This is a genomic window from Streptomyces spirodelae, from assembly GCF_017676385.1.
Lineage (GTDB): Bacteria > Actinomycetota > Actinomycetes > Streptomycetales > Streptomycetaceae > Streptomyces > Streptomyces spirodelae.
In genome coordinates, this window is the sequence record NZ_JAFFZN010000008.1 from 172,012 (window position 1) to 218,209 (window position 46,198).

Genomic DNA, 46,198 nt, shown 5'->3' on the forward strand with positions numbered 1-46,198 from the left:
GCTCGTCCCAGGTGAGGATCACCAGATAGGAGACGGTGATCTCGTCCACGGTGCCCAGCTCGCCATCCACCACGACCTCGTCGCCGATCCGCACCATGTCGCCGAAGGCGATCGACAGCCCGGCGAACAGGTTGCCCAGCGTCGACTGGGCGGCGATACCGGCGACGATCCCCAGCACACCGGCCGAGGCCAGCATCGAGGTGCCGAACGTCTTCATGCCGGGGAACTGGAGCAGCACCGCCGCCACCGCGATCACCGTCACCACCGCGGTGATCAGCCGCCGGATCAGGGTGAGCTGGGTGCGCACCCGGCGGCCGCGCGCCGGGTCGTGGGTGGCGCCCGCGTACCGGGTCGCGATCGTCTCGGTTATCGCGGCCACGATCCGCAGGATCAGCCAGGCCGAGGCCGCGATCAGCACGATGGTCAGCCAGAGGTCGACGGCGCCTCTGTGGTCCTTGGCCAGCTGGGTGCTGTCGAAGAAGGCGCTGACCAGCGCGACGAAGAGGACTGCCTGGAACGGGAAGCGCCCGCTGCGCAGCAGCCCCCACATCGGCGTCTCGGGGTGGCGGACGTCGAGGCGCACCATCAGCCGGTCGACGGCCCAGGCGAGGACGTACGAGAGCACGATCGCGCCACCGAAGACGATGACGGGCCGGAGCACGTTCTCCATGATCGCCTTATCTCCTAGCTCTGCCGGGCGGGACACTGGTCGCGGCACCGGTCGGCGGACCGGCGTGGGCGGCCGCGTCGGCGGCGCCCGAGGACCACGGACGACCGTACCTGGCACCATGTGGAGTACCCGGCTCCAGGGCTCCCAGCAGGGGCTCTTTGTGAAGGAAGTGACACCTGTGGCACCCGTATCGATCGTTCTCCTGCACTCCGTGTGCGGCCTCACCGCCGATGTGCGCGCCGCGGCGGACCGGCTCAGCGCCGCCGGGCACGAGGTGATCACCCCGGACCTCTTCGAGGGGAAGACAGCCCCCTCGCTGGAGGAGGGGATGCGGATGCGCGAGCAGGAGGGCAGCCCCGGCCGCGACGAGCTGCTCCGGCGGGCCGTCACCGCGACGGCACCCCACTCCGAGAAGGGCCTGGTCTACGCGGGCTTCTCGATCGGCGGCTCCATCGCCCAGACCCTCGCGCTGGCCGATGAGAAGGCGCGCGGGCTGCTGCTGCTCTCCGGGACGTCGGACATCCCGGAGGACACCGCCGTAGACGAACTGCCCGTGCAGCTGCATGTCGCGGACCCCGACGCCTTCGAGCCGCACGACTGGCTGACCGCCTGGTACCTGCGGATGCAGCGGGCCGGCGCCGACGTGGAGGTGCACCGCTACCCGGGCGTGGGCCACCTGTACACCCATGCGGAGCTGGACGAGTACGACAAGGACGCGGCCGAGCGCACCTGGCGGACGGCGCTGGGGTTCCTGGAGACGCTGTAGAAGTGCCTCTCCTCCCGCCGCGGCGGCTCGGCAGCCCGCGTCAGGAGGACTGCCGGCACCGGCGCGGCAGCTGCCAGAACGTGGTCCGATCGCGCTGATCGACGTAGACGTCCCCGAGGGCGAGCGGGAACCGCAGGTGGTTGCCCGGCGGGCGCTCGGGCACGACGACGCCGACCCGCCAGTGGTTCACATGCCGTCGCGGACCACGCTCCAGGGGCTCCCGTCCGACGAACCGCGCGGTTTCGAGCAGCGCGTTCAGCCGGGCTCAGCGCTCGCAGCGGCCGGTGCCCCGGGACCGGTCGGGGGCGCAGATGTAGCCGCGATCGGCCGCGTCGTCGCTGACATAGCGGCCCACGCACTGCTTCGAGGACGACAGGCCCCGCTCGCCGCACCAGGCGGCCGCCGCCCGGCCGTCGGGGAAGCCACCGGAGGGGCCGGGGCTGTAGAACATCCAGTACCCCGGGCGCAGCGAGGCGTAGCGGTCGCTGTCGACGTAGCGGACGTCGTCGGCCTTGCGGCTCAAAGTGGCGCGCATCGTCTCGCGCGCGCCGGTGCCGTCCGCCTTGGCGACCGAACCCAGTTGTGCGACCCAGGTGTTGGCGGGAGAGGCCGGTGCGGTGGGGGAACCGGAGCGGGAGGAGGCGGTCGGCCTGTCCGTCGGTTCCTCGCTCTCGTCCGGCTCCGAGCCCTTCTTCCGGGACGGACTCGGCGTCGTGGAGGGTTTCTTCGCGTCCGACACCGCCGGTTCCGGCCGCGCGCTCCGCTTGCCCTCCTCAGCACCGGAGGACTTCCCGTCCGGCCGCGTCAGCAGGAAGGCACCACCGGTGGCGAGAGCGGCAGCCACCACGACCCCGACCACAGCGAGTGCCGCGGCACGGCTCCGGCGCTTCCCCGGGGCATCCCTCTCGGGGGACTCCGAGGAGTGCGGGCCGGACACGGACGTGGGCCCGGGCGGGGGCGGCGACGGGGGCGCGAAGGGCGGGCGGACCGGCATCGACGTCTCAGTCGGCAGATACGGCGTGGCTGCCCGTCCCTCCGCGACATCGTCCAGCATCCGCTCCAGAGCTGCGGCGTCGGGCCGGTCCGCCGGATTCCGGACGAGTACCGCCTCCAGCACCGGCCCGAGATCTTCGCTGCGCACCGGCGGCGGCACCGGGTCGTCGAGCACCGCGGCGAGGGTGGCCAGTGTGGTGGCGCGGCGCAGCGGACTGTGGCCCTCCGTGCACACGTACAGGGTCAGCCCCAGTGACCACAGGTCGCTCGCCGGGTCGTCGTCGATGCCGCGGACGCGCTCCGGGGCGACGAACTCCGGAGAACCAAGGAATTCACCTGTCGCCGTCACCGCGGCCGCTCCCTGGAGCGCGGCGATACCGAAGTCGGTGAGGACCGCCGAACCGTCCTCGCGCAGCAGCACATTGGCGGGCTTCACATCGCGGTGCTGGATGCCCGCCGTGTGCGCGGTACGCAGCGCGGAGAGCACTTCGCGGCCCAGTCGCGCCGCCGCCCGCGGCTGAAGCGGCCCGCGCTCCAGCCGCTGTTCCAGCGAGGGGCCACGGACCAGCTCCGTCACCAGCCAGGGGCAGGGCCCCTCGTCCACGATGTGGTGGATCGTCACCACGTGCGGGTGGCTGAGCCGGGCCAGAGCGCGCGCCTCGCGCAGCACCCGCTCGCGAAGCGCCTGTGAGCCCTCCGACGCCGCTTCCGGGTCGTCGGGGCCGGCAGCCGGGGGCCGGACCTCCTTCAGCGCCACCTCACGGTGGAGCGCCACATCGCGGGCCCGCCAGACGGTGCCCATGCCCCCGGCTCCGAGCTGCTCCAGCAGTTCGAAGCGTCCGTCGATGACCTGTCCGCGCCGCCCGCGCGCTCCCCCTGTCATGGGATCAGCGTACGGCCGGACGGCGGTTCAGCCCACGGGCCGATACGAGCGCTCGACGCGCTGCGACCCCGAGGTGGTGCGATAGGAGCGGCGCAGGGTGGCGGTGGCGTCCGGGTCGGTCTTGTCGGAGAGGATGAAGTAATCCATCTGCGCCTGCGCCGAGGTCACCTCCAGCACCCCGAAGCCGTGCGAGTCCATGTCCACCCAGCGCACATGGCGGTTGGCGGCGCGTACGGCCGCCTCGGCGATGCCCGAGAGGGTGTCGGGTGCGACATGCAGGGTGTCGTCGAGGTTGTCGGAGGTCACCGAGGTGATGACGAACTCGGTGGCGACCGGCGGCTCTTCGGGGTAGTCGGCCGCGCGCAGCGGCACCTCGTTGGCCCAGTTCATATGGATGTCGCCGGTCAGGAAGACGGTGTCGGTGACCCGGCTGTCGCGCAGGTGGGCGAGGAGTTCGTGGCGGTCGTCCGTATAGCCGTCCCACTGGTCGGTGTTGACGGCCAGCCCCTCCCTGGGCACGCCCAGGCACTCGGCCAGCGGTCCCAGGAACTTGGCGGGAACGGAACCGAAGGCCACCTGGGAGATCATCACCGGGTTGCCGACCAGCTTCCAGCGGGCGGTGGAGCGTGCCAGGCCCTGCTTGAGCCAGTCCAGCTGCCGGCGGCCGGTCAGCGTCCGGTCCGGGTCGTCGATGTCCTTGCCGTCGCCCACCTCGGCCTGGGCGTCCCGGAAGGAGCGCAGGTCCAGCAGGTGCAGCTCGGCCAGCTTCCCGAAGCGCAGCTTCCGGAAGGTGCTGCCCGCGGTGGAGGGCCGCACCGGAAGCCACTCGAAGTATGCCTGCTTCGCCGCGGCCATCCGCCGCGCCCAGTCGCCCTCGGCCGCCGGATCGTGGTTGGCGGCCCCGCCCGACCAGGCGTTGTCGGCGAACTCGTGGTCGTCCCAGATGGCGATGAGCGGATGCGCCGCGTGCATGGCCTGCAGGTCCGGGTCGGACTTGTAGTGGCCGTGCCGGATGCGGTAGTCGGCCGCGGAGACGATCTCGTGGGTGGGCTGCACGGTCCGCACGACGGCGTCCCCTGTGGGGTACTCGCCGTGCCCGTACTCGTAGAGGTAGTCGCCCAGGTGCAGCACCGCGTCCAGGTCCTCACGGGCCGCCAGGTGCCGGTAGGAGGCGAAGTAGCCGCCCTCGTAGTTGGCGCAGGAGACCACCCCGAGGCGCAGGGCCGCCACTTCGGCACCCTCGGCGGGCGCGGTGCGGGTGCGCCCGGTGGGGGAGTGCGTCTTCCCCACCGTGAAGCGGAAGAAGTACGTGGTGGCCGGGCGCAGCCCGCGCACATCGGCCTTGACGGTGTGGTCGGAGGCGGCCTCGGCCCGTACGGTGCCGTGGGCCACCGGCCTGGTGAAGGCGCGGTCCTCGGCCACCTCCCAGCCCACCTCGACGGGTGCTCCCTTGCCGGAGCCGGGAGAGGCGCCGGGCTCGGGGGTCACCCTGGTCCACAGCAGCACCCCCTCAGGAAGCGGGTCGCCGGAGGCGACACCGTGCTCGAACGCGGGGCCGGCGTCGGCCGCCCGCGCGCTGGGCAGTGCGCCCGCGAGGGGCAGCAGCGCGGCACCGGCTGCCCCGGCGGCGACCACGGCCCTGCGCCGGGGAGCGCCGGTCCCGCCGGCGGGCAGGATCTGACGGGTTCTTTCGGAGTCGGTTCCCGAGGAGTCAGTAGAAGTCACGAGCGGTCATGTTACGCAGCAGTAGGCAGTAGCGGCAGACCGCGTGACCCCCAACAGGGCCCGAACCGGGGCGTGGAGAAGAACGGCCGTACACACACGAACGAGGGGCAGACCGCGCGGACCGCGGTCTGCCCCTCGGCGCGCACGCCCGTGCGCCGGGCTACTTCTTCTCGTCCTTGCCGGACTTCAGATCGACGCCCATCTCCTTGAGCTTGGCGGGCACGTCCTGCGGCTGCACCTGCTCACCGTCGATCTTGATGGTGGGAGTGGACTGGACCTCGGCGCCGTTGAAGCTGGCGATCATGTCCTTGGCCCACTTGGTGTACTTCTTGCCCTTGACGGCCTTCTCGAACGCCTTGTTGTCCTTCAGCTCCGGCACCGTGTCCGACACCTTGAGGAGGTAGTTGTTGTCGGCGAACTTGTCCTCCCGCTCGTCGGGGTGCCACTTGGCCGAGTACAGCTTCTCCTTGTAGTCCACGAACGCCTTGGTGCTCACGGCCTTGGCGGCACCCAGCGCACGCGCCGCGTTCTGGGAGCCGGAGCCGCCCATGTTGCCGTCGATGATGGCGCCGAGGTGGATGCGCAGCTTGTACTTGCCGTCATCGGCGCCCTTCTGCAGCTGCTCGCCGACCGCCTGCTCGAAGCTGGCGCAGGCCGGGCAGCGCAGGTCCTCGTAGACGTCGATGGTCTTCTCGGCCTTGGCACCCGCGGTGGTGACGGCCATGTCGTCGCCGCTGGAGTCCTGGCTGTTCAGCTTGGCGACGAAGATGCCGATACCGGCCACCACGCCCAGCACCGCGACCACCGAGAGCGCGACCAGCAGCTGCCGCCGCGTCCGCTCCTTCTTGGCCTGCTTCTCCCGCTCGATACGCAGCCGCTCACGGGCCGCGCGCTTGGCTTCCTGGCTGTTGCGCTTGCTCATGTCTGTTCTGTCTCCGATGTTCCGTACGCGAAAGGGAAACCCTGCTCAGACCGCCGGTCCTGCGGCGGCGAGCGCGGGCGGCCCGCGACGGTGCACGGAGTGGGTCAGCAGCGGCAGCGCGGGTGGCCGCGCGGGGCTCGGGGCGCGCCGCCGCGAGGCCGGGCCGGTGCCCGTACCGCTGCCGCGGAAGGTACGGCAGACAGCCACAGCGGCCCGCAGCGGACGGAAGGCGGAGGTGGCCGCAGCGCGCAGCAGCCGGGCCACAGCCGCCTCACCGCGGCGCAGCCACAGCGCGGCCAGCAGTCCGGCGCCGATGTGCGCCGCCAGCAGCAGCCACGGCAGCGCAGGGCCCGGTACCCCGTGGAAGCCCAGCGGGTACGCGCCGGCCCCGTCGCCCCGCGCGGCCATCCGCGCCAGCGGCGTACCGACGCTCCCGCCGCCGCACAGCAGATCGACACCGGCCCAGCGCAGCGGCCCGGTCACCGGTCCGCCCGCCTGTCCGTAGCAGGCGTGGCGGCCGGTGGTGAAGACGGTGTCGGCCGCCAGCTCCAGCGGTATCAGCAGCGCCGCGATCCGGGCGAAGCTCCGCTCCCGCCCGGCCAGCGCGAACGCCAGGGCGAAGATCCCCGCCGAGACGACGAGGAAGGGGCGCAGCGGAACGGGGGAGCCGGACAGCAGCACATGGGCGCCCGAGGACAGCGTGACGCAGAGCGCGGTGAAGAGCCCCGCGCGTGCTGTCCTCATACCTGCTGCCGTCACGATGTCCGAGTGTGCCATGGGAGCGGGTAAGCAGTCCCTAAGAGCCTCGGAATCAAAAGCCCCGCCCGCCCCGTCACCCTCTGTGGTCTCACACCCCCGGTATGCGTCCGTTGCGGAAGAGGTCCACGAAGGTCTGGTGGTCGCGGCGGGCCTGCGCGCCGTATGAGTGGGCGAAGTCCACCAGCATCTCGCGGAATCCCTTCTCGTCCGCGGAGATCACCTCGTCTATGGCGCGCTCGGTGCAGAACGGCACCAGGCTGTGCCCGCTCTCCGCCTCGTCGGCAGCCGCGTGCATCGTGGCCGTCGCACGGGCGAGGTCCGCTGTGACCTGCGCGATCTCTTCGGGGTCCGAAAGCTCCGACCAGTCCAGGTCGACCGCGTAGGGCGAGACCTCCGCCACCAGCTGTCCGGTGCCGTTCAGCTCCGTCCAGCCCAGCCACGGGTCGGCGTGCGCCTGGAGGGCGCGCTGCGAGATGACGGTGCGGTGCCCCTCGTGCCGGAAGTAGCCGCGCACCGCCTGGTCGGTGATGTGCCGCGAGACGGCCGGGGTCTGCGCCTGCTTCATATAGATGACCAGATCGTTCTCCAGCGCGTCGCTGTGCCCCTCCAGCAGGATGTTGTACGAGGGCAGGCCCGCGCTGCCGATGCCGATGCCCCGGCGGCCCACCACGTCCTTCACCCGGTGGGCGCCGTGCCGCTCGCGCCCCTCGTGCGGCGGGAGGGTGCCCAGATAGGCGTCGAACGCCTCCAGCACCGCGTCCCGGGTCTCCTTGTCCAGCTCGATGGAACCGCCGCCCGGGCTGAAGCGGCGCTCCCAGTCACGGATCTCGGTCATGGTGCCCAGCAGCCCGAAGCGCGTGTTGGCCCGGGCTGCGTGCAGCGCCTCCAGCACAGCTCCGCGCGCGGTCTCCAGGGTGAGGGTGGGCGGCTCGCTCTCGGAGGCGCCCTCGGCCATGGCGCGGATGCGCTCGCGGTAGGCGTCGGCGTAGGTGGTCACCAGCGCGGAGATCTGCTCGTCGCTGAGCGCCTTGCTGTAGCCGAGCAGCGCCACGGAGGCAGCGAAGCGCTTGAGGTCCCAGGTGAAGGGACCGACGTACGCCTCGTCGAAGTCGTTGACGTTGAACAGCAGCCGGCCGTTGGCGTTCATATAGGTGCCGAAGTTCTCGGCGTGCAGATCGCCGTGTATCCACACCCTGCTGGTGCGCTCGTCGAGGAAGGGGCCGCCGTCCCGCTCGTCGTGGAGGTCGGCGTAGAACAGGCAGGCCGTGCCGCGGTAGAAGGCGAAGGCCGAGGCGGCCATCTTGCGGAACTTCGTTCGGAAGGCCGCCGGATCCGCTGCGAGGAGGTCGCCGAAGGCGGCGTCGAAGACCTCCAGGATGGTCTCGCCGCGTGCTGCTGCCTGGCCTGCCGTTGTCATGGGTGCACTCCGTGATCGGTAGGGGACCGGACCGTTGTATGACGAATCGAGTGTCCAACGTACGCGGACGCGGCGGGGTGCCCGGCGGTTCTCCCGGCAGGCAGCGGAAGACTGTTCCGCTGCGCTCCCGCCGGTACGTCCGCCGGCTGTCGGTGCCGGGTCGTAGACTCCTAGGCCGCCCCACAAGACCCGCGCCCGGAGGTGGCCTCGTCGTGACCGACAAGCCCTTCACTCATCTGCATGTGCACACGCAGTACTCGCTCCTCGACGGCGCAGCCCGGCTGAAGGACATGTTCAACGCCTGCAATGAGATGGGCATGTCGCATATCGCGATGACCGACCACGGGAATCTCCACGGCGCCTACGACTTCTTCCACTCCGCGAAGGACGCCGGAGTCACCCCGATCATCGGCATCGAGGCATACCTGGCTCCCGACCACCGCAGGAACACCCGCCCGGTCAAGTGGGGCACCCCGCACCAGAAGCGGGACGACGTCTCCGGTAACGGCGCCTACACCCATATGACGATGTGGGCCAGGAACGCCACGGGGCTGCACAACCTCTTCCGCGCCCAGTCGCGCGCGAGTCTGGAGGGCTTCTTCCGCAAGCCCAGGATGGACCGCGAACTGCTCGCCGAGTACGCCGAGGGCCTGATGGCCACCACCGGCTGCCCCTCGGGCGAGGTGAGCACGAAAATCCGGCTCGACATGGAGGACGAGGCCCTCAAGGCCGCCGGGGAGTACCAGGACATCTTCGGCAAGGAGAACTTCTTCGTCGAGTTGATGGACCACGGCATCGACATCGACAAGCGCGCAAGGGACGGCCTGGAGCGCATCGCGAGGAAGATCAACGCGCCCTTCATCGTCACCAACGACTCGCACTACACCTACGAGCACGAGGCCGCGGCGCACGACACCCTGCTGTGCATCCAGACCGGCAGCAACCTCTCCGACCCGGACCGCTTCAGCTTCGACGGCGCCGGCTACTACATCAAATCCGCCGAGGAGATGTACGCCATCGACTCCTCGGACGCCTGGCAGTCCGGCTGCCGCAACTCCCAGCTGCTGGTCGCCGAGCGCATCGAGACCGAGGGCATGTTCGAGCCGAAGAACCTGATGCCCAGGTTCGAGGTGCCCGAGGGGTACGACGAGGTCTCCTGGTTCCGCGAGGAGGTCCGGCGCGGCATGGCCCGCCGCTACCCGGGCGGCGTCCCCCAGGACCGCCAGGAACTGGCGGAGTACGAGATGAAGGTCATCATCGACATGGGCTTCCCCGGGTACTTCCTGGTGGTCGCCGACTTCATCAACTGGGCCAAGGACAACGGCATCGCGGTCGGCCCGGGCCGTGGCTCGGCGGCGGGCTCGATCGTCTCGTACGCCATGGGCATCACCGACCTCGACCCGGTGACCCACGGTCTGATCTTCGAGCGGTTCCTCAACCCCGAGCGCGTCACCATGCCCGACGTCGACATCGACTTCGACGAGCGCAGGCGCGGCGATGTCATCCGGTACGTCACGGAGAAGTACGGCGCCGACAAGGTCGCCATGATCGGCACCTACGGCACCATCAAAGCCAAGGCCGCCATCAAGGACGCCTCCCGCGTGCTGGGCTACCCGTACGCCATGGGCGACCGCATCACCAAGGCGATGCCCGCCGACGTCCTCGGCAAGGGCATCCCGCTCTCCGGCATCACCGACCCCAATCACCCCCGCTACAGCGAGGCGGGCGAGGTGCGGTCGATGTACGAGAACGAGCCGGACGTCAAGAAGGTCATCGACGCCGCCATGGGCATCGAGGGCCTGGTGCGGCAGATGGGCATGCACGCCGCCGGCGTGATCATGTCCAGCGAGCCGGTCATCGACCACGCGCCGATCTTCTCCCCGAAGAACGACGGCACGGTCGTCACCCAGTGGGACTACCCCAGCTGTGAGGCGCTGGGCCTGCTGAAGATGGACTTCCTGGGGCTGCGCAACCTCACCATCATGGACGACGCGGTCAAGATGATCCGCAAGAACAAGGGTGTCGACCTCAAACTCCTCGACCTCCCGCTCGACGACCCCAAGACCTTCGAGCTGCTGTGCCGCGGTGACACCCTCGGCGTCTTCCAGTTCGACGGCGGCCCCATGCGCTCCCTGCTGCGCATGATGAAGCCCGACCACTTCGAGGACATCTCCGCCGTCTCGGCGCTGTACCGCCCGGGCCCGATGGGGATGAACTCCCACATCAACTACGCGCTGCGGAAGAACGGCCAGCAGGAGATCACTCCGATCCACCCGGAGCTGGAGGAGCCTCTCAAGGAGGTCCTCGACATCACCTACGGTCTGATCGTCTACCAGGAGCAGGTGCAGAAGGCCGCCCAGGTGCTCGCCGGCTACTCGCTCGGACAGGCCGACCTGCTGCGCCGCGCCATGGGCAAGAAGAAGAAGGAGGTTCTCGACAAGGAGTTCGTGAACTTCCAGAAGGGCATGCGGGACAACGGCTACTCCGACGCCGCCGTCCAGGCCGTCTGGGACGTCCTGGTGCCGTTCGCCGGATACGCCTTCAACAAAGCGCACTCCTCCGCCTACGGGCTGGTCACCTACTGGACGGCCTACCTCAAGGCCAACTACCCCGCCGAGTACATGTCGGCGCTGCTCACCTCGGTACGGGACGACAAGGACAAGTCGGCGGTCTACCTGAACGAGTGCCGCAAGATGGGCATCAAGGTGCTCCCGCCGAACGTCAACGAGTCGGAGGCGAACTTCACCTCCAAGGATGACTCCACCATCGTCTTCGGCCTCACGGCCGTCCGGAACGTGGGCCAGAACGTCGTCGACTCGATCGTCAAGTGCCGCAAGGCCAAGGGGAAGTACAGCTCCTTCCCCGACTTCCTCGACAAGGTCGAGGCCGTCGTCTGCAACAAGCGGACCATCGAGTCGCTGATCAAGGCCGGCGCCTTCGACGAGATGGGACACACCCGCAAGGGCCTCACCGCGCAGTTCGAGCCGATGATCGACAACGTGGTCCAGGTGAAGCGGAAGGAGGCCGAGGGGCAGTTCGACCTCTTCGGTGACCTGGGCGGCGACGACGCCGCGGATTCCGGCCCTGGCTTCGGTCTCGACGTCCAGTTCTCCGAGGACGAATGGGACAAGACGTATCTGCTCGCGCAGGAGCGGGAGATGCTCGGGCTCTACGTCTCCGACCACCCGCTCTTCGGACTGGAACACGTGCTGAACGAGAAGGCCGACGCGGCTATCGCCCAATTGACGGGGGGCGACTACTCCGACGGCTCCATCGTCACCATCGGCGGCATCATCTCCGGCCTCCAGCGGAAGATGACCAAACAGGGCAACGCGTGGGCGATCGCCACCGTGGAGGACCTGGCCGGCTCCATCGACTGCATGTTCTTCCCCGCCACGTACCAGTTGGTCTCCACGCAGCTGGTGGAGGACGCGATCGTCTTCGTCAAGGGCCGCCTCGACAAGCGGGAAGACGTGCCGCGGCTGGTCGCCATGGAACTCCAGGTCCCCGATCTGAGCGAGGCGTCCGCGTCCGCGCCGATCACCATCACGATTCCGAGTCTCAAGGTGACGCCGCCGCTGGTGGAGAAGCTCGGCGATGTGCTCACCCAGCATCGGGGAACCAGCGAGGTGCGGGTCCGGTTGGAGGGGGCGCGCAAGACGACGGTGCTTCGTCTTGATCGGCACCGGGTCACTCCGGACCCCGCCCTCTTCGGCGACCTCAAGGAACTCTTGGGCCCCTCCTGCCTTGCGGGGTAACCCCCGCCTTGCGGGGTAACCCCCGCTGAGGGCCGCCGCCATTGGCTGAGGGCCCGGCCCTCTGAGGGTCTTTCGTTGTTGGGGGCTCCGCCCCCAAGCCCCCGGGTCCTCGCCGGACGGGCGTTGGGGCGGCTCCGCCCCCCCAACTGCCCCCCGCTACGGGGGCTTCGCCCCCCTAGGAGCCCCCTTCCGCAACAGCACAATCCCGTGCACGTTCGCCCACCCCGGCTCATGGATGAGGCCCTTGGACCTGCCGGTGACTCCCGCAGGGTCGTCACCGGCCGGTCCACGGACCCGCACCACTGAGGGTGGGCTTGAAAGTTCATGGGGTGGCACCGGGCGGCAGGGGGGTTCTAGGGGGGCGAAGCCCACCTGGCGGGGGCCGTTGGGGGGCGGAGCCCCCCCCGACACGACCCCTCGGCGCAAGCCGAAACACAAACGGGGCGTGCGTCCACAACCGGCGGGCCACCCCGTGAGGGGCCCGCGTCCACAAGCGGGGGCCCGAAGAGAGGGGGTACCGAGGGCGGCGGTCGCAATTAGTTGTGGCCGAAGCGGCGCTCCCTCCCTTTTCGGGGGAGTTCCGAAGCGGAGCGCTCCGCTTCGACGGCCCTCGCCCGCTCCCTCTCCCGCCGCTGTTCCTCCGCCGTGCGGGACTGCCGAGGCTGTTGACGCTGCTTGTTCCTTGCCATGATCGCCTCCTGCGACGGGAGAGCCGGGCCTTGGGAGGGCGCCAGAGAGCCCTCCCTCTCAGAGTTGCATGGCCTGAAATGCCCCGCATGTCGGACAATTGCGCCACGCCGATGATCGAGTTCCGGCTGTTAACCCTCGTAGGGTCGGGCAGACTCGAAGGACACGGGGGACCGGCCGGCACGCGCCGCGTCGCGAAGGTACAGCCTCGGCTGTACGTCATGACCGAGAGTGGGTGGAACGTCGTGGACCGCTGCGTCGTCCTGGTGGACGCCGGTTATCTGCTGGGCGCCGCCGCCAGTCTCCTGGCGCGGGAGCCCACTCGCTCGCGGATCACCGTCGACCACGCGGGCCTCATCCAGGCGCTCCGCCAGCAGGCCGAGGCCGACACGCAGTGTGCGCTGCTTCGTATCTACTGGTTCGACGGCGCACCGGACCGCGTACCGCAGCCCGAGCACCGCAGGCTGCGCGTGATGCCCCGGGTGACCGTACGGCTGGGGGCTCTCACCAGGAGTGACGGGCGGTGGGCGCAGAAGGGCGTCGACGCCGCCATGCACGCGGAGCTGACCGAGCTGGCCCGTAACCGCGCCTGCTCCGACATCGTGCTGGTGACCGGCGACGGCGATCTGCTGCCGGGGCTGATGTCGGCGAAGGAGCACGGGGTCGCCGTCCATCTGTGGGCGGTACAGGCCGCGGACGGGGACTACAACCAGTCCGAGGATCTGGTCGCGGAGGCGGACGAGCGGCGGGTGCTGGACCGTTCGTGGATCACGCCCGTCGTCCGGGCCAAGGATCTCACCGCACCCTGCGCACGTCAGCCGGCGCCCCGTCCGGAGATCGCCGCGATTCTCTCCGCGCCGCTGCCGGAGACGGGCAAGAACGGTGACGCGGTCGACCGTCATCCGGCCGTGCCCGTCATGCCGCCGGGGCCACAGGGTCGCCCGTCCGCGCCCGTATCGATGAGTTCCTCAGGTCCCACGGATCAGTCAGGCGAAGCAGATCCGGCGCATCCGGCGCATCCGGCGCACCTCGCGGAGGCCGCAGGCCAGGCGGACGCCGCGGACCCCGCAGCCGCCGCCGAAGGGACGCGAGCCGCGGCGGCCCAGCCCTGCACGCGGCCGGACCCCGCGCACGCGGAAGCCGCGGAGGACAAGCAGCCCTCCGCGGCCGGCGGCACGGCGCCGAACCGTACGGAGACGCACCGTACGGAGACGAACCGCACCGAGGGGGTGCCCACGCCCAAGGATCTGGCGGATCTCGGCCGTCAGGGGCAGCAGGCGGCTCCGGCAGGGCCCCCGGGGGCGACGCTGCGCTGGTCGTCCGACCGCGGCTGGGTCGAGCGGACCGCGCCCGGCGAGGCGCCCGAGACGGCGGCGCTGCCGATGCTCGCGCAGCTCACCACGGCCGAGCAGCGCTGGGCCGACCGCGAGGAGGACATCACCGCGGTCAGCGGCGACCCGTACGAGGTAGGCCAGGTCTTCGCCCGCCGCTGGATCGAGCGGCTGACCAACGAGAGCCACCTGGAACAGCTCTCCGGCGAATATCCGCGCATTCCGCACCGGATCGACGGGGAACTGTTGCGGTACGCGGCCAGGTTCGGGCTGCTCGCGCACAAGGACGACCAGATCGACGAGCACGACCGCTATGCGATCCGCGCGGGCTTCTGGCGCGAGGTCGACGCCCGCTCCGGCGCCTCTCCCGAGCACGCCCCCGCCGGGGAGTGAACCGGCCACAAGGGCTCGCTCCGCCTGGAATCGAACGGGGCACAAGGGCCCGAAGCGGGGTGGGGGAACCGGGACGCGTACCCTCATAGGTCGTGAGAACGGGCACTCGGCAGGCGGTGGACAGCTCGGTGGGAAGCGAAACGACGCCGACCCGGGCTGCCGTGCGCGTCGAGGACCTGGTCAAGACCTATCCCTCGGTGCGCTCCAAGCGCGGCACGCCGGCAGCGCCCGCCGTGCGGGCCACCGACGGAATCTGCCTGCGCGTGCACCAGGGCGAGATCTTCGGCCTGCTGGGCCCCAACGGCGCGGGGAAGTCCACGCTGGTCCGGCAGCTGACCGGCCTGCTGCGGCCGGACGCGGGTGAGGTGGAGGTGCTGGGGCACGACCTGGTGCGCCACCCGGAGCGGGCCGCGCGCCTCCTCGCGTACCTGGGCCAGGAGTCCACCGCGCTGGACGAGCTCACGGTGGGCCTCGCCGCCGAGACCACCGCGCGGCTGCGCGGCATGGAGACCGCGGCGGCCCGGACGGCGCGGGACGAGGTGCTGGCGGAGCTGGGGCTGACCCCGTTGGCGGGACGGCCGCTGAAGAAGCTGTCCGGCGGGCAGCGGCGGCTGGCGTGTGTGGCGGCGGCGCTGGTCGGGGACCGGCCGCTGCTGGTGCTGGACGAGCCGACCACCGGTATGGACCCGCACGCACGGCGCGCGGTGTGGGCAGCCGTCGACCGGCGCCGCGCCGAGCGCGGGGTGACCGTGCTGCTGGTCACCCACAACGTGATCGAGGCCGAGACCGTGCTGGACCGGGTCGCGGTGCTGGACCGGGGCCGGGTGATCGCCTGCGACACGCCGGGTGGCCTCAAGGCGGCGGTCGGTGACGAGGTACGGCTGGAGCTGGTGTGGCGCGACCGGGCGCCTGTGGAGATCCCGGACGTCGCCGCGCTCGCGGCAGCGGCCGTCGTCACAGGGCGCCGCTGGACACTGCGGCTGCCGCCGGAGGCCGCACGGGAGGCGGTCACACTGGTCACCACGGGCGAGGCTTTCGCCGCGCTCGACGACTTCCGGCTCGCCACCCCGAGCCTGGAGGACGTCTATGTGGCGCTCGGCGGCCGTGCCGTGGGAGCGGACGGCGTCGAGGGTCTGGTGAAGGCGTGAGAGCGGCGCTGGGACGAGGATGCGGCACACCGGACCGCGCGCCGGACGCGCGGGTGGTGCCGACCGTGCGCGACGTGAGGGGCAGGCTCGGGTGAGGACGACGGTGACAACGGCGGGGAGCCGTTCGAGGACCGGCGACGAAGCGGCGCGACCGGACACCCCCCGGCCGGACCCCGAGGCGGACCCCTCCACCGAGGACACGGCGCCCCTACAGGAGCCCGCGGTGCCCACATGCGAGCACACGCCCCCGCGCGAGCACACGCGCCCGCGTGAGGGCGCGGCACCCCACGAGGGCGCCGGGCCCGGGGTGGCGGAGGTCCCGGAGGCGATCGGCGCCGAGGTACACGACGGCGGCGAGGCCGTGCCGCTCGCGCCGCGGGCGCGGCTGTGGCCCGCGCTGGGCGCCGTATACCGGGCGCAGCTCTCCCGTGCCCGGGTGGCGCGGATTCCGCTGCTGTTCGTCGCGACGTTCCAGTCGCTGGGAATCATGGTCCTGATGCGCGGCGTGGTGGACGACGGCGCGGAGGCGCGGGCCGTGGTGGCCGGGTCCAGCGTGCTGGTCGTCGCCTTTGTGGCGCTCAACCTGCTGGCGCAGTACTTCGGGCAGCTCCGCGCGGGCGGTGGACTCGACCACTACGCGACGCTGCCGGTGCCGGCGGCCTCCGTCGTGCTGGGCGCCGCGGCGGCGTATGCCTCGTTCACGGTGCCCGGCGTGGTGGTGACGGCTGTCGCGGGCAGTGTGCTCTTCCAGCTTCCGCTGGGCGGGCTGTGGGTGCTGGCGGCGGTCGTTCCGCTCGCCGGGGCGGCGCTCGCCGGACTGGGCGCCGCGCTGGGGCTGCTCGCCCCACGTCCGGAGCTGGCGACCCTGGGCGGCCAGCTGGGGATGTCGGCGGCGCTGCTGCTGGGGGTGCTGCCGGCGGGTGGGCTGCCGCTGGTGGTCCAGTGGGCGCGGGACCTGTTGCCGTCCACCTACGGCGTCGAGGCGTTCGCCCGTACGTTCGAGCCGCACCCGGACTGGGCGCGGGTGGTGACCGACCTGGGCGTGTGCGCGGCCGTCGGCGTGCTGTCGCTGGCTGTCGCCACCCGCGCCTACCGCTGGGCGGCCACCCGCTGAGCCGTGCCGGTACGGCGCGCCCCTCCCAGGGCTGGCGCCTGCCGGTACGGCGCGCCCTCCCCGGGGTGGCGGCACCGCCTGTGCGGCGGCCTGGCACGATGGCGGGGTGACCGTACCGACGCCCTCCTCTCCCGACCCGGACCACTCCCACCCCGCCGCGCCCCAGGCCGGATCGGGTCACCAGCCCGGCCCCGACGGCGCGGCCCCGCAGCCCGCTGCGCCGCACGCGGTGAGCGCCGGCTACGGCGGTGAGGGCGGACCGCTCGTCCTCCGCGAACTGCGTGACGCCGCCGTCTGGGGCGCCGCCGTCGCCGTCGTCGGGGTGCTGCTGGGACTGCTGTGGCTCTGGCTGGCGCCCCGGGTGCCGATGTACTCCTTCGGGAAGGTCTCCCTCCCCAAGCACCCGGAGGGCGAGGAGGCCATCGGGGCCGAGGGCGTCTTCACGCTGCTCGGCCTGGCCTTCGGTCTGGTGACGGGCGTCGTGGTCTTCCTGCTCCGCAAGAGCGGCGGCGTCGGGCTCGTCGTCGGCCTCGGTGTGGGCGGGCTGCTGGGCTCGCTGCTGGGGTGGCGCACCGGCGTCTGGCTCGGCCCCGAGACCGACCTGTCCCAGGCGGCGCAGGCCGCCGGCAAGGGCGCCACCTTCGACGCTCCGCTGGAGTTGCACGCCTACGGGGTGCTGCTCGCCTGGCCGTTCGCCGCCGTGCTGGTCCATTTGCTGGTGACGGCCTTCTTCGGGCCCCGCGACGATCTTCCCGGCGCTACTGCCGGTGGCCCGGGCTCCGTCGCCCCGGCTCCGCAATCCTGGAAGAGCTGACTCCTCCGCTCCTGCGAGGGCCGGGGTGCCGGTCAACTCAGGTGCGGGCCACCGGAGCGACGACGGCTCCCGTCAGCTCGGCCAGGTCCGAGGGGGCGAGCTCGATCTCCAGCCCTCGGCGCCCGGCGGAGACGCAGATGGTGGCGTACTCCTCAGCGGAGGCGTCCAGCACGGTGGGGAGCTGTTTGCGCTGCCCCAGCGGGGAGATCCCGCCGCGCACATAGCCGGTCGTACGCTCGGCCGCCGCCGGATCGGCCATCGCGGCGCGCTTGCCGCCGAGCGCCGAGGCCAGGCCCTTGAGGTCCAGCGAGGCGGAGACGGGCACGACGGCGACCGTCAGGGTGCCGTCGACCTCGGCCACCAGCGTCTTGAAGACCCGCTCGGGCGGCACCCCCATCGCCTCGGCGGCCTCCTCGCCGTAGGAGGGCGCCGCAGGATCGTGCTCGTAGGCATGGGTCTCGAACGCGATGCCCGCCTCGGTGGCGGCGACGATGGCCGGGGTCGCCGACCCCTGCCGCTTGTTCTTCTTTGCCATGTGCTCCGCCCCCGGGTGGGTCCTTCAGTTCTGGCTGGTCGGGTTCCGGGTCAGGTCGGCCGCCGGCAGCGACGGCAGTTTGCCGATGACGGCTGTCTCGCGGCGCAGCAGCTTCAGCTCGTCGGCCAGCCGGGTCGCGGTGTCCGGGGCCTGGAGCAGCCGCTGCTTGGCCGGGGTGTCCAGCACGGTGGCCGCCGCGACCAGATAGGAGATGACCGACGGGTCGTCCGGCAGGTCCTGCTCCTGACCGGCGGCCAGGGTCCGCTCGCGGGCGCTGGCCAGCCGCTTCTGGTACGCGCGGAAGGCACGCAGCACCCCGGAGGCGAGGGCGCCCGCCTCGTCGCCCTCCTCCTCGGGCAACTCCTCGATCTCGCCGGTCAGATACGGCCCCGAGGTGTCCACCGACAGCAGCCGGAACCGGGTGGTGCCGGTCGCCAGCACCTCGTAGCCGGTGGTGCTGGTGCGCGGGTCGGAGCCGGGCGCCGTCTCCTCGGGCGCGTCGGCCTCCTCGGCGCCGCCCAGGCCCGCGACACGCTCCCTGATGGTGGAGGCGTCGGCGATGCAGCCGACCGTGTAGAACGACTTGATCGGGTCGGGGCCGAAACCGGCCGTCGGATCGGTGCCCTGCGGCGGCGCCGAGTCGGGCATGCCGGTGGCCGCGGGAGCGACCTCGCGGCCGTCCCGGATGGCGACGACACCGAAGCGGCGCGGCGCGTCCTCGGGCAGCGCGAGCAGGTCCCGCATCAGCGCGCGGTACCGCGGCTCGAAGATGTTCAGCGGCAGCACCAGCCCCGGGAACAGCACCGAGTTGAGCGGGAAGAGCGGAAGCGCGGTTGTCACAACCGGTAAGCCTAAAGCCTCCGGCCCCCACCGCGGGGCCCGGTGCGCCTTACGAATCCCACCCGCCACCGTCCCGCCTCTCCCGCCCCTCCCGCCGTCCCGCCTCTCTCCCGCCGTTGCGCCGCTCCCGCCGGTCCCGCAGTCGCGCCCTCCCGCCGCTCCATCCTCCTGGCGCCCCTGCGGCTACTGCCGTCGCAGGAGCCGGGTGGCGCCGGCGGCCACCGTCGTGGCCAGCACCCAGCCGGCCATGATCATGCCGGCGGCGATCCACTGGTAGCCGCCGGCCGGGTCCCACGCCGTGTCCTGTCCGAAGGTGATGACGGGCAACAGCAGGTCCAGCGTGTACAGCACGGAGTTCCAGCGCGGCGCCTCGTCGCCCTTGAGCGCGGGCGGCCGGTGCGCCTCGAACAGCAACGCGCTGCTCAGCCACAGCAGCGCCATCCACAGCGCGGCCTGCGCCGGCCGGTAGCCGTACGCCACCGTCCAGTCCTGGAGTACGCCCCACAGCTTGCCGGGCAGCGGCAGCGTCTCGCGGCGGCGGCGCTGCTTGGCCAGCAGGACGAGGCGGGCGTTGGTGTCGTCGCCGCTGTTCCGGTACATCGCGGCCAGCTGCTCGTACGGCTCGGGCGCGTACTCAGCGGTCGCGGCGTTGACCCACTGGAGGCGCTCTCGGACGTTGAAGTGGCCCTCCTTGGGGATGGCGTGCTGATAGGTGAAGCCCGCCATCCACAGCCGGTGGTCGCCCGGCCAGCTGGAGGCGCGGTCCATCAGCTTCTCCACGCTCGCCCCGGACAGCACCACCAGGCCCCGCTCGGGCAGCTGCGGGGTGAAGGACAGCTCCGGGGTGCTGATCCGGCGCAGCGAGAGCTCCTGGTCGCGCTGCATCTCCAGGCGGGCGTTCTCGATCACCAGCGAGGAGCCGAACCGCCCGTCGTCCAGCACCATGCCGCCGGTGCACTGGAAGTGCTTGGTGCGCCAGCGGGCCCCGCCCCCGGCGTCGGGGCGCAGGCCCGCGGGGTGGGAGTAGTCGAAGCTGGTGCCGGTGGGTGGGGTCGCGGTGTAGAGGTGGGGCGCGCTGCCGCGGCCGGCGTCGGCGAAGCTCGCCACCTGTTCGACGGTCATCTGCGGCGCGTACAGCGCGTACCGGCCGCGCGGATTGCGCAGCACGGAGCCGAACATGTGCAGCGAGCTGCCGACGGAGGCGCCGCGCATGCTGACCTGTCCGTCGGTGACCAGCAGACTGGCCTGGAACTCCTGGGAGACACTGATGCCGTCGGCCGCGATGGCGCGGGTGCGCCGACCGCTGCCCACGGTGGCCTCGTTGAGCAGCAGGTCGGTGCCGATCGAGGCGTCGGTCAGCTTGACGCCTTCCGGGATGCTGCACCGGGGCAGGTGCAGATCGCCCTCGGTGGTCAGCCGGGCCCCCTCGAAGCGGGGCAGGTAGCAGTCGACGAAGCGCGCGGTGTTCACCCGGGCCTCGGGCATCCGCACCTCTGCCTCGAAGCGGCACTGCCGCAGCTCGAAGTACGGCTCGACGCTGCCGCCCGCCAGGTCCAGGCAGCCGGTGACATACGCGCCGATCAGGTGCAGCGAGGCCACCCGGCCCAGCAGCGGCGGCGGCCCGTGCAGCAGCAGCAGGGCTATCACCCGGGCGCGTACGGTGCGCTCCGGGCCCCAGTTGTGGTCCCCGTTCGGGTCGTCGAGCTCGGCCTCGCCGTGGCGCAGATCGTGTTCGGTACCGTTGCGGAACGCCTGCCAGAGCCCCCACTCGGCAGTCGTCAGCCGCAGCCCCGCAGGCGGCTCGCCCGAGTCCGCTGGCTCGCTCACGCGTTCTCTCCCCCTCGGTCTTCGAATGTGGTGGTCGTACCGCTCCCATTCCCGCTCCGTGACCGGATGAACGCGGGAGGCGACGATCGTCCCGTGTGACTTGTATCAGCCTCTGATACGGACGACGGGGCGCTCCGAGGGTCTGAGAGACTTGAGTACGTGATCTCCCGAATCGATCTGCGTGGCACAGCCTTCTCCGGACCGGCCTCCGGCCCGGCGGACGGCGTGCTCGACCGTGACCTGCTGCCCCGTGCCGAGCTCGACGTCGAGGCCGCCCTGGAGAAGGTGCGGCCCATCTGCGACGACGTGCGGCATCGTGGCTCGGCGGCGGTGATCGAGTACACGGAGAAGTTCGACGGGGTGCGCCTGGAGCGGACCCGGGTGCCCGCAGAGGCGCTGGGCAAGGCTCTGGAGGAGCTGGATCCGGCCGTCCGCGCGGCCCTGGAGGAGTCCATCAGGCGGGCCAGGATCGTCCACCGCGATCAGCGGCGCACCGACTCCACGGTCCAGGTGGTGCCCGGCGGCACCGTCACCGAGCGGTGGGTGCCGGTGGAGCGCGTGGGACTGTACGTACCGGGCGGTCGTGCCGTCTACCCGTCGTCCGTGGTGATGAACGTGGTGCCCGCGCAGGAGGCCGGCGTCGGCTCGCTGGCCGTGGCCTCACCCGCCCAGCACGCGTTCGACGGGCTGCCGCACCCCACCATCCTCGCCGCCTGCGCGCTGCTGGGCGTGGAGGAGGTCTACGCGGTGGGCGGCGCGCAGGCCGTGGCGATGTTCGCGTACGGCACCGAGGAGTGCGCCCCGGCGCAGCTGGTGACCGGCCCCGGCAACATCTATGTGGCCGCCGCCAAGCGGCTGCTCAAGGGCGTCATCGGGATCGACTCCGAGGCGGGTCCGACCGAGATCGCGATCCTCGCCGACGACACCGCGGAAGCGGCCCACGTCGCCGCCGACCTGATCAGCCAGGCCGAGCACGACGTGGTGGCCGCCGCCGTCCTGGTCACGCCCTCGGAGGCGCTGGCCGAGGCGGTCGAGGCCGAGCTGAAGACGCAGGTGCCCGCCACCCGGCACAGCGAACGCATCGCCGAGGCGCTGTCCGGACGCCAGTCCGGCATCGTGCTCGTCGACTCCCTCGAAGCGGGTCTCGCCGTCGTCAACGCCTATGCCGCCGAACACCTGGAGATCCAGACCGTCGACGCCGCCGACTGGGCGGCTCGGGTGCGCAACGCGGGCGCGGTCTTCGTCGGCCCGTACGCTCCCGTCTCGCTGGGCGACTACGCCGCGGGCTCCAACCACGTGCTGCCCACCGGCGGCTGCGCCTGCCACTCCTCGGGCCTGTCGGTCCAGTCCTTCCTGCGCGGCATCCACGTCGTGGACTACACGCGGGACGCGCTGGCCGAGGTCACCCACCATGTCGTCGCGCTGGCGGAGGCGGAGGACCTGCCCGCGCACGGCGCGGCACTGAAGGCAAGGTTCGAGTGGAAGGTCCCCGAGGCACCGTGACCGGCAACCCGTCTGTGTCCTGTCTGGACGAGCTCCCCATCCGGGACGAGCTGCGCGGCAAGTCCCCCTACGGCGCGCCCCAGCTGGACGTGCCCGTACAGCTGAACACCAACGAGAACCCCTACCCGCTCCCCGAGGAGCTGGTGGCGCGGATCGCCGAGCGGGTCACCGAGGCGGCGCGCGAGCTCAACCGCTACCCCGACCGGGACGCGGTCGAGCTGCGCACCCAGCTCGCCCGTTATCTCTCCCGTACGGCGGGCCACACCGTCGCCCTTGAGCAGGTGTGGGCGGCCAACGGCTCCAACGAGGTGCTCCAGCAGCTCCTCCAGGCGTTCGGCGGCCCGGGCAGGACGGCGCTGGGCTTCGAGCCGTCGTACTCGATGCACGCGCTGATCTCCCGCGGCACCGGCACCGGCTGGCTGTCGGGGCCGCGCAACGACGACTTCACCATCGACACCGAGGCCGCCGTCGCCACCATCGCCGAGCACAAGCCGGACATCGTCTTCATCTGCTCGCCCAACAACCCCACCGGCACGGCCGTCTCCCAGGAGACGGTGCTGGAGCTGTACGAGGCCGCGCAGGCGGCGCGGCCCGAACGCGGGGCGCTGGTGGTGGTGGACGAGGCGTACGGCGAGTTCTCGCACCACCCCTCGCTGCTGCCGCTGATCGAGGGCCGCCCGACGCTGGTGCTCTCGCGCACCATGTCCAAGGCGTTCGGCGCCGCCGGGCTGCGGGTGGGCTACCTGGCCGCCGCGCCCGCCGTGGTGGACGCCGTCCAGCTGGTGCGGCTGCCCTACCACCTCTCGGCCGTCACCCAGGCGACCGCGCTGGCGGCGCTGGAGCACACCGACACCCTGCTGGGCTACGTCGAGCAGCTGAAGGCCGAACGGGACCGGCTGGTGAGCGAGCTGCGGGCCATCGGCTGCGAGGTCACCGCCTCGGACGCCAACTTCGTGCAGTTCGGCCGCTTCGACGGCGCGGCCGGATCGCACGCCGTGTGGGAGGCACTGCTGGCCCGCGGCGTACTGGTCCGGGACAACGGGGTCCCCGGCTGGCTGCGGGTCACGGCGGGCACGCCGGAGGAGAACGACGCGTTCCTCGACGCGGTGCGAGCCGTGACGAAGGAGCTGAAGGAGAAGAGCGACTGATGACGCGCAAGGGCCGGGTGGAGCGAACCACCAAGGAGACCTCTGTCGTGGTCGAGATCGACCTCGACGGCAAGGGCGATGTGGACATCTCCACGGGCGTGGGCTTCTACGACCACATGCTCGACCAGCTCGGCCGCCATGGCCTGTTCGACCTCACCGTCAAGACCGAGGGCGATCTGCACATCGACAGCCACCACACCATCGAGGACACCTCGCTGGCGCTGGGCGCCGCCTTCAAGCAGGCACTCGGCGACAAGCGCGGCATCGTACGGTTCGCCAACGCGTCCGTGCCGCTGGACGAATCGCTGGCGCAGGTGACCGTCGACCTGTCGGGCCGCCCCTACCTGGTGCACACCGAACCCGAGGGCATGGCACCGATGATCGGCAGCTACGACACCACGATGACCCGGCACATCCTGGAGTCCTTCGTCGCCCAGGCGCAGATCGCGCTGCACGTCCACGTGCCGTACGGGCGCAACGCGCACCACATCGTGGAGTGCCAGTTCAAGGCCCTGGCCCGCGCCCTGCGCTACGCCAGCGAGCTGGACCCGCGGCAGACGGGGATTCCCTCCACCAAGGGCGCCCTGTGACCGGGCTCGCGGCGCTGCTGATCTTCGTCGGGCTGTTTCTGGCCGGCGGGGCGATCTCGTTCTGGAAGCAGCAGTTGCCCAAGGGCGTGATCGTGCTGCTCTCCCTGGCGTCCGCCATGTGTCTGGTGGCCGGAATCCTGCGGTTGGAGTGGTGGTCATGACGACGGACAACGCCAAGGACGTCGTGGTCTTCGACTACGGCTTCGGCAACGTCCGCTCCGCCGAGCGCGCGCTGGAGCGGGCCGGGGCGCGGGTCGAGATCACCCGCGACTACGACAAGGCGATGAACGCCGACGGTCTGCTGGTACCCGGGGTGGGCGCCTTCGCCTCCTGTATGGAGGGGCTGGTCCAGGCGCGCGGCCACTGGGTGATCGGGCGGCGGCTGGCCGGCGGCCGGCCCGTGCTGGGGATCTGCGTCGGAATGCAGATCCTCTTCTCCCGCGGTATCGAGCACGGCCAGGAGGCCGAGGGGATGGACGAGTGGCCCGGCACCGTCGGCCCGCTCAAGAACGACGCGGCCCACCCGGTACCGCACATGGGCTGGAACACCGTCGAAGCCCCCGCCGACTCGCGGCTGTTCGCCGGGCTGCCGGCCGACGAGCGCTACTACTTCGTACACTCCTACGCTGTGCACGACTGGGAGCTGGAGGCCACCAGCCCGGCCCTCAAGCCCCCGCTGGTGAGCTGGACGACGCACGCCGACCGCTTCGTCGCCGCGGTGGAGAACGGCCCGCTGTGGGCCACCCAGTTCCACCCCGAGAAGTCCGGCGACGCCGGAGCACAGCTGCTGAAGAACTGGATCGGAACCCTGTGACCCTGGAGAGCGAGAGCGCCGTGACCACCAACCGGCTTGAGCTGCTGCCCGCCGTGGACGTCCGCGACGGACAGGCCGTCCGCCTCGTGCACGGCGAGTCCGGCTCCGAGACCTCCTACGGCGACCCGCTGGAAGCGGCACTGGCCTGGCAGCGCGCCGGCGCCGAGTGGCTGCACCTGGTCGACCTGGACGCAGCCTTCGGCACCGGTGACAACCGGAAGCAGATCGCCGAGGTGGCCCGCGCCATGGACATCAAGGTCGAGCTGTCCGGCGGCATTCGCGACGACGCCTCGCTGGAGGCCGCGCTGGCCACCGGCTGCCGCCGCGTCAACCTGGGCACGGCGGCGCTGGAGGCTCCCGAGTGGGTGGCCAAGGTCATCGCCGAGCACGGCGACAAGATCGCCGTCGGCCTCGATGTGCGGGGCACCACGCTGCGCGGCCGGGGGTGGACCCGGGACGGCGGCGACCTGTACGAGACGCTGGCCCGGCTGGACTCCGAGGGCTGCGCCCGGTACGTCGTCACCGACATCGCCAAGGACGGCACGCTCAAGGGCCCCAACCTGGAGCTGCTGCGCAACGTGTGCGCACGTACCGACCGGCCGGTCGTCGCCAGCGGTGGTGTCTCCTCGCTCGACGACCTGCGGGCCATCGCGGGCCTCGTCCCCGAGGGCGTCGAGGGCGCGATCGTGGGGAAGGCCCTCTACGCCAAGGCGTTCACTCTCGAAGAAGCGTTGGAGGCGGTTGCCTGATGGCCGGAATACACCGGGTCGCGTCCGGCGGTCCCTGGGAGGAGCAGTTCGGGTACTCCCGTGCTGTAGCACTGCCCAACGGCCTGGTGCTGGTTGCCGGTTGCACCTCGGTGGTCGACGGGGTGATCACTGAAGGCGGCCCGTACGAGCAGACGGTCAACGCGTTCGGCGTCGCTCTCGAAGCACTCGAGGAGTTCGGCCTCGGCGCTGCCGACGTCGTGCGCACCCGCATGTACGTCACCCACACCCGCGACGTGGACGAGGTCGGGCGGGCTCACAAGGAACTGTTCGGCGAGGTCCGCCCAGCGGCCTCGATGATCGTCGTATCCGGGTTCATCGACCCCAGCCTCGTCGTCGAGGTGGAGGTCGAGGCGTACCGGGACCAGCAAGGCGCGCAAGGAGCACAAGAGGCATGACCCTCGCGGTCCGAGTCATCCCCTGCCTGGACGTGGACGGCGGCCGGGTCGTCAAGGGCGTCAACTTCCAGAACCTGCGCGATGCGGGCGACCCGGTCGAGATGGCCAAGGTCTACGACGCGGAGGGCGCCGACGAGCTGACGTTCCTGGACATCACCGCCTCCTCCGGCGACCGGGAGACCACCTACGACGTGGTCCGCCGCACCGCCGAGCAGGTGTTCATCCCGCTGACCGTCGGCGGCGGGGTGCGCACCCCCGAGGACGTGGACAAGCTGCTGCGCGCCGGGGCCGACAAGGTGGGCGTCAACACGGCGGCCATCGCACGCCCCGAGCTGATCCGGGAGATCTCCGAACGGTTCGGCAGCCAGGTCCTCGTCCTGTCCGTGGACGCCCGCCGCCGCGCCGAGGGCACCGGCTTCGAGGTCACCACGCACGGCGGCCGCCGCGGCACCGGCATCGACGCCGTGGAGTGGGCCCACCGCGCCGCCGAACTGGGCGCCGGGGAGATCCTGCTCAACTCCATGGACGCGGACGGCACCAAGGACGGCTACGACACGGAGATGATCGCCGCCGTCCGCAAGCACGTCACCATCCCGGTGATCGCCTCCGGCGGCGCCGGCCGCCTCGACCACTTCCCGCCCGCCATCGGCGCCGGGGCCGACGCCGTACTGGCCGCCTCCGTCTTCCACTTCGGCGACCTGCGGATCGGCGAGGTCAAGGAGACCCTGCGGCAGGCCGGGCACCCGGTGCGCTGAGGGGCGCCCCGGGGCCCGGTCTCGCTGTGCTTCGGCTCCCTCACCTGAGGGCGAAGCCCAGCAGGACGGCGCCCTGGACGGTGACCTGGCCCGGCGACAGATCCCCCTCGCCCGAGGGCGCGTCGACGGCGTGGCTCCGGTACCGGGAGGCGAGGGGGCCCTCGGGGTCGACGTCCTCGATGTGTACCACCGCGCCGAGTGCGACCCCGGCCGCCTCCGCGTACAGCTCGGCCTTGCGGCGTGCGGCGGCCACCGCCTCGGTGCGGGCGCGGGCGCGCAGTCCCGGCTTGTCCCGTACGTCGAAGTCCACACCGTCCACCCGGTTGGCGCCCGCCTCCACGGCGGCCACCAGCAGCGGCTCAAGCGCGTCCATCTCCGTCAGCGTCACCGAGAAGTCGGCCTGGCAGCGGTACCCCAGGAACTTCCGGCTCGCGTTGTACCCCTCCCACTCCGTGCGCAGCCCCAGCTGTGACGACGAGACCGCCGTGTCCGGCACACCGTGCTCCCGGAACGTCCGCCTCAGCGCCGCCACCCCCTCCCGTGCCGAGCCGAACGCGCCCTGGGCCGTCTGCTCGATGCGGTCCACGGCGATGCGCAGCCGCACGAGGTCGGGGGTGGCGTTCACGCTCGCGGCGCCGTAGACGCTGATACCCCACGGGCTGTCGATCTTCATCTGCATGCGGGTAGTCAAACACGCGTGCGCTGTGGCGGGTGGACTGGTCCGCTCAACTCCCTTGGCCGGGCTACGATCGGCGCATGAAGCGACGGTCGGCAGGATGGTGGCTCCAGGCCACGGCGCTGGGGCACGGGGCGATCGGCGCCGTGCTCTACCGCGATGTTTTGGCACAGCTCGCCCGCGACGGGGTGGTCAACTCCGTACCGGACCGTGGGGACCGGGCGGCGGCCTTCTGGTTCATGGCCGCTGCGCCCGCGCTGTGGATGGGCGGCCGGTTGCTCAGCTCAGCGGAGCAGCACGGCGACGCCGCCGCCCAGCGCGCCGCGGGGGCCGTGCTGGTCGGCGTCGGCGCGGTGGGAGCCACGGCCATGCCCAAGGGCGGCTTCCCCGCCCTGGTCGGCATTGGCGGCCTGCTCCTGCGGAGGGCCCGACGGGGGTAGGGCGCTGGTCGCACGAATGCGCTACACCCGCGACCTGGGTCCGTGACAAGGCAGGTTGGAAGATCATCGCGGCCCAGCGACGCGGTTGTCGCGTGAGGCCGCCGGACAGTCGGACGGCCCGCCTTGGGTAGTCGTGAGGCCGACTGACCCGGTCAGCCGTCAGTTCTTCTTCAGCTCCTCGGCCAGCATCACAAGGATGCCGCTGGGACCGCGGAGGTACGTGAGCTTGTAGACGTCCTCATAGGTCGCCACACCGCGCAGCGGACGGCATCCGTGCTTTGCGGCTGTCTCAAGGGCTGCGTCGATGTCGTCGACTGAGAATGCGACGCGATGCATGCCGATCTCGTGGGGACGAGTGGGCTCCGACTCGATGGCTTCGGGGTGGATGTACTCGAAGAGCTCAAGGCGGCCGTGACCATCTGGCGTCTGGAGCATCGCAATGTTGGCGTGATTGCCGTCGAGGCCGACGGCGGTGTCGGTCCACTCGCCACTGACCGTGTCACGGCCGACGACCGTGAGGCCGAGGTCGGTGAAAAAGGAGATCGCTGCTTCGAGATCCCGAACGGCGATGCCGACGTTCTCGAGTCTGATGGCCATGCGCGGCATGCTAGCGGGCCGGGCCGCGGAAGGAGCCCCGCCATGACCCCACTGTGTCCCGCACAGCGGGGTCACCCCCTGAACCGGTGACGTACCGAACGGTGGGAGCTGAGGGCCCAGGCGGTGCCGAGGTCGCCCGGGCCACCGACTGCGTCGTACTGCTGCGGCGGCACCCGGCGCACGACGCGAAGCCGGTTCCGGCGGTAGGGGCATGACGGGTCGGCCCCGATCCAACCTGTTCACCCTGCCGACATGAAGTCCCCCAGGGAACGAAGCACTGCGCGCGCTGCAAGAAGCAGATCTACCTCTGAAGGGCGGCGGATGTCACCTTCAGGCGCCCCGACTCGTCCAAGAGGTGGACACTCAACTGCCGTTCCCGCAAGAAGGAGCCTCCGTGTTCACCGCTTACCTCGTGGTCACCCTTCTCACCTCCGTCGCCAACGGGGCGGCCGCCATCGCCAACTTCATCGGCCACGACTACCCCAAGAGCCAGGCTGACAAGTTGGGCGTGCCCCGGTCTTGGATGCTTCCCCTGGGCACACTGCTGGGGGCGGGCGCGCTGGGGTTGTTGGCCGGGTTCGCCGTGCCGGTGCTGGGCGTGCTCTCCGCCGGCGGGCTCGTGCTGTACTTCCTCGGTGCGTACGGTGCGCACGCGCGGGTCCGTGACCGTCAGCTGGGGCCGTGGGCCGTGTTCTTCTGCCTGGCGGTGGCCGCCCTGGCCCTGAACCTGGCCCACCACGGTTACTGGTGAGCTGAGGGCACGCCCCGTCAGGGGCGCGGGGAACGATCCGGCGCCGCAGTCGCGACCACCAGGCGGCACCGCGGGGAGCCGTCGTCGCGGCGTCCGAGTTCAGGGAGCGGCCGCAACGCCACATCGAAGCCCGCGGCCAGCAGATCGCGGTGGACTTCGGCCAGCGGCCAGGTGCGGTAGTACATCACGAACGGCGGCCGCCACACCGCGTTCCGTACCCGCATCGCCGCGTCGAAGCCGAGCAGCGTCCAGTACGCCGCCGTGCCGGGGCGCTGCGGCGCCGTCATCGGGAACGCGAACGTGCCGCCCTCCCTCAGGGCCGAGCGCACCTGCGCGAACAGGTGCGGGCGTTCGGCGGGGAGGAAGTGGCCGAACGCGCCGAAGCTGACCACCAGGTCGAAGGTTCCGGGCCGGAACGGCAGCGCGTGCGCGTCGCCGCGCACCCAGTGCGGGGCGGGCGGCGGGGTGGTGGCGTATGTGTATCTGGCTTCCGCGAGCATGCCGCTGCTGAAGTCCACACCCACCGTGCGGCCCGTGCACACCTCGCGGAGCACCTGGGTGCCCGCGCCGGTGCCGCAGCACAGGTCGAGCCCGTCGGCGTACGGGCCGTGCTGCTTCAGGGCGCGGGTGGTCGCGGCCAGGATGTCGTCGGGGGTGCGGTAGGAGGTGTGGTCGAACTTGGGCGCCAGGAGGTCGTAGCCGCGCTGGACGGACGAGAGCGCTTGGCGCGCCAGCTCGGGGAGGGTGGGCCGCTGGGTGGTCACCCGCCCCACTGTAGGCGGGCAGAGATCACCGTTTGGCCGCGGCCCGTACGTACTCGCGGTTCATCGCGGCGATGGACGGCATCGGGATGCCCTTGGGGCAGGCCGTGGCGCACTCGCCGGTCAGGGTGCAGCCGCCGAAGCCCTCGGCGTCCATCTGCTCGACCATCCCCAGCACCCGGCTCTCCCGCTCGGGGGCGCCCTGCGGCAGTACGTTCAGGTGGTTCACCTTGGCGGAGGTGAACAGCATGGCCGAGCCGTTCGGGCAGGCGGCCACGCAGGCTCCGCAGCCGATGCACTCGGCGTGCGTGAAGGCCGCGTCGGCGGCCGGCTTGGGCACCGGCGTGGCATGGGCCTCCGGTGCCGCGCCGGTCGGCGCGGTGATGTAGCCGCCCGCGCCGATCACCCGGTCGAACGCCGACCGGTCCACGACCAGATCCCGTACGACGGGAAAGGCAGCGGCCCGCCACGGCTCGATGTCGATGGTGTCGCCGTCGGCGAAGTGCCTCATGTGCAGCTGGCAGGTGGTGGTGCGCTCGGGACCGTGCGCCTGGCCGTTGATGACCATTCCGCAGGCGCCGCAGATGCCTTCGCGGCAGTCGTGGTCGAAGGCGACCGGCTCCTCGTCGCGCTCGATCAGCGTCTCGTTGAGGGTGTCGAGCATTTCCAGGAACGACATGTCGGGGGAGATGCCGGACACCTGGTAGGTGCGCATCTCGCCGTCCGCCGAGGCGTTCTGCTGGCGCCAGATCCGCAGGGTGAGGTTCATGTGTAGCTCCGCTGGGTGGGGTGGACGTACTCGAAGTCGAGGGCCTCCTTGTGCAGCACGGGAGCAGCGCCGACGCCGGTGAACTCCCAGGCGGCGGCGTAGCCGAACTCCTCGTCCTGGCGGGCCGCCTCGCCGTCGGCCGTACGGGACTCCTCGCGGAAGTGGCCACCGCAGGATTCGGTGCGGTGCAGCGCGTCCAGGCACATCAGCTCGGCCAGCTCCAGGTGGTCGGCGACCCGGTTGGCCTTCTCCAGCGACTGGTTGAGGGCCTCGCCGGAGCCGGGCACCCTGATCCGCTGCCAGAACTCCGCACGCAGTTCGGGGATGCGCTCCAGTGCCTTGCGCAGCCCTTCCTCCGTACGGGACATCCCGCACTCGTCCCACATCAGCTCGCCCAGTTCGCGGTGGAAGGAGTCGGGAGAGCGGTCGCCGTTGTTGGACAGCAGGGCGTAGAGGCGGTCGGTGACGGCGAACACCGCCTCGTGGACGGCCGGATGGTCCGGATCGACGTCTTCGTGTGGGTGACGGGCCAGATAGTCGCCCAGTGTCGCGGGCAGCACGAAGTAGCCGTCCGCCAGGCCCTGCATCAGCGCGGAGGCACCGAGCCGGTTGGCGCCGTGGTCGGAGAAGTTGGCCTCCCCGACGGCGAAGAGGCCGGGGACCGTGGTCATCAGGTCGTAGTCGACCCACAGCCCGCCCATCGTGTAGTGGATGGCGGGGTAGATCCGCATGGGGCGGGTGTACGGGTCCTCGGCGGTGATCCGCGCGTACATCTCGAAGAGGTTGCCGTACTTCTCCTCGACGGCCGCGCGGCCCATCCGGGCGATGGCGTCGGCGAAGTCGAGGTAGACGCCCTGACCGCCGGGGCCCACTCCGCGCCCCTCGTCGCAGACGTTCTTGGCGGCGCGGGAGGCGATGTCGCGGGGGACGAGGTTGCCGAAGGAGGGGTAGAGCCGCTCCAGGTAGTAGTCGCGCTCGTCCTCGGGGATGTCCTGCGGCGGCCGGTCGTCGCCGGCCGCCTTGGGCACCCAGATGCGGCCGTCGTTGCGCAGCGACTCGCTCATCAGCGTCAGCTTGGACTGGTGGTCGCCGGAGCGCGGGATGCAGGTGGGGTGGATCTGGGTGAAGCAGGGGTTGGCGAAGTAGGCGCCCCTGCGGTGCGCGCGCCAGACGGCCGTCGCGTTGGAGTTCTTGGCGTTGGTGGACAGATGGAAGACGTTGCCGTAGCCGCCGGTGGCCAGCACCACCGCGTCGGCGAAGTAGGTGTCGATCCGGCCGGTCAGCAGATCGCGCGCGACGATGCCGCGCGCCCGCCCGTCGACGACGATCAGATCCAGCATCTCCGTACGCGGGTGCATCTCCACGTTCCCTGCGGCGATCTGCCGCGAGAGCGCCTGGTAGGCGCCGAGCAGCAGCTGCTGTCCTGTCTGGCCGCGCGCGTAGAAGGTGCGGGAGACCTGGACGCCGCCGAAGGAGCGGGTGTCCAGCAGCCCGCCGTACTCGCGGGCGAACGGCACGCCCTGCGCCACGCACTGGTCGATGATCTCGGTGGAGATCTCCGCCAGCCGGTGCACATTGGACTCGCGGGAGCGGAAGTCGCCGCCCTTGACGGTGTCGTAGAAGAGGCGCTGCACCGAGTCGCCGTCGTTGCGGTAGTTCTTCGCCGCGTTGATGCCGCCCTGCGCGGCGACGGAGTGCGCCCGGCGCGGGGAGTCCTGGTAGCAGAACTGGACGACGTGGTACCCGGCCTCCGCCAGGGTGGCTCCGGCCGAGCCGCCCGCCAGCCCCGTGCCGACGACGATCACGGTGTACTTGCGGCGGTTGGCCGGGTTGACCAGCTTCGCCTCGAAGCGGCGCCGGTTCCAGCGCTGCTCGATGGGACCGTCCGGCGCCTTGGTGTCGGCGATCGCCTCGCCGGTCCGGTAGTCCTGGTAGTCCGCGTAAGGGGTACTCAATTCACCACTCCCGTCATGACGCCGATCGGTACGGAGAGGAAGCCGGCGGTGATCACCAGCGCGAGGAGAGTGGCGCCGGCCTTGAGCAGCCGTGCGGCGCCGGGTCGGGTCACCCCGAGGGTCTGCGCCGCGCTCCAGAAGCCGTGCCGGATGTGCAGTCCGACGGCGAGCATGGCGACGCTGTAGATGACGTTCGCGTACCAGTTCTGGAAACCGGCGACGATGTTCTCGTACGGGTGGCCCTCCTGGCCGCGTGGATTCACCGTGCCGGTCGTCAGGTCGAGGACGTGCCAGACGATGAACAGCGCCAGGATGATCCCGCCCCAGCGCATGGTGCGGGTGGCGTAGCTCGCCTGCCGCCGCTGGTGCTGGTACTTGACCGGGCGGGCGGCGATGTCGCGCCTGCTGAGCTGATAGGCGCTGACGCCGTGCAGTACGACGGCCGCGAGCAGCACCACGCGCGCGATCCACAGGAACCAGCCGTGCCGCAGCAGTGGCTCACCGAGGGTGCGCAGCCAGTGCGCGTAGCCGTTCATCTCCTCGGGGCCGAAGAAGACCTTCAGGTTCGCGAACATGTGCACGAGCAGATAGGCCAGCATCAGCAGCCCGGTGACCGCCATGACCGTCTTCTTGCCGATCGTGGAGCCCCACAGGGTGCGCACGAAGCCACCCCGCGGCCGGTCCGGTGGCCGGGGTCCGGGGCGCTGGGAGTGGGGAGTACGGGTAACCGTCGCCATGGTCATGAAAGGTAGGTACGGAGCCCGGCATCAGTCCAAGACATAGTACGGCTGCGAACGATAGTCCTTGCCTATCGCGAATCCGTATGCTTGCCGTATGCAGCTCCAGCAGCTCCGCTACTTCGCCGCGGTCGCCGACACCCGCCACTTCACCCGGGCAGCGCAGCGCGAGCACGTCGCACAGCCCTCCCTCTCCCAGCAGATCCGCTCCCTGGAGCGGGAGCTGGGCGCCGAGCTCTTCCACCGCGCACGCGGCCACATCTCGCTCACCGACGCGGGTGAGGCCCTGCTGCCGCTGGCCCGCCGCATCCTGGCCGACACCGAGACGGCACGCCGAGAGGTGCAGGAGGTGGCACAGCTGCGGCGCGGGCGGGTACGGCTGGGAGCCACCCCGAGCCTGTGCGCCAGCCTCGTCCCGGACGTCCTGCGCGCCTTCCACGAGCGGTACCCGGGTGTGGAACTTGTCGTGCACGAGGACGGCTCCCAGGACCTGGTGCGGGTACTGGCGGCGGGCGAGCTCGACCTGGCCCTGATCATCACCCCGCTCGCAGCGCAGGGCCCGGTGCTGGCCACGGCCGAGCTGCTGAGCGAGGAGCTGGTCGTCGTCTCCGCGCCGGACGCCCCGGCCCCGGTGCGCCGCTCCGGCTCCCGCTCCCGTATCCACGTGGAGGACCTGCGGGACCGCCCGCTGGCGATGTTCCGGCGCGGGTACGACCTGCGGGAGCTGACCGTAGCCGCGTGCCGCGAGGCGGGCTTCGAGCCCGTCTTCGGCGTGGAGGGCGGCGAGATGGACGCCGTCCTCGGCTTCGTCCGCGCGGGCCTCGGGCTGGCCGTCGTCCCCCGGATGGTCGCGGACCGCTCCGGCCTGCGGGTCACCCGCTTCGCGGCGCCGGGACTCCACCGCACCATTTCGGTGGCCCACCGCGGCGATGTTTCTCCGACCCGCGCGGCACGGGAGCTGCAGCTCATTCTGTCGGAGCGCCTTTCTGCCGAGTAGGGGCTGCCCCGGTTGGTTGCTTGCGGGCCGCGGGCGCTTTGTGGCTGGTCGCGCAGTTCCCCGCGCCCCTGACGGGGCGCGTCCCCCTCACCGAGTTGCCGTCGCGGCGTCAGCGATCCGCTGGGCCATCGGCGACGGGTCGGCGCCCAGCTGTACGGGGGTGAGCGCCCAGACCAGGCGGCGTTGCTGGTCGCGGGTGGCGAACATGCCGGAGGCGTAGCCGTACTGCTCGCCGGTCTTGCCCCACAGGGTGACGCCGTTGACCGTGGCCGTCTGGAGCCCGGTGCTGTAGCGCGCGGGGCTGCCATCCAGCATCCGTACGTGCTTGGGCGGCAGGGTGAACATCTTCCGCAGCTGCCGCTGCGGCAGCAGCGAGCCGGAGAACAGCGCCGACAGGAAGCGGTGCATGTCGCCGGTGCTGGTGACGATCTCGCCGTCCGCGTGCGCGACGGACATGTCGAACTCGGTGATGTCCGCGAGCGTGCCGTCGCTCAGCTCCAGACAGCCGTGCATGTGCGGGCCCCGGATGCGGCGAGGGTTGCCTTCGGCCGACGGGATCGAGGTGTGGCCCAGCCGCAGCGGACGCAGGATGCGCTCCCGTAGCTCGATGCCGTACGGCTGCCCCGTCACCTGCTCGATGACCAGCGCCGCCAGTACGTAGTTGATGCCGCGGTACTCCTGCCTGGTGCCCGGGCGGAACTTCAGCTCGCCGCCGGTGACCGTCGCCACGAGCTGCTGCGGGGTCCACCGGTCGAACCGGTGCCGCAGTACCGCCTCCGGGGTGCTCATCTCCGGCAGTCCGACGTGGTCGGGCAGCCCGCTGGTGTGGTCGAGGAGCTGCGCCACGGTGATCGCGCCGAAGCGCTCCGGGAGCAGGGCGGGGAGGTAGTGCCGTACGGGGGACTCCAGGCGCAGCCGCCCCTCGTCGGCGAGCTGGAGGGCTGCCGTGGCCACGAACGCCTTGGTGACGCTGCCCGCGCGGATCTTGTCGTTGAGCCCGACGGGCCGCCCCGTCGCCGGGTCCGCCACCCCCGAGGTGCCGTACCAGCGGCCGGCCGATCCGCTGACCCTGAGCTGGGCGCCGGACGAGCGGGGGTGGTCCAGATCGTCGATGGCGGCGCGCAGCGCTCCGGCGTCGGGCGGGGGCAGCGTGGTGCGCCCGCCCTCACCCTTGCTGTCGGCGGCGGCGACCGGCACCGGGGTGCCGAGGGTGGCGACCGCCGCGCCGGAGGCCACTCCGGCGAGGAGGACCCGGCGGGAAGGGCGGCGTCGGGAGACGGAGGTCCGGATGCGGGGGAGCGGCGAAGGAGTCATGCTTCCACCTTCGCGGCCGGGCGCCCCGGCTCCATCCGGGAACACCCTGACCCGTCCCTGTACCCGTCGCCGGGCACCCTGCGGGGTGGACTCGGGGGCGCAGGTGGGGGCGCACGCCATCTGCGTACCCGGCATGGGCCCCACGGGCTCACTCGGATGGTTCGCCGGTGCTGGGGCGATCCGCGAGCTTGAGCCAGGCGACGCCGGCGATGATGACGGCGAGCCATCCGGCCTTGGCCGGGGTGAGGGTTTCATCGAAGAACGCGGGGCCCAGCAGTGCGGCTCCGGCGGCGCCGATGCCCGCCCATACGGCGTAGCCGATGCCGACATCGATGCTGCGCAGAGCCAGGCTGAGGGTCCAGAGCGTGAGCAGGAAGAACACGACGGCCACGATCGACCATGACCAGACGGTGAAACCGTGACTGCCCCCGACGGAGAGGGCATACCCGATCTCGAAGACTCCGGCGAGGAGCAGGGTGAGCCAGGCGATGCGGGAGAAGCGCGGCTGTGCCGACATGAGGCTTCCTTCTGTAGGTGACTTCTGTGGGTGCGTGGATGTGCCGGGGAGGGGAGGAGGGTCACGCGGTGCCGGTGAGCTGGAGACCGACGACTCCGCCGATGACGAGAACGATGCCGATGGCTTTGCGCCAGGTGAGGCGCTCTCCGAAGAGCAGCGCGCCGAGCACGGCGATACCGACCCCGGCGAGCGAGGTCCACAGCGCATAGCCGACGCCGACGTCGAAGGTGAGAAGCGCTCGGCTGAGGAAGTAGGTGCCCAGGCCGCCGGTGACGAGCGTCGCGAGGGTCCAGCCACGGTGGGCGAAGCCTTGGGCCTTGCCCGCGCTGATCGCGACAGCGATCTCGAAGACGGTGGCGATGGCGAGGTCGAGCCAGTGCATGAGGGAGTCCCTTCAGGAGTCCTTTGAAAGGGCGGAGGACGCGGGGTCCGGCGAGGGGAGGCCGCGCAAGCGCAGGTAGATGGCGAACGGATCGAGCCGGCCGGGCACCGCTCGGTGCTCGACATGGCGGCGGGAATGGGCCACGGCGTCGGCGAGGAGCCCGGTGAGAGTGTCGCCGCCGGTCATGACGCGTCCGCGGCGGCGTCTGCGTCGAGGGCGCGTGCGATCACGCCTTCGGTGGCCACCCCCTGGATGCGTCGGCGCCCGATGACGAGGGTGGGCACGACCGTGATCCCCATGGCGGCGGACTCGTCCAGCGCCAGCCGGTGCCGTCGGGCGTAGGCGTCGTCGTCCAGCGCATGGAGGTAGCCGACGCGGTCCAGACCGACATCGGTGGCGAGGTCGGCCAGCGTATCCCTGTCGCCGATGTCGCGGTTCTCCTGGAAGAAGGCCGTCATCACCCGCCGGTGATAGGCGTGTGCCGCACCGCGCGCGGCGGCGTACTGAGCCCCTTGGAAGGCCAGGGCGGTGTACGGCTGCGGTGAGATGCTCGGCAGGTTCATCGGCACCTGGTGGCGCCGCGCCATCGGGTGGACAGCCCGGGTCCAGATGTCGGGCAGATACGGGTCCTCGGGCCGCAGTGTCGGCGTCGGGTGGGGCCGGAGCTCATGCGCGTGATGGACGACTTCGACATCGGCCCGGTCGGCGATGGCGCGCTCGATGAGTTCGTCGGCGATCAGGCAGAACGGGCACACATAGTCCGACCACACATGGATCTGCTTCATGGAGACCTCCTCATGAGGCCGCACACGGTTCGGTGCGGCCACATGAGGGTCGGACTTCACACCGGTGTCAGGTGCAAGACTGGGTGCGAAGCCGGGTCATGGGCAGGAGGCATGGTGCGTATCGGAGAACTCGCGCAGGCCACCGGTGTCAGCGCTCGGTCCTTGCGCTACTACGAAGAGCAAGGTCTCATCCGTTCCAACCGCACGGTGGGAGGATGGCGGGACTTCGACGCGTCGATGACCGAGCGCGTCGTGCTGATCCAGCATCTGCTGGCCGCGGGCCTGTGCAGCGCCACTATCGGTGAACTGCTGCCCTGCCTGGAGGCGCCCCCTGAAGAGCGCACCGGGGTCATGGAGGCGCTCCTGGCCCAGGAGGTGCGACGGCTCGAGGCCAAGCGACGCGACATCGACCGCGAGCTCGAGGTATTGCAGACGCTGAGGCGAGACGTCGGCGAGCGAACGGCGGGGGAGCCGTAGCTCCCCCGCGTGTCCGGCTGGGAACCTCCTGCCCCGCCCCTGGGCTGGTGCCCGGCACGGGTGCTGGGCTTGCCCACCCTGCTCCCGCAGCCCGCAACCAACAGCCAGGGGCACCCCTCCCCGGCCCCTACTGGCCCAGGTTCGCCTGGGTCAAACGGGCGAGGGCGTCCTTGTCGCCGTCCAGCTCGACATCCGCGTGCTCCTGCCGGCCGGAGGCGAACAGCAGGAGCTCCGAGGGGGCCCCGACGGCGGTGACGACGGGCGTGCCCCGATTGGCGACGGCCGTCTGCCCGTTGGGCCGTCGCAGCACCAGGCCGACCGGCGACTTGCGCCCGTACATCCGGGCCGCCGTCTCCAGGCGGCGCCACAGCGCGTCCTCGAAGACGGGATCGAGCTGACGGGGCGACCAGTCGGGCTGCGCGCGGCGCACGTCCTCGGCGTGGATGAAGAACTCGACCGTGTTGGCCGCCTCGTCCACCTGCTTGAGCGCGAAGGGGGAGATCCGCGGCGGTCCGGTGCGGATGAGCTGGATGAGTTCGTCGTACGGCTTGGCGGCGAACTCGCTCTGCACCCGCTCGAGTCGGGGCGCGAGCTGCTTGATCAGCAGTCCGCCCGCCGCGTCGCCGCGGCGCTCCCGTACGACGGTGTGCGCGGCCAGGTCCCGGGTCTTCCAGCCCTCGCACAGGGTGGGCGCATCCGGGCCGTGCGTTTCCAAGAGATCGGCGAGCAAGAGGCGTTCACGCTTGGCATGGGTCGACATGACTGCAAGCGTACGGCGGGTAGCAGAGCTGTGGGTGCCCGTGCGTGTGCGAGGTGTGTCGGCGCGGGCGTGGGGGACAATGGGACGCATGTCCCAGGAGATCGCTCTCGACCCCGCCGTCGCCGCCCGACTCAAGCGCAACGCGGACGGGCTGGTGCCCGCCATCGCCCAGCAGTACGACACCAAAGAGGTGCTGATGCTGGGGTGGATGGACGACGAGGCGCTGCGCCGCACCCTCACCTCGGGGCGGGCCACCTACTGGAGCCGCAGCCGGGGCGAGTACTGGGTCAAGGGTGACACCTCGGGGCATGTGCAGCGGGTCAAGTCCGTGGCGCTCGACTGCGACGCCGACACGGTGCTGGTGCAGGTCGACCAAGTCGGCGCGGCCTGTCACACGGGCAGGCGGACCTGCTTCGACGCGGACGTGCTGCTGCCGTCGGACCAGTAGGGTGAGGGCCCATGACGGCCCCTGACCTCGCAACCTTCCGGACGCTCGCCAAGGACCGGCGGGTCATCCCGGTGACCCGCCGCCTGCTGGCGGACGGCGACACCCCCATCGCCCTGTACCGCAAGCTGGCCGCGGAACGCCCGGGGACCTTTCTGCTGGAGTCGGCGGAGAACGGCCGCACCTGGTCGCGCTACTCCTTCATCGGCGTACGCAGCGACGCCGCGCTCACCGTGGGCAGCGACGGCCAGGCGCGCTGGCGGGGCACCCCGCCCGTCGGCGTACCCACCGAGGGCGACCCGCTCGCCGCGCTCCGCGAGACGGTGGCGGCCCTGCACACCCCCCGCGACCTGCACCAGAGCGGAGACCTGCCGCCGTTCACCGGCGGAATGGTCGGCTACCTCGGGTACGACATCGTCCAGCGTCTGGAGAAGGTCGGCCACCATCCGGACACGGTGGACGACCTCGCGCTGCCCGAGCTGACGATGCTGCTCACCTCCGACCTGGCCGTCCTGGACCACCGTGACGGCACGGTGCTGCTGATCGCCAACGCGATCAACCACAACGACCTGGACACCGGTGTGGACGAGGCGCACGCGGACGCCGTACGGCGGCTGGACGCGATGGCCGCCGACCTGGCTCAGCCGGCGCCTCTCGAGCCGGTGGCGCTGCCGCCGTCCGAACTCCCCGACTTCGAGGCCAGGTCGGGCGGTGCCACCTACCGGGGCTGGGTCGAGGACATCAAGGAGCGCATCCGCGGCGGCGAGGCGTTCCAGGTGGTGCCCTCGCAGCGGTTCGAGGCCCGCTGCGAGGCGAGCGCGCTGGACGTCTACCGGGTGCTGCGGGCCACCAACCCGAGCCCGTACATGTACCTGCTGCGCCTCGACGGCTTCGACATCGTCGGCTCCAGCCCCGAGGCGCTGGTCAAGGTGGAGGACGGCCGCGCGATGATGCACCCCATCGCCGGCACCCGGGCGCGCGGGGCGACCCCGGGCGAGGACACCGCGCTGGCCGAGGAACTGCTGGCCGACCCGAAGGAACGTGCCGAGCACCTGATGCTGGTCGACCTGGGCCGCAACGACCTGGGACGGGTCTGCGAGCCCGGCAGCGTCGAGGTGGTCGACTTCATGTCCGTCGAGCGCTACAGCCACGTGATGCACATCGTCTCCACCGTCACCGGGCAACTGGCCGAGGGGCGTACGGCGTTCGACGCGCTGACGGCCTGCTTCCCGGCCGGCACCCTCTCCGGGGCGCCCAAGCCGCGTGCGCTGCAGATCATCGAGGAGCTGGAGCCGACCAGGCGCGGCGTCTACGGGGGCTGTGTCGGATATCTCGACTTCGCGGGCGACTCCGACACCGCCATCGCCATCCGGACCGCGCTGCTGCGCGACGGGACCGCGTACGTCCAGGCAGGTGCCGGTGTGGTCGCCGACTCCGACCCCGAGGCCGAGGACACCGAGTGCGCCAACAAGGCAGCCGCGGTGCTCAGGGCGGTCCGGACCGCCGAGCGGCTCGGGGGTAGCGTGGAGGGGTGACTTCTACAACCCCCGCACGCGCCGGACGTGCCGCGCTGGCGGTCGCACTGCTGAGCGGCGCGGTGGGCGCGGCCCTCGCGCTGGTCTCCGCAGGGCAGACATGGAGCGAGTCGACGGCCAGGTTCGCCCAGGGCGAGGTGCCCGTCAGCGCCGAGGGCGGCGACGTCACCGGCCTGCCCAGCGCGCTGGCGCTGGTCGGTCTCGCCGCGCTCGTCGCCGTCTTCGCCGTGCGGCGCAACGGGCGCCGCGTCGTCGCGGGACTGCTGGCCCTGTGCGGTGCGGCGGTGCTGGCCTCGGCGCTGGTCGGGGCCGAGGACACCGATGCGCTGGCCGCCGAGGCCGCCAGGACCAGTGGTCTCTCGGACAGTGGGCTCGGTGACGCGGTCACCGTCACGGCCTGGCCGTATGTGTCGGCAGCGGGCGGTGTGCTGCTCCTGGTTGCCGGGTTGCTGGCGTTGCGGTACGGCAGTGGGTGGCCGTCGATGTCCGGGAGTGCCCGTTATGAGCGCACACCGTTGCGGCAGCGTGCCTCGCGCGCTTCGCGCGTGCCGCGCGTTGATCCGGATCGCCCTGAGGACCTGTGGAAGGCGCTGGACCGGGGTGAGGACCCCACGCACGGCACCGCCTGAGGCGTTCGCCTTTCCGGGTAGGGGGGTGCCCCTGGCTGTTGTTCGCGGGTGCGGCTGCGTTTGTGGCTGGGCGCGCCAGTTCGCCGCGCCCCTCCGGGCGCGGCACGGGGACCCCCGCGGGAGCATGTGCGGTGCGAAGAGAGACAATAGGCGGCGAACGGGCCGGGTGGCCCCACCACATGTTGTGACTCAAGGAGCATTCATGGCGCACAGCCACGGACACACCCCGGCCGCCTGGACCGGCTCGATCATCGCCTTCGTCGGTTTCTGCGTCGCCTCCGCTTTCACGGTGATGGCGCAGCCCGCCGGTGTGATCGCGGGGCTGGTCATCATCGGAGCGGGCGCTGTGATCGGCGGCATCATGCGGGCCGCGGGGCTCGGCCAGTCGAAGTCCTCCGGCCTGACAGCCGAGCAGGCGCGGGCCCACAAGCTGGCGCACCAGCAGGCGCACCAGACCCGGACCGAGGCACACTCCTGAGCGACCGGCAGCACGCCGCGACAGTGCGGCACCGCCTCACCCGAGCGGTGCCGCGTCTGGCCGCGCCCCTCGGCACCCTGGCCGCGGCGGGCGCGGCCTTCGCCTATGTGGCCGCCGTCGACCCCAATCAGCCCGGTCACTACCCGGCCTGCCCCTTCCTGACCGTCACCGGTCTGTACTGCCCCGGCTGCGGCGGGCTGCGCAGCGCACACGCCCTGGCACATGGCGATCCGGTCGCCGCGCTGGGTGCGAACCTGCTCGCCGTCCTGCTCTTCACCGGCTTCGCGCTGGGCTGGCTCCACTGGGTCACCCGCCTGGCGCGGGGCCGTGCCTACTCCTTCCCGGTACGGCTGCGGGCCTGGCACTGGTCGGCCGCCGGGGCGCTGCTGGTGGTCTTCTCGGTTGTCCGGAATACGCCCCTCGGCACGGGGCTGGCCCCCTGACCGGACCCGTCCGGACGGCCACCAGGGCGGTGATTTGTCCGCTATATGGGACCGTATGCAACCGGATGCGGGACCTCCGCGCCGTGGCGGATACCATCGCAGTGCCCCACCCCAAGCCAGCAAGGAGGCCGCTCGGTGAGTGTGCTCGACGAGATCATCGAAGGCGTGCGTGAGGACCTCGCCGAGCGGCAGGCCCGCGTCAGCCTCGAGGAGCTCAAGGAGCGCGCGGCCCGGGCGCCCCAGGTCAAGGACGGACTGGCGGCCCTCAAGGGCGACAGCACGGCCGGGGTCAGGGTGATCTGCGAGGTCAAGCGCTCCAGCCCGTCCAAGGGCGCGCTGGCGGCCATCGCCGACCCGGCAGGGCTCGCCGCCGACTACGAGGCGGGCGGCGCCGCCGTCATCTCCGTTCTCACCGAGCGCCGCCGCTTCGGCGGTTCGCTGGCCGATCTGGAGGCCGTACGCGCCCGGGTGGACATCCCCGTGCTGCGCAAGGACTTCATCTTCTCCTCCTACCAGCTGTGGGAGGCCCGCGCCTACGGCGCCGATGTGGTGCTGCTGATCGTCGCGGCGCTGGAGCAGGAGGCGCTGGTCTCCCTGATCGAGCGCGCCGAGTCCATCGGCCTCACCCCGCTGGTCGAGGTGCACGACGAGGACGAGGCCGAGCGGGCGCTGGAGGCGGGCGCGAAGATCGTCGGCATCAACGCGCGGAATCTGAAGACGCTCGAGGTGGACCGCGGCAACTTCACCCGGATCGCCCCCGAGATCCCCGACCACATCGTCAAGGTCGCCGAGTCCGGCGTCCGGGGCCCGCACGATCTGATCGCGTACGCGAACGAGGGGGCCGACGCCGTACTCGTGGGGGAGTCGCTGGTGACCGGCAAGGACCCGCAGACCGCGGTCTCCGATCTCGTCGCAGCCGGTGCCCACCCGGCGCTCCGGCACGGTGGCAGGGGCTGACGCCCGATGACCGCTGTCGTCTCCCTGTGCTCCCTCGCGCTGGCGCGCGGGTGCCGGCCCCGCGGCTGCCGGGCGCCCGCGCGGCGGGTGCGGGGGCGGTCGGTCCGCTATCACATCGGTTGCGAACCGGGTGTGATCCGCGGTCGGCGATGGCGCTGACCTCCCCCATGCCTTCCGCTCTCTGCTGAGGGGCTGCCCACTCCGGCTGCCCTTCCGTGCAGCGGGGTGCCTTCGGTCCCGGAGGCGCCCGGAGGGCTGGGGACCAAGCCGTCACGTCAGTCCGAGCCAAGGAGCAATGTCGGTATGTCCGACTTCTTCATCCCCGACCCGGAGGGTCACAGCCCCAGCGTCGCCGGTTACTTCGGCGCGTTCGGTGGCAAGTTCATCCCCGAGGCCCTGGTGGCCGCCGTCGACGAGGTGGCCGCCGAGTACGAGAAGGCGAAGGCCGATCCGGCCTTCGCAGCCGAGCTGGACGAGCTGCTGGTCAACTACACCGGCCGGCCCAGCGCCCTGACCGAGGTGAAGCGGTTCGCGGAGCACGCGGGCGGCGCCCGGGTCTTCCTCAAGCGCGAGGACCTCAACCACACCGGCTCGCACAAGATCAACAACGTGCTGGGCCAGGCCCTGCTCACCAAGCGCATGGGCAAGCCCCGGGTCATCGCGGAGACCGGCGCGGGCCAGCACGGCGTGGCAACCGCCACCGCGTGCGCCCTCTTCGGGCTCGAATGCACCATCTACATGGGCGAGATCGACACCGAGCGGCAGGCGCTGAACGTCGCCCGGATGCGGATGCTCGGCGCCGAGGTCGTGCCCGTCACCTCCGGCAGCCGCACTCTCAAGGACGCCATCAACGAGGCGTTCCGCGACTGGGTGGCCAACGTGGACCGGACCCACTACCTGTTCGGCACGGTCGCCGGGCCGCACCCCTTCCCGCAGATCGTGCGCGACTTCCACCGTGTGATCGGCGTCGAGGCGCGGCGGCAGATCCTGCAGCGCACCGGGCGGCTGCCGGACGCGGTCGCCGCCTGCGTGGGCGGCGGCTCCAACGCGATCGGCCTCTTCCACGCCTTCCTGCCCGACACGGACGTGCGGCTCGTCGGCTTCGAGGCGGCCGGGCACGGCGTGGACTCCGGCGAGCACGCGGCCACCCTGACCGCCGGTGAGCCGGGCATCCTGCACGGCTCGCGCTCCTACGTCCTCCAGGACGACGAGGGCCAGATCACCGAGCCGTACTCGATCTCGGCCGGGCTCGACTACCCGGGCATCGGTCCCGAGCACGCCTTCCTCAAGGACAGCGGGCGCGGCGAGTACCGGCCGGTCACCGACGAGGCGGCGATGCGGGCGCTGCGGCTGCTCTCCGAGACGGAAGGCATCATCCCGGCCATCGAGAGCGCGCACGCGCTGGCCGGAGCGCTCGATCTGGGCAAGGAGCTGGGCGGGGAGGGCATCGTGCTGGTGAACCTCTCCGGCCGCGGCGACAAGGACATGGACACGGCCGCGCGCTACTTCGGCCTGCTGGACGGAACGGACGGTACGGACGAGAAGCAGGGGGAGCAGGCATGAGCGGGGCAAGCGGAAACGTCGCACTGCTGGAGCAGACCCTGGCACGGGCCAAGGCCGAGAACCGGGCCGCGCTCGTCGGCTACCTCCCGGCCGGCTTCCCCACCGTCGAGGGTGGCATCGCGGCCTGCACGGCGCTGCTGGAGAGCGGCTGCGACGTGGTCGAGGTGGGCCTGCCGCACAGCGACCCGGTGATGGACGGCCCGGTCATCCAGACGGCGGACACCATCGCGCTGCGGGGCGGGGTGCGGATCGCGGACGTGCTGCGTACGGTCCGCGAGGCGCACGCGGCCACCGGCAAGCCGGTGCTGGTCATGACGTACTGGAACCCCGTCGACCGGTACGGCGCCGAGCGCTTCGCCGAGGAGCTGGCGGCGGCGGGCGGCGCGGGCTGCATCCTGCCCGACCTGCCGGTCGAGGAGTCCGAGGGCTGGCGGAAGGCCGCCGAGCAGGCCGGGCTCGGCACCGTCTTCGTCGTCGCGCCCAGCAGCCAGGACGCGCGGCTGGCCCGGATCACCGCGGCGGGCAGCGGCTTCGTGTACGCCGCGTCGCTGATGGGCGTCACCGGGACGCGGGAGTCGGTGGGCAACGAGGCCAGGGACCTGGTGGCCCGGGTGCGGTCCACCACCTCGCTGCCGGTCTGTGTCGGGCTCGGCGTCTCCAACCCCGAGCAGGCGGCGGAGGTCGCCGCCTTCGCGGACGGGGTGATCGTCGGCTCGGCGTTCGTCAAGCGGCTGCTGGCCGCCGACGACCTGGAGGCGGGCCTCGCGAGTGTCCGCGAGCTGGCCGCGGCCCTTGCGGAGGGCGTCCGCCGATAGCGGCTGTGGCCCCCCGGCCCGGCCGGGGGCCACCCCTTTCGAGGGAACATCCCTTTTGAGGGAAAAAGAGCGCTGTGCGCTCATCGAGGCTGAGCCCTCTCGTTGGGTCGGGCGTGATGAGCCAGAACAGCAACGACGGCGACAAGCGCTCGGCCCGCGAGCGCCTGCGGGCCGAGCGGGAGCGGGACAAGGTCGCCGAGCGCAGGCGGCGCCAGTTCAAGGTCGCAGCGGTGGTGGTCGGCGTGCTGGCGGTGGCCACCGCCGTGGGCGCCACTGTGGCAGGGCTGGGCCGGGAGGAGGCGGGCAGCCAGTCGGCGAAGCCGGTCACGGTCGGGCAGCGCAGCGCCCCGGCGAAGCTCACGGTCTACGAGGACTTCCGCTGCCCGGCGTGCGCGCAGTTCGAGAACGCTTTCCGCTCCACGGTCAAGAGCCTCCAGCGCGCCGGCAAGCTCAAGGCCGAGTACCACCTGGTGACGCTCATCGACGGGAACATGGGCGGCCGGGGCTCCCGGGAGGCGGCCAACGCGGCACTGTGCGCCAGGGACAAGGGGAAGTTCGCCCAGTACCACGACGTGCTGTACCAGAACCAGCCCAGCGAGCAGAAGGACGCCTTCGCCGACACCGGCCGGCTGATCCGGCTGGCCGGGAAGGTGGACGGGCTGGTCGACGCCTCCTTCAAGGAGTGTGTGACCAGCGGCCGGCACGAAGCGCAGGTCAAACGCTCCGACGAGGCGTTCAACGAGTCCGGGCACCAGGGGACGCCCACTGTTCTGCTGGACGGCAAGAACCTCTACGGCGATCAGTCGAACCCGCTGACGCCGGACCGGCTCCGAAAGCTGGTCGAGGCCAAGAGCTAGC

At 71.4% G+C, this 46,198-nt stretch carries 50 protein-coding genes (1 of these 50 cut by a window edge); 28 read left to right on the forward strand and 22 right to left on the reverse strand.

Annotation, left to right across the window (positions count from 1 at the left end; translation table 11 throughout):
* A protein-coding gene (locus tag JW592_RS11560) for a mechanosensitive ion channel family protein (protein WP_209264883.1) crosses the window boundary here: on the reverse strand, window positions 1-670 show its 5' portion. The gene continues 368 nt to the left of window position 1, outside the view; the window shows 670 of its 1,038 coding nt (coding positions 1-670); it begins with the start codon at window positions 668-670; its stop codon lies off the left edge, out of view.
* A 178-nt stretch (window positions 671-848) separates the two neighbouring features.
* Between JW592_RS11560 and JW592_RS11565 the strand changes: the two genes are divergently transcribed.
* On the forward strand, window positions 849-1,436 hold the full coding sequence (locus tag JW592_RS11565; protein WP_307805379.1) for a dienelactone hydrolase family protein: 588 nt from the start codon (window positions 849-851) through the stop codon (window positions 1,434-1,436).
* Between the two features lie 40 nt (window positions 1,437-1,476).
* Here JW592_RS11565 and JW592_RS11570 read toward each other — a convergent pair whose 3' ends face one another.
* From JW592_RS11570 to JW592_RS11595, 6 genes are all read right to left on the reverse strand, one after another.
* Window positions 1,477-1,626, reverse strand: coding sequence for a hypothetical protein (locus tag JW592_RS11570; protein ID WP_209264885.1), 150 nt, complete (start codon window positions 1,624-1,626; stop codon window positions 1,477-1,479).
* A gap of 75 nt (window positions 1,627-1,701) precedes the next feature.
* Window positions 1,702-3,312 carry a serine/threonine-protein kinase gene (locus tag JW592_RS11575; RefSeq protein WP_209264886.1) on the reverse strand — a complete coding sequence of 537 codons (1,611 nt, stop codon included), beginning with the start codon at window positions 3,310-3,312 and terminating at the stop codon, window positions 1,702-1,704.
* A gap of 27 nt (window positions 3,313-3,339) precedes the next feature.
* The gene (locus JW592_RS11580; RefSeq protein WP_229375777.1) at window positions 3,340-4,986 is read right to left on the reverse strand and encodes an alkaline phosphatase D family protein; all 1,647 of its coding nucleotides are present in this window, start codon (window positions 4,984-4,986) and stop codon (window positions 3,340-3,342) included.
* 211 nt (window positions 4,987-5,197) lie between these two features.
* The gene (locus JW592_RS11585; protein WP_209264887.1) at window positions 5,198-5,959 is read right to left on the reverse strand and encodes a thioredoxin domain-containing protein; all 762 of its coding nucleotides are present in this window, start codon (window positions 5,957-5,959) and stop codon (window positions 5,198-5,200) included.
* Window positions 5,960-6,004: 45 nt separating this feature from the next.
* The gene (locus JW592_RS11590; RefSeq protein WP_229375707.1) at window positions 6,005-6,736 is read right to left on the reverse strand and encodes a hypothetical protein; all 732 of its coding nucleotides are present in this window, start codon (window positions 6,734-6,736) and stop codon (window positions 6,005-6,007) included.
* 70 nt (window positions 6,737-6,806) lie between these two features.
* Window positions 6,807-8,135, reverse strand: coding sequence for a DUF2252 domain-containing protein (locus JW592_RS11595; protein WP_209264888.1), 1,329 nt, complete (start codon window positions 8,133-8,135; stop codon window positions 6,807-6,809).
* A gap of 212 nt (window positions 8,136-8,347) precedes the next feature.
* Between JW592_RS11595 and dnaE the strand changes: the two genes are divergently transcribed.
* From dnaE to JW592_RS11620, 5 genes are all read left to right on the forward strand, one after another.
* Window positions 8,348-11,893: a DNA polymerase III subunit alpha gene (dnaE, locus tag JW592_RS11600; RefSeq protein ID WP_209264889.1), complete on the forward strand. Its 3,546-nt coding sequence runs from the start codon at window positions 8,348-8,350 to the stop codon at window positions 11,891-11,893.
* A gap of 908 nt (window positions 11,894-12,801) precedes the next feature.
* The gene (locus JW592_RS11605) at window positions 12,802-14,304 is read left to right on the forward strand and encodes an NYN domain-containing protein (RefSeq protein ID WP_229375709.1); all 1,503 of its coding nucleotides are present in this window, start codon (window positions 12,802-12,804) and stop codon (window positions 14,302-14,304) included.
* A 92-nt stretch (window positions 14,305-14,396) separates the two neighbouring features.
* Window positions 14,397-15,452, forward strand: coding sequence for an ABC transporter ATP-binding protein (locus JW592_RS11610; protein ID WP_372446490.1), 1,056 nt, complete (start codon window positions 14,397-14,399; stop codon window positions 15,450-15,452).
* Window positions 15,453-15,759: 307 nt separating this feature from the next.
* Window positions 15,760-16,566, forward strand: a complete 807-nt coding sequence (locus tag JW592_RS11615; protein ID WP_209264954.1) for an ABC transporter permease — start codon at window positions 15,760-15,762, stop codon at window positions 16,564-16,566.
* 106 nt (window positions 16,567-16,672) lie between these two features.
* On the forward strand, window positions 16,673-17,380 hold the full coding sequence (locus JW592_RS11620) for a hypothetical protein (RefSeq protein ID WP_209264890.1): 708 nt from the start codon (window positions 16,673-16,675) through the stop codon (window positions 17,378-17,380).
* 37 nt (window positions 17,381-17,417) lie between these two features.
* On the opposite strand, the gene ybaK is transcribed toward JW592_RS11620, so the two are convergent.
* The 3 genes from ybaK to JW592_RS11635 form a co-directional block, all read right to left on the reverse strand.
* Window positions 17,418-17,915 carry a Cys-tRNA(Pro) deacylase gene (gene ybaK / locus JW592_RS11625; RefSeq protein WP_209264891.1) on the reverse strand — a complete coding sequence of 166 codons (498 nt, stop codon included), beginning with the start codon at window positions 17,913-17,915 and terminating at the stop codon, window positions 17,418-17,420.
* 24 nt (window positions 17,916-17,939) lie between these two features.
* Window positions 17,940-18,755, reverse strand: a complete 816-nt coding sequence (locus JW592_RS11630; protein WP_209264892.1) for an LON peptidase substrate-binding domain-containing protein — start codon at window positions 18,753-18,755, stop codon at window positions 17,940-17,942.
* A 183-nt stretch (window positions 18,756-18,938) separates the two neighbouring features.
* Window positions 18,939-20,582 (reverse strand): oxidoreductase, encoded by a 1,644-nt coding sequence (locus JW592_RS11635; RefSeq protein WP_209264893.1) that lies wholly within the window; start codon window positions 20,580-20,582, stop codon window positions 18,939-18,941.
* 159 nt (window positions 20,583-20,741) lie between these two features.
* On the opposite strand from JW592_RS11635, the gene hisD reads away from it, so the two are divergent.
* From hisD to hisF, 8 genes are read left to right on the forward strand one after another with little or no spacing between them, the layout of a single operon-like run.
* Entirely contained in the window at window positions 20,742-22,085 is a 1,344-nt protein-coding gene (gene hisD, locus JW592_RS11640; RefSeq protein ID WP_209264894.1) for a histidinol dehydrogenase, read from the forward strand.
* Entirely contained in the window at window positions 22,082-23,233 is a 1,152-nt protein-coding gene (locus tag JW592_RS11645; RefSeq protein ID WP_372446491.1) for a histidinol-phosphate transaminase, read from the forward strand. Before hisD ends, JW592_RS11645 begins: the two co-directional genes overlap by 4 nt.
* Window positions 23,233-23,823, forward strand: coding sequence for an imidazoleglycerol-phosphate dehydratase HisB (gene hisB, locus JW592_RS11650; protein ID WP_209264895.1), 591 nt, complete (start codon window positions 23,233-23,235; stop codon window positions 23,821-23,823). Before JW592_RS11645 ends, hisB begins: the two co-directional genes overlap by 1 nt.
* Window positions 23,820-23,984 carry a CG2302 family histidine operon protein gene (locus tag JW592_RS11655; protein ID WP_209264896.1) on the forward strand — a complete coding sequence of 55 codons (165 nt, stop codon included), beginning with the start codon at window positions 23,820-23,822 and terminating at the stop codon, window positions 23,982-23,984. Before hisB ends, JW592_RS11655 begins: the two co-directional genes overlap by 4 nt.
* Entirely contained in the window at window positions 23,981-24,637 is a 657-nt protein-coding gene (hisH, locus tag JW592_RS11660; protein WP_209264897.1) for an imidazole glycerol phosphate synthase subunit HisH, read from the forward strand. Before JW592_RS11655 ends, hisH begins: the two co-directional genes overlap by 4 nt.
* A 20-nt stretch (window positions 24,638-24,657) precedes the next feature.
* The gene (priA, locus tag JW592_RS11665; protein ID WP_209264956.1) at window positions 24,658-25,386 is read left to right on the forward strand and encodes a bifunctional 1-(5-phosphoribosyl)-5-((5-phosphoribosylamino)methylideneamino)imidazole-4-carboxamide isomerase/phosphoribosylanthranilate isomerase PriA; all 729 of its coding nucleotides are present in this window, start codon (window positions 24,658-24,660) and stop codon (window positions 25,384-25,386) included.
* Entirely contained in the window at window positions 25,386-25,802 is a 417-nt protein-coding gene (locus JW592_RS11670; RefSeq protein WP_209264898.1) for a RidA family protein, read from the forward strand. Before priA ends, JW592_RS11670 begins: the two co-directional genes overlap by 1 nt.
* Window positions 25,799-26,557 (forward strand): imidazole glycerol phosphate synthase subunit HisF, encoded by a 759-nt coding sequence (gene hisF / locus JW592_RS11675; protein WP_209264899.1) that lies wholly within the window; start codon window positions 25,799-25,801, stop codon window positions 26,555-26,557. Before JW592_RS11670 ends, hisF begins: the two co-directional genes overlap by 4 nt.
* 40 nt (window positions 26,558-26,597) lie before the next feature.
* On the opposite strand, the gene JW592_RS11680 is transcribed toward hisF, so the two are convergent.
* Window positions 26,598-27,236 carry an SIMPL domain-containing protein gene (locus JW592_RS11680; RefSeq protein WP_209264900.1) on the reverse strand — a complete coding sequence of 213 codons (639 nt, stop codon included), beginning with the start codon at window positions 27,234-27,236 and terminating at the stop codon, window positions 26,598-26,600.
* A 77-nt stretch (window positions 27,237-27,313) separates the two neighbouring features.
* Here JW592_RS11680 and JW592_RS11685 point away from each other — a divergent pair, with 77 nt between their 5' ends.
* Window positions 27,314-27,673 carry a DUF6463 family protein gene (locus JW592_RS11685; protein WP_209264901.1) on the forward strand — a complete coding sequence of 120 codons (360 nt, stop codon included), beginning with the start codon at window positions 27,314-27,316 and terminating at the stop codon, window positions 27,671-27,673.
* Between the two features lie 159 nt (window positions 27,674-27,832).
* Here the strand turns inward: JW592_RS11685 and JW592_RS11690 are convergent, their stop codons facing one another.
* The gene (locus JW592_RS11690) at window positions 27,833-28,270 is read right to left on the reverse strand and encodes a VOC family protein (protein WP_209264902.1); all 438 of its coding nucleotides are present in this window, start codon (window positions 28,268-28,270) and stop codon (window positions 27,833-27,835) included.
* A gap of 394 nt (window positions 28,271-28,664) precedes the next feature.
* On the opposite strand from JW592_RS11690, the gene JW592_RS11695 reads away from it, so the two are divergent.
* The gene (locus tag JW592_RS11695; protein ID WP_209264903.1) at window positions 28,665-29,021 is read left to right on the forward strand and encodes a DoxX family protein; all 357 of its coding nucleotides are present in this window, start codon (window positions 28,665-28,667) and stop codon (window positions 29,019-29,021) included.
* Window positions 29,022-29,038: 17 nt separating this feature from the next.
* Here JW592_RS11695 and JW592_RS11700 read toward each other — a convergent pair whose 3' ends face one another.
* From JW592_RS11700 to JW592_RS11715, 4 genes are read right to left on the reverse strand one after another with little or no spacing between them, the layout of a single operon-like run.
* The gene (locus tag JW592_RS11700; protein ID WP_372446492.1) at window positions 29,039-29,785 is read right to left on the reverse strand and encodes a class I SAM-dependent methyltransferase; all 747 of its coding nucleotides are present in this window, start codon (window positions 29,783-29,785) and stop codon (window positions 29,039-29,041) included.
* A gap of 25 nt (window positions 29,786-29,810) precedes the next feature.
* Window positions 29,811-30,551 carry a succinate dehydrogenase/fumarate reductase iron-sulfur subunit gene (locus JW592_RS11705; RefSeq protein ID WP_209264905.1) on the reverse strand — a complete coding sequence of 247 codons (741 nt, stop codon included), beginning with the start codon at window positions 30,549-30,551 and terminating at the stop codon, window positions 29,811-29,813.
* A complete protein-coding gene (locus tag JW592_RS11710; protein WP_209264906.1) occupies window positions 30,548-32,506 on the reverse strand; it encodes a fumarate reductase/succinate dehydrogenase flavoprotein subunit in 1,959 nt (652 codons plus the stop codon). Before JW592_RS11710 ends, JW592_RS11705 begins: the two co-directional genes overlap by 4 nt.
* Entirely contained in the window at window positions 32,503-33,249 is a 747-nt protein-coding gene (locus JW592_RS11715) for a succinate dehydrogenase cytochrome b subunit (protein WP_209264907.1), read from the reverse strand. The genes JW592_RS11710 and JW592_RS11715 overlap by 4 nt, the downstream gene beginning before the upstream one ends.
* 91 nt (window positions 33,250-33,340) lie before the next feature.
* Between JW592_RS11715 and JW592_RS11720 the strand changes: the two genes are divergently transcribed.
* Complete coding sequence (locus JW592_RS11720; RefSeq protein WP_209264908.1) at window positions 33,341-34,240, forward strand: LysR family transcriptional regulator; 900 nt, start codon at window positions 33,341-33,343, stop codon at window positions 34,238-34,240.
* Between the two features lie 87 nt (window positions 34,241-34,327).
* Here JW592_RS11720 and JW592_RS11725 read toward each other — a convergent pair whose 3' ends face one another.
* The 5 genes from JW592_RS11725 to JW592_RS11745 form a co-directional block, all read right to left on the reverse strand.
* A complete protein-coding gene (locus JW592_RS11725; protein WP_209264909.1) occupies window positions 34,328-35,554 on the reverse strand; it encodes a serine hydrolase domain-containing protein in 1,227 nt (408 codons plus the stop codon).
* Between the two features lie 148 nt (window positions 35,555-35,702).
* Window positions 35,703-36,071, reverse strand: coding sequence for a DMT family transporter (locus JW592_RS11730; protein ID WP_209264910.1), 369 nt, complete (start codon window positions 36,069-36,071; stop codon window positions 35,703-35,705).
* A 61-nt stretch (window positions 36,072-36,132) separates the two neighbouring features.
* Window positions 36,133-36,453, reverse strand: coding sequence for a DMT family transporter (locus tag JW592_RS11735; protein ID WP_209264911.1), 321 nt, complete (start codon window positions 36,451-36,453; stop codon window positions 36,133-36,135).
* A 12-nt stretch (window positions 36,454-36,465) separates the two neighbouring features.
* Window positions 36,466-36,639, reverse strand: a complete 174-nt coding sequence (locus JW592_RS11740; protein WP_209264912.1) for a hypothetical protein — start codon at window positions 36,637-36,639, stop codon at window positions 36,466-36,468.
* Window positions 36,636-37,238, reverse strand: coding sequence for a DsbA family oxidoreductase (locus JW592_RS11745; RefSeq protein ID WP_209264913.1), 603 nt, complete (start codon window positions 37,236-37,238; stop codon window positions 36,636-36,638). The genes JW592_RS11740 and JW592_RS11745 overlap by 4 nt, the downstream gene beginning before the upstream one ends.
* A 114-nt stretch (window positions 37,239-37,352) precedes the next feature.
* Between JW592_RS11745 and JW592_RS11750 the strand changes: the two genes are divergently transcribed.
* Window positions 37,353-37,715, forward strand: coding sequence for a MerR family transcriptional regulator (locus JW592_RS11750; protein ID WP_209264957.1), 363 nt, complete (start codon window positions 37,353-37,355; stop codon window positions 37,713-37,715).
* Window positions 37,716-37,842: 127 nt separating this feature from the next.
* On the opposite strand, the gene JW592_RS11755 is transcribed toward JW592_RS11750, so the two are convergent.
* Window positions 37,843-38,475, reverse strand: coding sequence for a TIGR03085 family metal-binding protein (locus JW592_RS11755; RefSeq protein WP_209264914.1), 633 nt, complete (start codon window positions 38,473-38,475; stop codon window positions 37,843-37,845).
* Window positions 38,476-38,563: 88 nt separating this feature from the next.
* Here JW592_RS11755 and hisI point away from each other — a divergent pair, with 88 nt between their 5' ends.
* The 10 genes from hisI to JW592_RS11800 all read left to right on the forward strand — a co-directional run bounded on the left by hisI (window position 38,564) and on the right by JW592_RS11800 (window position 46,197).
* A complete protein-coding gene (hisI, locus tag JW592_RS11760) occupies window positions 38,564-38,923 on the forward strand; it encodes a phosphoribosyl-AMP cyclohydrolase (protein WP_209264915.1) in 360 nt (119 codons plus the stop codon).
* A gap of 11 nt (window positions 38,924-38,934) precedes the next feature.
* Window positions 38,935-40,455 carry an anthranilate synthase component I gene (locus JW592_RS11765; protein WP_209264916.1) on the forward strand — a complete coding sequence of 507 codons (1,521 nt, stop codon included), beginning with the start codon at window positions 38,935-38,937 and terminating at the stop codon, window positions 40,453-40,455.
* Window positions 40,452-41,084: a TIGR02234 family membrane protein gene (locus tag JW592_RS11770; RefSeq protein ID WP_209264917.1), complete on the forward strand. Its 633-nt coding sequence runs from the start codon at window positions 40,452-40,454 to the stop codon at window positions 41,082-41,084. Before JW592_RS11765 ends, JW592_RS11770 begins: the two co-directional genes overlap by 4 nt.
* 202 nt (window positions 41,085-41,286) lie before the next feature.
* Window positions 41,287-41,562 (forward strand): HGxxPAAW family protein, encoded by a 276-nt coding sequence (locus JW592_RS11775; RefSeq protein ID WP_209264918.1) that lies wholly within the window; start codon window positions 41,287-41,289, stop codon window positions 41,560-41,562.
* Between the two features lie 23 nt (window positions 41,563-41,585).
* Window positions 41,586-42,005 (forward strand): DUF2752 domain-containing protein, encoded by a 420-nt coding sequence (locus JW592_RS11780; RefSeq protein WP_307805380.1) that lies wholly within the window; start codon window positions 41,586-41,588, stop codon window positions 42,003-42,005.
* Between the two features lie 135 nt (window positions 42,006-42,140).
* Window positions 42,141-42,962: an indole-3-glycerol phosphate synthase TrpC gene (gene trpC, locus JW592_RS11785; RefSeq protein WP_209264919.1), complete on the forward strand. Its 822-nt coding sequence runs from the start codon at window positions 42,141-42,143 to the stop codon at window positions 42,960-42,962.
* Between the two features lie 6 nt (window positions 42,963-42,968).
* Entirely contained in the window at window positions 42,969-43,121 is a 153-nt protein-coding gene (gene trpM / locus JW592_RS33575; RefSeq protein ID WP_372446494.1) for a tryptophan biosynthesis modulator TrpM, read from the forward strand.
* 144 nt (window positions 43,122-43,265) lie between these two features.
* Window positions 43,266-44,525, forward strand: a complete 1,260-nt coding sequence (trpB, locus tag JW592_RS11790; RefSeq protein WP_209264920.1) for a tryptophan synthase subunit beta — start codon at window positions 43,266-43,268, stop codon at window positions 44,523-44,525.
* Window positions 44,522-45,340: a tryptophan synthase subunit alpha gene (gene trpA / locus JW592_RS11795; protein WP_209264921.1), complete on the forward strand. Its 819-nt coding sequence runs from the start codon at window positions 44,522-44,524 to the stop codon at window positions 45,338-45,340. The genes trpB and trpA overlap by 4 nt, the downstream gene beginning before the upstream one ends.
* A gap of 116 nt (window positions 45,341-45,456) precedes the next feature.
* Window positions 45,457-46,197, forward strand: a complete 741-nt coding sequence (locus JW592_RS11800; protein WP_209264922.1) for a DsbA family protein — start codon at window positions 45,457-45,459, stop codon at window positions 46,195-46,197.
* Window position 46,198 lies beyond the last annotated feature (1 nt).

Coding starts and splice junctions, on each gene's coding strand:
- JW592_RS11575 (WP_209264886.1), bottom strand. CDS start 3,312: ATGACAGGGGGAGCGCGCGGGCGGCGCGGACAGGTCATCGACGGACGC.
- JW592_RS11585 (WP_209264887.1), bottom strand. CDS start 5,959: ATGAGCAAGCGCAACAGCCAGGAAGCCAAGCGCGCGGCCCGTGAGCGG.
- JW592_RS11590 (WP_229375707.1), bottom strand. CDS start 6,736: ATGGCACACTCGGACATCGTGACGGCAGCAGGTATGAGGACAGCACGC.
- JW592_RS11595 (WP_209264888.1), bottom strand. CDS start 8,135: ATGACAACGGCAGGCCAGGCAGCAGCACGCGGCGAGACCATCCTGGAG.
- JW592_RS11605 (WP_229375709.1), top strand. CDS start 12,802: ATGACCGAGAGTGGGTGGAACGTCGTGGACCGCTGCGTCGTCCTGGTG.
- ybaK (WP_209264891.1), bottom strand. CDS start 17,915: ATGGCAAAGAAGAACAAGCGGCAGGGGTCGGCGACCCCGGCCATCGTC.
- hisB (WP_209264895.1), top strand. CDS start 23,233: ATGACGCGCAAGGGCCGGGTGGAGCGAACCACCAAGGAGACCTCTGTC.
- hisH (WP_209264897.1), top strand. CDS start 23,981: ATGACGACGGACAACGCCAAGGACGTCGTGGTCTTCGACTACGGCTTC.
- JW592_RS11670 (WP_209264898.1), top strand. CDS start 25,386: ATGGCCGGAATACACCGGGTCGCGTCCGGCGGTCCCTGGGAGGAGCAG.
- hisF (WP_209264899.1), top strand. CDS start 25,799: ATGACCCTCGCGGTCCGAGTCATCCCCTGCCTGGACGTGGACGGCGGC.
- JW592_RS11680 (WP_209264900.1), bottom strand. CDS start 27,236: ATGCAGATGAAGATCGACAGCCCGTGGGGTATCAGCGTCTACGGCGCC.
- JW592_RS11685 (WP_209264901.1), top strand. CDS start 27,314: ATGAAGCGACGGTCGGCAGGATGGTGGCTCCAGGCCACGGCGCTGGGG.
- JW592_RS11690 (WP_209264902.1), bottom strand. CDS start 28,270: ATGGCCATCAGACTCGAGAACGTCGGCATCGCCGTTCGGGATCTCGAA.
- JW592_RS11705 (WP_209264905.1), bottom strand. CDS start 30,551: ATGAACCTCACCCTGCGGATCTGGCGCCAGCAGAACGCCTCGGCGGAC.
- JW592_RS11715 (WP_209264907.1), bottom strand. CDS start 33,249: ATGACCATGGCGACGGTTACCCGTACTCCCCACTCCCAGCGCCCCGGA.
- JW592_RS11720 (WP_209264908.1), top strand. CDS start 33,341: ATGCAGCTCCAGCAGCTCCGCTACTTCGCCGCGGTCGCCGACACCCGC.
- JW592_RS11725 (WP_209264909.1), bottom strand. CDS start 35,554: ATGACTCCTTCGCCGCTCCCCCGCATCCGGACCTCCGTCTCCCGACGC.
- JW592_RS11730 (WP_209264910.1), bottom strand. CDS start 36,071: ATGTCGGCACAGCCGCGCTTCTCCCGCATCGCCTGGCTCACCCTGCTC.
- JW592_RS11735 (WP_209264911.1), bottom strand. CDS start 36,453: ATGCACTGGCTCGACCTCGCCATCGCCACCGTCTTCGAGATCGCTGTC.
- JW592_RS11740 (WP_209264912.1), bottom strand. CDS start 36,639: ATGACCGGCGGCGACACTCTCACCGGGCTCCTCGCCGACGCCGTGGCC.
- JW592_RS11745 (WP_209264913.1), bottom strand. CDS start 37,238: ATGAAGCAGATCCATGTGTGGTCGGACTATGTGTGCCCGTTCTGCCTG.
- JW592_RS11755 (WP_209264914.1), bottom strand. CDS start 38,475: ATGTCGACCCATGCCAAGCGTGAACGCCTCTTGCTCGCCGATCTCTTG.
- hisI (WP_209264915.1), top strand. CDS start 38,564: ATGTCCCAGGAGATCGCTCTCGACCCCGCCGTCGCCGCCCGACTCAAG.
- JW592_RS11765 (WP_209264916.1), top strand. CDS start 38,935: ATGACGGCCCCTGACCTCGCAACCTTCCGGACGCTCGCCAAGGACCGG.
- JW592_RS11775 (WP_209264918.1), top strand. CDS start 41,287: ATGGCGCACAGCCACGGACACACCCCGGCCGCCTGGACCGGCTCGATC.
- trpM (WP_372446494.1), top strand. CDS start 42,969: ATGACCGCTGTCGTCTCCCTGTGCTCCCTCGCGCTGGCGCGCGGGTGC.
- trpB (WP_209264920.1), top strand. CDS start 43,266: ATGTCCGACTTCTTCATCCCCGACCCGGAGGGTCACAGCCCCAGCGTC.
- trpA (WP_209264921.1), top strand. CDS start 44,522: ATGAGCGGGGCAAGCGGAAACGTCGCACTGCTGGAGCAGACCCTGGCA.
- JW592_RS11800 (WP_209264922.1), top strand. CDS start 45,457: ATGAGCCAGAACAGCAACGACGGCGACAAGCGCTCGGCCCGCGAGCGC.